Raw genomic sequence first — 57,671 nt, forward strand, 5'->3', positions numbered from 1 at the left:
GTTGGTATGCATCGTTATTGAATTGTAGATTAGGGATAATCAAAAGTATCCATCCCATAAAAAAGATTATTGTTTTTAAAATTGTTCCTTTTAGCTTTTTCATTTTTTGTTCCTTCATCCTAATCAAAATAAACTGTTCAACAAAATGGTCCGTATGTAACGATAGGGACGGAATCGCGCCCGTTAGTTGAACTATTTCTTTACTCTTTCTAATCACCAGTTACAATAAATCCTTATTTTTATTATAGGAACGTTTTAAGGAAATCAAGCTGGCAAAAAACCAAATTATACTAGCGCTAAGTGTTAATAATATAAGCTTTAACCATTTATCAGAGCCTTCTAATAATAAATACACTGATATGAGAATCACAAAGAAACCAATTACTCTGATAGCTATAACTTTTAATTCCTTTCTATATGCTTTATCTGTTGTCACATCAGTATATTCAATTCCAGAAACTACATATCTTCCTGTGATATAAATAAGGAAAATTAATATGGATATTAATAAGGCGTTAACGACTGATATATCAAAGTAATGATTATATATAATCATTCCAATCAATGAAAGTAGGAGAATCACCGCACTCTCTGAAAAAAAGTACAACATCATTTTCTCCCTATATTCATCATCAGGCAGAAAAAACGACATCCAAGATTTCATTATTATTCAACCTCCCAAAATAAGTCATCCAAAGTTTTGTTAAGTGCCTTTGCAATTGCTACGCATAACTGGAGACTCGGGTTGTAATTTCCCTTTTCAATTAACCCGATCGTCTGTCGTGTCACTCCTGTTCTCGAAGCTAATTGTTCTTGCTTGAGGGAAGCTTTAATACGAGCAATCTTCACATTATTTTTCATAATCTCACCTACGCTCTAAGCAATATATATTTAACATATGCAATATTTATATTACATCATTTATAAAAAAAGTCAAATTAAAAAGAGGCTTTTCAAAAACCTCTTTATTAAGCAATCTGGCCCAATTCATAAAGATTACTGTTTTACTGAATCCACAATATTTTTTGCATCCACCAAGGATCATTTTTGATAAAACCATTTTTCATATCTAAAACATCATTTTTTATTTGAGAAATGACCCCCAAATAGTTGGAGTACTCCTTAATACCATTACTAAGATTTCCATCCACTTTACCAGCACCTACTAATCATGCAAGTCGTATTAAGGATCCCGACTTCATATAGCACATTTGAATATAATCATCTTCGCTTATGATTTCATTTTTTAAATCAATTTGTTGTCCATTTAATGACTGCAGCATAAGCTCTTTAATTTTTTGTTTAATCCACAGTGTTTCATTGATGCCTGCTATGCCATCCGTTTCTTGCAGGCAAATGATTAACATTCCGACAACAATATTTAAATTAAATGCATCATCAACATTGCTCCATGGAACATCTTTTGCATCTAGGTCTTGAATATCGTCTAGTATATCGGATGCAAGTATAATTAATTCGACAATAGTCATCGCTTTCATTTTATATTAGCATAAATTTTAGTATAATCTCATTTTTTTACAATTTTATTATACTTATGTAAAAGCATCTTTTAAGAAATTAGTTATTTTATAACTGTGCCACCAGAAGTGGTTGAATTTCTTTAGACAATTTAGTAATATTATCCTGTTAACTTTACAGGGTTTAAAGGTATTGATGCCAACCCAATTGTTGTTGCAAGTTTTTCAGTTGAAAATGTAAAAAATTAATAGAGTACTATGCTTTTTAGGGAAATCCCTAAAAACAATTTAGTGTTTTTTTACGGTAAATACTTATAAAAATAATGTTATGATTTAATTATGGTCGATCGACAATTTTTTTTATATAAGGAGGGAATAGATCCGCAAAGTAGCATTTGAAGTTTTATTAAATGGTAACTTGTTTAGTAATAATTTCATAGTTTGAATTTACAGTTTTATAATAAAAAGATGAAAGGAAGAGTTTTTAATGAAAAATAAGTTGTTTTCGATTTGTTTAGTTGTAATATTTTCTGTAATGGTTGCGACACCAGTCCTAGCAGCCTCTAACTCATATTCATTTACAATGGCACACAGAGTGGTTGACGGTGGTAAAAATGGACAGTTCATGAGATTGAGTAAAGGTAGCGCTAGTATCTCAGGTTCTCACTATCAAAGTTTAGCTCAATCTGGAGCAACGGGTCCAAATTCAGTTCGCTATACATTGTATAATAAAACTTCAGGGAATAGTTTTGGTACAGTTACATCAACACCAACTACTGATGGAAAAAGGAAGAGTTTTTCGGGTTCATATAGTGGTTTGGGTGGAGGAACTAAATATTATTTATTGATCTGGAAAACATATGAGGATGGAAGGACAATAAAAGGAAGTGGAACAGTATCAAATTAGGAGATTATAGATAATGGTTATTTTCTTTTCAGGGATTTTCTTATATATTTTTCTAGTTATATATGCGATATTTATCATTTACTTTAGATACTTTAAACAAAGGAATGTAGCATATCTTTTATTTTTCACTATTTTTTATATTTATATTTACTATTTAATAGATTTAACACAGTTTCCAATATATATTGACGATGAACAAAGAGAAATGTTTGGAGGTCAAAATGTTTGGAAGGAAATGAACTTAATTCCGTTTAAATACGGTATATCAATTGCCAATTTTTATAATATTATCATGACAATTCCTCTAGGGTTTGGAATTCCTTTTTTAATGAAGACTGATGTAAAGAAAATTTTTCTAATTGGGTTAGTTACAACAATTACTATTGAGTCATTTCAATTATTAACCGCATTATATGCTGGATACACTTTTAGGGTTGTTGATATTAATGATATTATTTTAAATACCTTTGGCGCTTTAATTGGTTACCTATTATTTTTTAAGCTTTTTAAATTTATTTATAACTATCTTATCAATAAATTCAAGGTTGATGATGATAAAGGAGTGGTGCTAAAGCATATATCTTCCTATGTAAACCAATAACCCAACTTTCGGATAAAGGATGAGAAATCTCGCAATCTCGTTATGACGGGATTTCTCTTTTTTATTTGGCCACTACAATCTTTTCCTCACAATTCTATATTCCCTTTTTAACGGATCTCTCACTCACACCAAATTTTTCGTAAATTTTGTTTTAAGATATTTTGGTATCCTAGAAACCTTGATGTGATAGACTAGATCATCATGAGAAAATAGACTCGTCAAAATTTAACAAACTGGATTGTAATTGAAACGAGCAATTAAAAGTTAACCACAAAGAAGGTATAGCAGTTATATACAATGCTAACGAAAAATAGAGTCAGCATTTAAGTCATTAAAATCAGATTTGGTTATAAGATGATAAGACTCGTTTGTAGTAAATCTTTATCTTGAATATCATCAAGTGTATCCGATGCAAGAATAACTAATTCAACAATAATCATCGCCTTTATTTTATAACATATTTATTTTCTCTAAATATATCAAAATGAACTTCAGTTAGTTTAGCAAAAATAATGGACTGATTAAACTTAAATTCTATATACCGTTTCGTATCAGCCAGTAAACTTTTTTCCAAAAACCCTTTATCGATTAATTTTTTTGCCATATTAATTAGTTTCTCTCTAGGCATTTAGAAACCTAACATAAACCATAAGGTAATCTCATTTTTTTACAATTTTATTATATTTATGTATTGCTTTTTGAGAATGGAAAGGTTTATAACTGAGATATCATCTATGGGAATTGATCTTCATAAGTTACTTATAATTTTAGGATGACAGTTTCTAACGGTTTATACTAGGAAACTTGATGCTCAATACCCACCAATTATATAGACTATTTTACCTGTAGTTATTTAGTAATTTCCCTAAATTATAGCTATATAATTTAGGGGGTTTTTTACGGAAAATACGGTTGAAAATAAGGGTATGATTTATATATTAAGTCAAAACAGATAGTAATATGTAAAGAAATAAAAAGGATGGTGATAGTGTTGATAGATAATCTATACCAACCGATTGGCGGATTGATGACTCATCCTGATAAACTCTCTCAAGCTCCGGGAGATCCGGAATATAACATCTATAGTGCCCGGTTAGGAGATTTAAATAATGTTAACTTGTTTAAGGGAAGGAATTTTGACTTCCCAATGCATATGGACGGAGCAGGTGGTGATATAGATGCCGATGCGGCTCAATTAAAAGCCAAGGCAGAAACACTAGAAAGATATTGTTCTTGTGTTTATCAGAATGATCAATTCATATACGCTACTGCTAATGACGTATACTAATAAAACATCCATTATTTTCAATTTATTGCAGGAATAATGCGGATTATATAGAACTATATATATAGATTAGCCTTTTTCTGAGAAGTGCTTTCTGGTTTACTTACATTGTTCAAACGTTATGATTGATGCTATTCAATTAATGTAATGATGCAATGAAGATAACACTCACAAGGAGGAATTTGTTTGTTTGGACAAGATGAACCAATACTAGACGAATATTGCGTTGAAATAAATGGATTGAGTAAATCATATGGTAATCAACTCGTATTAAATAATGTGAATATGAAATTGGGAAGCGGTGGTATTTATGGAATACTGGGAAGAAATGGAGTAGGAAAAACAACTTTACTTGAATGTATGATTGACTTGAGACCGTATAAAAAAGGTGAGGTTAACATCCTAGGCGAAAGTAATATTCAAAAGGTAAAGAATAAAATTGGCATTCAACCACAGGAAGCAAATTTATTTCCGAGACAAACGGTAATGGAGATACTCCAGCTGTTTGGTAGTTTCTATCAAGACTCTATAAATATTGTTGAATTAATGGATATGTTAGAAATGGACAAAATCAAAAACAAAAAGGTAAAGGATCTATCTGTCGGCCAAAGACAGCGATTACTCGTATCTGTTGCGCTTGTTGGTAACCCTGATTTCATTATTTTGGATGAGCCTACTAGTGGTCTTGATCCACAAATTCGCCATTTAATTTGGGATTGTTTACAAAGAATGAAAGAAAAGGGTAAGACGATTTTATTGTCTACACACTATATGGAAGAAGCAGAAAAAATCTGTGATATGCTATACATTTTACATGATACAAGTATTGTTGCAGAGGGTTCTCCAAAAAGTATCATTCAACAACATAGGAAAACATATTCAGACCGGCTGGAGGATGTTTTCATTCATATTACCGGAAAAAATATTAGAGGGGAGATAGACTAAATGCAACATCAAAAAAGTTCATTCTCTCTAATGATTAAGACCGGCTTAACCGAAATTCAAAGAGATGCAAGAACGTTCTTTTTTACGTTATTATTCCCTTTCTTTTTTTTGGGAATGTTCGCCGCAATGAATTTTGCTATTCCCCCAACGGAGGATATGGGGCTTTCATTTTTAGAGTACCTTTTTCCGGGAATCCTTGTTTTTGCCTTAGTTTCCATTGGAATATCAGGAACCACCGTACCAATCGTAGAAATGAGGTCAAAAGGAATATTAAAAACACTTAAAATGACACCCCTTAAGCCAGAAAGCTTTATTTTATCGCAAATTGTTGTTCGATTTATATTATCTTTCTTCCAAATAAGTATTTTTACCATACTTGGATTTATTTTAGGCTATATTGAATTGGGAAATATTATTCCTTTTATACTCATATCCTTGCTTGGAATGATGATGATATTGATTTTCGGATTCTTTTTCGCCAATTTCTTTAACAATATAGAAGTAGCGTCGGGGTTGTTGAATGCACTTGTAGTTCCGTTGCTGATGGTCAGTGGTACATTGCTTCCAATATATATTTATATTTTGCCTGATGTTGTACAGAAATTCATATACATTGTTCCATTTACCTATTTAACTGATCTATACCACAGCAGTCTCTTTGGTAAGGAAGGAGAATTTTCGAATTTCATAAATATAGGGGTTATCCTATCTATCAGTTTGGTGTTCTTTTATCTTACGAAAAAAACTTTTAAATGGACATAATTAAAAAATGGGGTGAGGTGTAATGAATGGCTTCTGAAACATGTGAAGTATGTGGAAATGATAACTTTCTAAAAGGAAAAATGGGGAATGGATTTACCAATGTGACGTCGATAAACAAGTTAACGGGAAGTTCCCCAATCATTTTTACTTTTTGTAGTGAATGCGGTGAAATATCCTCCATGAAAATAGAACATCCTCAAAAATTTCGTTAGGGTAATGGGCGGTTGCCCACCTACCTTAAGGAATGCGGGTAGTAAAAGGTTGTTAGGTTTGCTACATCAAAAGTGAAAACAATGACTCAAACGATGACAACCCCAAAGGACATGATGAAAATAATCAAAAATGAGATAAAATAGATGGGCATGAATATTCGTTTTACTCCTAACGGTACTCCTGGCATTTGCTCTTCCTTATGTCACTCGGGCTCGCTCAAGCAGTATGAATGAAACTGCAAATGCTACCAACGCAAAACCAGCCGTTAGAAAACTTGGCTTATTGCCAAGCCCTGGCGAAAGCCTTAGTTGCACTTATGCAGTAGGAAAGTTTTATACTTTCTTATCTGCCAAAGAAAAATGGTATCCTCGTTCCAATACTGGCTAAAAACCCACCTGCTCCCGGACCAAGAATAAATCCAGTTGAAATAGCTACTGACATGTAGCCAAATGCTTTCGAAGGGTATGCTATGGTGGTAATATCCGCAATATATGCCGTAACTGCTGGCATGATAAATGCTGCACTGCATACGAGAAATAAACAGCACGGTGACATTCTGTTAGAAACGCTTCTCTACTTCACAATTGTACCCAATATCCGATAGTATTATTTTATCCCAAAAAATAGACCACCTGAATCCATCAGATAATCTGCTAAAGTCCAGTATCTTTTTAATCATCACGTTACTCATTTACTATCCCAACGCCATCGGAAAGTATTGGTAGACGGGTCGCAATGCTCCGCACCCGAAAAGCAACCTTTTCTGAGACCAGAATTCCTATTTTACATGAATATTCCAAGTTACGGCAAGGTTAAGCAACTTTTGTTTGTGTCAAGTTCTCTATTATTATTTCTGATCTGCCCAAAAAGAAAAAAAGACCGACATTTTTGTGTCGATCTAATTTTTCTTAATGACTTCTTTCCCACCCATATAGGCACGTAATACTTCTGGAATAACTACTGAACCATCTTCTTGCTGGTAATTTTCAATAATTGCAGTTACCGTTCTACCAATCGCAAGTCCTGAACCATTTAATGTGTGAACATATTCTAATTTTCCTTCACTATTTCGAAAACGGATCCCAGCACGTCTTGCTTGAAAATCTTCAAAATTTGAACAAGATGATATTTCACGATATGTTTCCTGTGCAGGGATCCATACTTCAATATCATACTTTTTAGCAGCGGTAAATCCTAAATCTCCTGTACACATACTCATGACTCTATAAGTTAAATTGAGTAATTGTAACACCTTTTCCGCTTGATTCGTTAACTCTTCTAAAGTAGCATATGAATCTTCAGGTTTCACAAAGTTAACAAGCTCAACTTTATTAAATTGATGTTGTCTGATCAGTCCTCTAGTGTCTCTTCCTGCAGATCCCGCTTCAGAACGAAAACACGCACTATATGCAACATATTTTTTTGGTAGTTCAATTTCTTTTAAAATCTCATCTCTGTAATAGTTTGTTACTGGCACTTCTGCAGTAGGTATTAAAAAGTAATCCCATTCTTCAATAAGAAATGCATCTTCTTCAAATTTTGGTAATTGTCCAGTTCCTGTCAAGCTTTTGCGATTAATTAAGTATGGGGGAATCATCTCTACGTAGCCATGTTCATCTGCGTGTAAATCCATCATAAAACTAAGTAAAGCTCTTTCTAGACGTGCCCCTAAACCTTTATAAAATACAAACCTGCTCCCAGTAACTTTTGCTGCTCTTTCAAAGTCGACAATATCTAAGTTAGTAGCGATATCCCAGTGTGGTTGAGGTTCAAAAGAAAAGTTTGGTTTTTCACCCCATTTTCTTACTTCCACATTATCATCTTCATCTTCTCCAACTGGGACACTTTCATGTGGAATATTAGGAATTGATAACATGACATGTTCCAGTTTATTATCTACTTTTTCTAATTCATTATCTAAATTCTTTATTTTATTTCCAACTTCTTGCATTTCCTGAATTAATGATGAGGCATCCTTCTTTTCTCTTTTCATAACAGAGATTTGCTTAGATGTTTCGTTTCTTTTTGCTTTTAATTCTTCTACTTCCGTAATAATACCACGTCTGCGCTGATCTAATTGAACAAAATTATCCAATTCTGATAAATCTTCTCCGCGATGTGTTAACTTTTCTTTCACTTCTTCAAAATTATTTCTTAATAATTTACGGTCTAACATACTAATACTCCTTCCTAAGAGATTTTACAATAGTAAGATATATAAACTATATAACAAAAAACTCCCATCCCTAATAACCATAGGGACGAGAGTTATTTCCCGCGTTGCCACCCACATTGAAGATATGTAATTCTATCTTCCAGCTTTACTGTTGTAACGGCACAAATTCCCGGATTTATTTATCATAAACCTGTTTAAGGATGGATTCACAATTATTTTTGATCGATTTTCACCAACCATCGACTCTCTTTAGCAAAAATAAATTGTTACTATTTCCTATCACTACATTTTTTCAATATTATTTATTAGAATTACAAAGCTTAATTGCTTCGATCAGCCATGCGGTCAAATCCTTCTAAAGAACTCATTTCAATCCCTTTCATAGCTGTACCTAGATCTTTTGATAATTCAGCAATTAATTTATAATCTTGATAATTTTCTGTTGCTTGAACGATTGCTTTTGCAAATTTTTCAGGGTTGTCTGATTTAAAGATACCTGAACCTACAAATACTCCATCAGCGCCTAATTCCATCATTAACGCTGCATCTGCCGGTGTTGCAACACCTCCAGCTGCATAATTAATAACTGGTAAACGACCTTTTTCGCGAATCTCCATTAAAACATGAAAAGGCGCTTGATTATCACGTGCAAATACCATAACCTCATCTTCACTCATAGATGTTAATTGTTTAATTTCAGCTTGAACTTGTCGTAAATGACGCACTGCTTCGACAATATTTCCAGTACCAGGCTCACCTTTTGTACGTAGCATTCCGGCTCCTTCACCAATTCGACGGGCTGCTTCACCAATATTACGGCATCCACAAACGAATGGAACTGTAAAATCTGATTTGTTAATATGAAAAACATCATCAGCCGGAGTTAATACTTCACTTTCGTCAATACAATCGACACCCATAGCTTCTAGTACACGGGCTTCAACAATATGACCGATTCTTCCTTTTGCCATTACAGGAATAGAGACAGCATTCATTACCTCTTCTGTTATTGTTGGGTCTGCCATTCGAGCTACTCCACCTTCTTTACGAATATCGGAAGGTACTCGTTCTAGTGCCATAACTGCTACAGCACCAGATTGTTCAGCTATATGTGCTTGTTCAGCATTCACGACGTCCATAATTACGCCGCCTCTTTTAAAATCAATCATAATTAATATCCCCCATATCGTTTAAAACAATCCCATAAAATTATCATATAAGTTAACAAAAAACTGTCCGATTGCTCCTAACATGAGTGAAAACCAATTTTTCTTATCTACATCACTAGTAGTTACGAGATCTACGGAAATTTTATTCTCACCATCTAAAATATATCCAAATTCTGCTCCATCGTCAAATACAAGCTCAGCAGTTCCAACTTTATCGCCTTTTTTAATTGGAGCAACAAGTTCACCATTTTCATTAAATACACTTTCATCAAGCTTATATTCAATATGATAATTTTCCTCTTTACCTTTTTCAATTGGAATAGAAATATCTTCTTTTAATGCAATATCTACTGTTTCTTCTTTTCCTTTTGTTACTGGGACAGAAGGTTCATCTTGTACTTGATAACCTGCTTTAAATAATTCTGTAACATCAAATTGATTAAATCCGTAATCTAATAACTTTGCAGTTTCTTTAAACCGTTCATCCTCGCTAGCAGTTTTCATGACAACAGTTATAAGACGACGGTCTTTTTGTACTGCTGTTGATGTAAATGTATATCCTGCCAAATCAGTATGACCTGTTTTTAGACCATCTACACCTTCATAATAATATTGTTTTAAATACGTTGCATCATGTGGCAACATCCAATTCCAGTTTTTAATTGTCTGGTCATCAAAATTTGTTTCTGGGATACTAGATATATCCAGTACTTCTGGATAATCATTTACTAAATAGTAAGCAAGAAGTGCTGCAGAACGAGCAGATAATAGATTCGTATCATCCGCCTTTGTCCCCTCTGGATGATTACCATCTAACGACTCGTTGTCAAGACCAGTTGAATTAACGAATTTAGAATCAGGTAATTTCATTTCTTCAGCTTTTTGATTCATTAATTTTACAAATTCACCCTCAGAACCTGCAATTAATTCCGCAAGTGCAATTGTAGTTGCGTTGTCTGAATTTATCGCCATCGCTTCATATAATTCTTTTACAGTATAATCTACATTTTGTCTTAAACCAACACCAGAGAAGCTATCATTTGCTGAAATACTATATGCATAATCACTGATTTGTGTCGTTGTGTTCCAGTCAATTTCCCCTTGATTAATTTTCTCCAAAACAATGTATTCGGTCATCATTTTGGTCATACTTGCTGGAGGTAATGCCTCGTTTTCATTTTTAGCATATAAAATTTTCCCTGTATTAACATCAACAATTATTGCGGATTCTGCTTTGGTTTCAACAGCTTTTGCTTCTACTTTAGTAATATCTGGATGTATGATTAGCAGAAGGGCAACCAAAGAAACAATTAATAAATACCAGCCCTTTTTCCTTACTATGTTATTCAATTTACTTTTACCTCCGTATATTTTTAACCACTAGTTATTTTATCACGAAATGAGAGATTAGCAAATGCCTAATTTGTTACAATTTATTTCAATATAGTCATAAGATTGATTAATTTAAAGAATAATTTGGTGCTTCTTTTGTAATTTGAATTTCATGTGGATGACTTTCTTTTAATCCTGCATTTGTGATCCGAATAAATTGTGAGTCAACTCTTAAGTTCTCTAAATCTTTTGTTCCACAATAGCCCATACCGGCACGGAGACCACCAATTAATTGATCCATTGTTTGAGCTAGAGAACCTTTATAAGCAACTCTTCCTTCAATACCTTCTGGAACTAATTTTTTAACATCATTTTCGTCTTGGAAATAGCGATCTTTTGAACCTGCTTTCATCGCACCAATGGAACCCATACCTCGATAAACTTTATATTGTCTACCTTGGAATATTTCCATTTCTCCAGGACTTTCTGTTACACCGGCAAACAGACTTCCTAGCATTACTGCATGTGCACCTGCAGCTAATGCTTTTACAACGTCACCAGAAAATTTAATTCCACCATCGGCAATGATCGGTACACAATGTTTGCTTGCTTCTTGTGCACAATCATAGATTGCAGTTATTTGTGGTACTCCAATCCCAGCAATAACACGGGTTGTACAAATAGAACCAGGGCCAATTCCAACTTTTACTATATTTGCTCCCGCTTCAATTAAATCTCTAGTCGCTTCTGCTGTTGCAACATTACCAGCAATAATATTTAAATCAGGATATTTCTGTCTAATATCTCTAACCGCTTCAAGTACTCCTTTTGAATGGCCATGTGCTGTATCAACTACAATTACATCAACATGAGCTGCAACTAATTTTTCAATTCTTGCCATTGTATCATTCGTTACACCTACCGCTGCCCCAACAAGTAAGCGACCTTGGTCATCTTTTGCTGAATTAGGATATTCAATTACTTTCTCAATATCTTTAATCGTAATTAATCCTTTTAATACATTATTTTCATCGACAAGCGGTAATTTCTCTATCTTATATTTCTGTAAAACTTTTTGCGCCTCTTCCAGTGTCGTACCTACTTCACTCGTTATTAAGTTTTCACTTGTCATTACTTCAGAAATGACAATCGAATAATCATCTACAAAACGGAGATCCCGATTCGTCAAAATACCAACTAATTTTTGTTCCTCTACGTTATTTACAATTGGGACACCTGAGATACGAAATTTAGCCATTAGATGTTCTGCATCATATACTTGATGTTCTGGAGTTAAGAAAAATGGGTTTGTAATTACTCCACTTTCTGAACGTTTTACTCGATCTACTTGTTCAGCTTGTTCATCAATCGACATATTTTTATGGATAACCCCAAATCCACCTTGTCTAGCCATTGCAATTGCCATATCCGCTTCTGTTACTGTATCCATACCAGCACTAATAAATGGTGCCTTCAACTGTAAACTAGGTGATAGTGAAGTTTTTATATCAACCTCTCTCGGTAATACTTCTGATTTAGCAGGTACTAGTAATACATCATCAAAAGTTAATCCTTCTTTTGCAAATTTACCCAATTACATTTCCTCCTTCTTTTCATTGTGTAAATAGAAAACTTGATTCTAAAGTTTTCTATTTAACTTTTATATAATTTTTTCTTATAAAATTAATCAACGTTAATTAAAATAATAACCTATATTTTATAAAAGAAAAAGAACTTGCCCCTAAGGCGAGCTCTTAAATCTATTCACGAAAAAGACTTAATTCACTTTCCAACTTTTCTACAACAATTGGATCAAGTTTATTATTTTTGAATTCTTCTAACACACTCATTATTTCCTTGGTATTATTTGAATATATCGAAAGAAATAAATCAGATACATTAATTATTCGAGCATAGTGATAGTTCACGTTATATACACAAGTTCTAGCACGTTTAAGATTTGGTTTATTTTATACATATAAGTTATTCAACTATTAGAAAACTTGGCTTATCGCCAAGCCTTGGCGAAAGCCTTAGTTTCACTTATGCAGTAGGAAAGTTTTATACTTTCTTATCTGCGTACAAAGAAGGCGGTCATTCATCTCCCCATTGAAATGAGGAGGACTCTGACTGCACAATCCTAAAACCATACCTGGAACTAAATGAGCCACATCTACTTCCGATTCTAATAACTCCTTTACGATCTATTCTTCTTTCAACTCAGACGAATCAGATTCTGTTTCAGTTTCTATTTTATTTTCTGCCTCATTTTCTTCCGTTTCTTCTTCCATTGTTTCTTCTTCTACTATCTTAGCAACTGTAGCTACTTCTTCTTCTCCCTGTAAACGAATAAGTCTTACACCTTGTGTGTTTCTACCTGTAATGGAAATATCTTTAACAGGAATTCGGATTAACACACCATGGATCGTAATTAACATTAAATCTTCATCACCAGTGGCAATTTTAACTGCAACAACATGTCCTGTTTCTTCTGTTAATCTACATAGATAGTAGCCTTTTCCACCACGATTTGTTTTTCTGTATTGATTTTCAAGCGTTCGTTTTCCAATTCCTTTATTCGTTACATGTAAAATATAAGAGTCTTTTTCAATGATTTCCATTGATACTACTTCATCATTTTCTCTTAAATCAATTCCTTTTACACCAGAGGCAGTTCTTCCCATGGAACGTACAACCTTTTCATCAAAACGTATGATGTATCCTTGTTTTGTGGCAATTCCAATATCTTTTGTTCCGTTAGTTAAACGAACGGAGATCAGTTCGTCTTCATCACGTAAATTAATTGCAATTAACCCACCACGTCTAATGTTTTGAAAATGTGGCAAGGATACCCGTTTGGAAAGACCTTTTTTAGTTGTAAAAAATAAGAAGTCATTTTCATCATATTCTCTAACTGTTATTACCGTATTAATCCATTCTCCTTTTTCAATTTGTAAAAGGTTAATTATCGGTAATCCTTTTGCCGTCCGACCAAATTCCGGAATCTCGTAACCTTTTAAACGGTATACTTTTCCTTTATTTGTAAAAAATAACACGGTATCATGTGTAGAAGTAGAAATTAATTGTTCAATAAAGTCACCTTCATGTGTTTCCATCCCTTGAATCCCTCTACCGCCTCGATGTTGCGTACGATAAGTAGTTGACGGTAAACGTTTAATATACCCTTTATGGGTTAATGTAATAATAATATTTTCTTCAGGGATTAGATCTTCATCTTCAAAAAAGTCTACACCGCCCATTGCTATTTCTGTTCGGCGTTCATCATTAAACTTTTCCTTAATTTCTGTTAACTCTTCACGAATAATCGCTAAAACCTTTTCTTCATCCGCTAGTATTGCTTTTAATTCTTCAATTAAAGCTAATATTTCTTTATATTCTTCTTCAATCTTTTCACGTTCAAGTCCTGTTAAACGTTGTAAACGCATATCCAAAATAGCTTGTGCTTGTTTTTCCGATAATTTAAACCGTTCCATTAGACCTGTACGGGCAATGTCGGCTGTTTTGGAATTACGAATAAGTGTAATTACTTCGTCTAGATGATCTAAAGCAATTCGTAATCCTTCCAAAATGTGAGCACGTGCCTCTGCTTTGTTTAATTCAAATTGTGTTCTTCTTCTTATAATGTCAATTTGATGATTTAAATAATGTTCTAAGCACTCTTTTAATGTTAGTACTTTCGGTTTTCCATCTACTAAAGCTAATGTATTAATACCAAAAGTTGTCTGTAATGCCGTATATTTATATAAATTATTTAACACCACATTCGCATTGACATCACGACGTATTCGCATGACAATTCTCATACCATTTCGGTCTGATTCATCATTTAATTCCGTAATACCATCTATTCGTTTCTCTCGCACCAATTCAGCAATTTTTTCAATTAATTTAGCCTTATTCACTTGATACGGTATTTCTGTAACAAGAATAGTAGAAGTACCGTTAGGATTTTCTTCAACTTCTACTTTTGCACGAAGCGTGATTGAACCTCTACCTGTTTCATAAGCTTTCCTAATTCCACTTCTACCTAAAATGATCCCTGCAGTTGGAAAATCAGGTCCATGAATATAGTTTTCCATTAATTCGTCTACTGTAATATCAGGATCTTCACTTAGTGCAAGTACTGCGTCAATCGTTTCTCCTAGATTATGAGGTGGAATATTTGTTGCCATTCCAACTGCAATACCAGAAGATCCATTTACAAGTAAATTAGGAAAACGAGCAGGTAAATATATCGGTTCCTTTTCCGTACTATCATAGTTGTCCATATAGTCAATCGTATCTTTATTAATATCACGTAACATTTCCATCGCTAATTTAGACATTCTTGCTTCTGTATATCGCATTGCAGCCGCGGAGTCTCCATCTACGGAGCCGAAGTTTCCATGACCATCAATTAGTAAATAGCGATGACTAAAATCTTGCGCCATCCGAACCATTGCATCATAAATAGATGAGTCACCATGTGGATGATATTTCCCCATCACATCCCCTACGATACGTGCTGATTTTTTATATGGCTTATCTGAGTGCATACCGGATTCATTCATCGCATATAAAATACGGCGATGTACAGGTTTTAAACCATCTCTAACATCTGGTAAAGCACGTGAAACGATAACACTCATCGCATAGTCGAGAAAGGATGTGCGCATTTCTTGACTTAAATTTACTTGTTCAACATTTAACCGTTCTTCCATTTCACATAAACCTCCTGATGGATGAATTGAATCATGGAGAAAAAGATGTTTTTTATATATCTAAGTTTTTAACATATTCAGCATTTTCTTCAATAAATTCTCTTCGTGGTTCTACTTTATCACCCATTAAAATATTAAATACTTCATCTGCATCTATTGCATCTTTCAATTTCACTTGTAATAATGTTCTCGAATCAGGATTCATCGTTGTTTCCCACAATTGATCAGCATTCATTTCTCCAAGCCCTTTATAGCGCTGAATATTTGGCTTTGGTGACTCTGGCAGTTCAGCTAAAAGGGCGTCTAACTGATCATCACTATATACATAATGCAACGATTTCCCTTGCTTTATTTGATATAACGGTGGCTGTGCGATATAAACATATCCATGTTCAATAAGTGGTTTCATAAAACGATAGAAGAATGTTAATAATAATGTTCGAATATGTGCACCATCAACATCCGCATCTGTCATGATGACAATTTTGTGATACCGTGCTTTTGTAATATCAAAATCTTCACCAATTCCGGTGCCAAGCGCTGTAATCATCATTCGTACTTCATTATTCGATAAAATTCGATCTAAACGTGCTTTTTCAACGTTTAAAATTTTCCCTCGCAACGGTAAAATAGCTTGAAAATGCCTATCTCGGCCTGATTTTGCAGATCCACCAGCGGAGTCTCCCTCTACGATAAAAAGTTCACTAATTTCAGGGTCTTTAGAGGAACAATCTGATAATTTCCCGGGTAAATTAGATATTTCAAGGGCACTTTTTCGCCGCGTTAATTCTCGAGCTTTCCTAGCAGCAACTCTCGCACGGGAAGCCATCATGCCTTTTTCAACAATGACTCTGGCTACAGAAGGATTCTCAAACAAGAATTTTGAAAAAGCTTCACTAAAAACAGAATCAGTTACGGATCGTGCATCACTGTTACCTAGTTTTGTTTTTGTTTGTCCTTCAAACTGTGGATCCGTATGTTTTATCGATACAATGGCGGTCATTCCTTCGCGCACATCTTCCCCAGTTAAGTTATCATCATCTTCTTTAAATAAATTACTCTTACGTGCATAATCATTAATAACACGAGTAAGTGCTGTTCGGAACCCCGCTTCATGTGTTCCGCCTTCATATGTGTGAATATTATTAGCAAAAGAGAATAGATTACTTGCATAACCATCATTATATTGAATAGCAACTTCTACAGAAATATCGTTGTCTTCCCCCTCAGCATATATCGGGTCATGAAGAACATCTTTTGTGCGGTTCATAAATTCAACATATGATTTTATACCGCCCTCATAATAAAATTCTTCTCTTTCTTTATCATCTCTTTTATCTTCTAAAGTTATCGTTAATTTTCGGTTTAAAAAAGCTAATTCTCTTAAACGATTTTTTAACGTATCATAATCATATACAGTTGTCTCTGTGAATATTTCGGGATCAGGTTTAAAATTGATAATCGTCCCTGTTTTATCTGTATCTCCAATTACTTTAATTTCACCTTTTGGTTCACCTTTTGCGAATTCTAAGTAATGGACTGTTCCATTTCGGTGAACATACACTTTTAGATGGGTTGATAGGGCATTAACAACAGAAGCACCTACACCATGGAGACCTCCAGAAACTTTATAACCGCCACCACCAAATTTACCGCCAGCATGAAGTACAGTTAAAATAAGTTCTACTGCAGGCTTCCCAGATTCTTCATGGATATCTATTGGAATTCCCCTACCGTTATCTTTAACTGTAATGCTATTATCTTCTTCTATAATGACATCAATTTTATCACAATATCCTGCTAATGCTTCGTCAATACTATTATCTGTTATTTCCCAGACTAAATGATGCAGTCCTTTTTCACTTGTTGCTCCAATATACATACTTGGTCTTTTCCGAACTGCTTCGAGTCCTTCTAATACTTGTATTTGTTCAGCATCATAAGTTTGATTACTTAATACTTTATCTTCCATAAAAAAATTCACCTTCATTTCATTAATTAAGGTACCTTAATTACTTTATCTCTTCTCTACTTGATTCATAGTTGCATATAATTCTTCTCTATTTTTTAAAGTGGATGTAGAAAATGAACTGTAGTAAATTGATTCATCTGTTATGATAATGGATTTTGCATCTATGTCTGATCCAATGACTCTTTTGTTTCTTTTTTGATCTGCTATCAATTGCCTCAATTTTGGTGAAGAATACGTAAGTTGGTAATTTAATATGGAGATGATTTTATCTGATTCAATTACTTCATCATTCCCGATATAAATAAACAATAATTTTCCATTCCTTTTCATTTTCTAAAAAGTTCTTTCTGCTCTGTCTATAAACATGAACAAAAATATTTCTATCATAATTATAGATACTAAAGAATTCATCATCTAGCAGTGAACTATTACACGCTTTAAAAAGTAATTACGCCATTTTGCACAGAATAAATAGACGCTTCTTCTAGCGTATTATGGTTAATTCCGTCTACAGTTGTCGTAGAAACGAACGTTTGGACTTTTCCTTGAATTGTACTTAACAAATGGGATTGCCTAAAATCATCCAATTCGCTTAACACATCATCTAAAAGTAGAATAGGAAATTCATTTGTTTGATCATAGATAAGATCAATTTCGGCTAATTTTAATGATAATGCAGTTGTACGTTGCTGTCCTTGAGAACCGTATAGTTTTACGTCTTTATCATTTATATAGAAAATTAAATCATCACGATGTGGACCGATTAAAGTTAGACCACGATTAATTTCATTTCTTTCAATTTGTAAAAACGCCTCTAAATACTTATTCTCCAGTTTCTCCTCATCGTCATCTTCTAATACTTCAACGCTTGATGTATAGATAATTTTAAGATATTCCTGTTCACGACTTATTTTAAAATGAATAGGAATTGCCCATTTCCGTAGTAGCTGTAAAAAAACAAAGCGCTTTTTTAAAATAATAGCAGCATGTTTAACTAACTGCTGTGTTAAAACAAATAATAATGTTGTGTCCGGCTCTGTTTGATGTTGTAATTGTTTCAACAAATGATTTCGTTGTTTTAAAACTTTTTGATATTGTCCTAAATGGTAAAGATATAATGGTTCGATTTGGCCTAATTCCATATCAATAAATCTCCTACGCATTTGTGGGGAGCCTTTGACTAGTGATAGGTCTTCTGGGGCAAACATAACGACATTAAGAGCACCAATATATTCACTTAATCGCTTCTGTTCGATACGATTTAATTTAGCCTTTTTTCCATTTTTATGGAAAATCAATTCCATTGGAATGTTTTTATTATCACTTTTTATAATTGTACCTGAAATTTTTGCAAATTCTTTATTCCAATAAATTAATTCACGATCATTGGATGTACGATATGATTTTGTAAAAGCTAGTAAGTAAATAGCTTCCAAAAGGTTCGTTTTCCCTTGAGCATTTTCTCCAATAATTACATTCACTCTGTTTTCAAAAGGGATATCAAGTTGGTCATAATTACGATAATTTTTTAGTTGTAAATGGTTTAAATACATGCAAATTCCTCATTTGTTTGCATTAGTTTCCTGACTTTTCACAATGAGTGTTTCATTGTTTTTTAGTTTTACTACATCATTGTGATATAGCTTTCGGCCTCTTCTAAATTCCAGCGTTCCATTGACATAAACACCTTCCTCTGTGATATATGCTTTTATAAAGCCACCAGAATCAAATAAATTAGTTAATTTCAATAATTGATTTAAAGTAATAAAATTATCTTCTATTTGGATTTCTTCCATTTTGAACAATTCCTTTGCTTTTTTTAGTTTCATCTTTTTAGTCATACTTTAAATCTTTCTATATTCCATTTTACTAAAGTTTTTAACCAAATGGAAGCTTTACCCCTCTTCCGGTATAAAAACGCTCTAATATACTTAAAATGAATTTTTAACCCTATAAAAAGACAAATAAAGCCCTTTTCCAAAAAAGAGCTTTATCATAAATTGATTTATAAAAATGGGAAAAAATTCCTTTTCTACACAAAATCTTTAAACTGTAGAGTAGTTGTCGGTTGTTTTACACGGCAACTATTTAAAATTTGTAATGGAAAATACCGCAACTAAAATACACTGCGTTTTACCACAAGCATAAGAGCGACATCTGGAATTGTACAAGGTTCGTCCCATCAAATACACCTGTTTAAGCTGCGCTATCGCTTGCTTTCACATTGCTTTTTTTACCGTTGGGCAGCTGATGAGCCTCCGACGTAAAGGACGTACTAGTGTCGATGACGTTACAGAACGTGACGATTGTCATCGACTCGTTGCTTCGTTCCTGTGTAGCACGGAGACCTTTCCTCCCACAGGAGTCTCCGTGTATTTCCTTCGCTGAGAAAGCGCATAGTAACAGCTCTATGCAATTATATCCTGGATTCCCGGATTGTGTAACGAGAAACTTCGAAACCCCGCGTAAATACTGGAAAGTTCCATCGTTACAAATGTTTAAAGCATAACGATGGATTCATGAACAAATTTACGACGAGACCTTGATATTACAGCATTTTCAAATTAAACTCGTTATAAATTCCGGGAACTTAGGTTATATACTACTGTTATATCTGAAAGGCAGTCGACTCCTGGTCGGCTAAAAGTGGTCACGTCCCGGGACTGTAGCTACGCTTTTGTCCTACCGTAAAGATTTGTGACCAACACCGATATTAGCCCGTCCTGTGCGTCGCGTGAACGGGAAAAGCACGTATCTGGAAGTCTCTGCAAGAAGTGTCTTTTGCTTCTGAAAGAGGCTGAAGCCGTGCTTGCGGAAAGTGATTTCCTAGAGGCGGAAATCAACAGCGTTGTTACTAGGTTTATAATTTTTTTCTACACGCACTTTACTTCAATTATGAAATGATAATATAAATGAATGCTCTATGAAAAAAAATATGTAATGCCTATTAATACGTTCTAACTGGCAAGATTAATTGTAATATATTTTCTTCTTCTGGAGTTTTTATAACGAATGGTCGCATTGGACCTGTAAAATTAATTTGTACTCTTTCACTATCAATTGTCCGAAGTGTATCCAGCATATACCTTGAACTAAAGGATATTTTTATTTCTTCTCCTTTTATAGATATAGCCCCTAATTGTTCTTTAACATTTCCAATTTCGGGAGAGTTACTGGAAATTTCAATACCATTTTGATTAATTGTATCTAAACGAATTACATTATTTTGATCAGGGCTTGATAATAGTGCTGCTCGTTCAATTGTTTGAATCAAATCTTTTGTAAAAACATCAATAACTGTCTTGCTTTCAGTTGGGATTAATCGATCTGTTTCAGGATAATTTCCACTTAGAAGTCTTGATAAAAAATACGTATTTTCTGTATAAAATAATACTTGATTATTAAGTAATTCCATATGAATCGTATCATCATTATTATCAAAAATTTTATTTAATTCTTGAAGACTTTTACCTGGTATTACAATGTTTATAGGATCTAAATGATGACTTTGAATTGGAAATGATCTTAATGCAAGTCGATGACTATCAGTCGCTGTAAAAGTTACTAAATTATTTTCAATAGTTATATTAACTCCTGTTAAAATTGGTCTTGTTTCCATTGGAGATACAGCAAATACAGTTTGTTTAATTAATGTTTTTAAATCTTGACATTTTATATTTAATTGCTTTTCTCCTTCATCAATTTTTATTTGTGGGTATTCACTACTACTTTGACCATATAGCGTAAATACTGCCTTTCCAGAAGTTATAACAGTTTTAAAGTTTTCTTCAACAATAATTGTAACAATTTCTTCAGGTAATTTTTTTATTATTTCTGGGAAATGGGGTACAGGAAGAACGATTGTGCCAGTTTCAATATCGGTAATAATTACTTCATCATCTATTTGTATAGGAATATGCGATTGAATTGTAATATCGGAATTACTTCCTGTTAGTATAATTTTTGATTGAATGACGTCTATTTTCATACCAGTTAAAATAGGAATTACTGTTCTTGAAGAGATTGCAGTTGAAACAGCTTGTATACTGCTAAGCAAATATTTTTTCTTAACTTTAAATTTCATTATTCTCCTCCTCATAGAAGATTGCTGTCATATATATATTTATTAATAAATATTTAGTAATAATAGTAATAGGGCTTGTTAATATGTGTATAAGTTAGTTTAAGCTCATATATAACTATTTTCTCAATGTTATCAACATGTGCATAACATTGGTTTTTTCATGTGGTTTATTCACAACTGTTAACATTACAGATTACTTTTGATTTCTTCCTTATATGTGTTTATTTCAGCTTGAAATTCATTATCTTCTGTTAAAAGTTCTGTTATTTTCTTATGAGCATGTATCACTGTTGTATGATCTCGTCCGCCAAATTCTTCACCTATTTTAGGAAGTGACAGATCTGTTAATTCTCTACATAAATACATGGCAATTTGCCTAGGAAAAGCGATTGTTTTTGTTCTTTTTTTAGATAAAAATTCATCTACAGTGACATTAAATTTTTCAGCGATATAAGACTGTATTCCTTTAATAGTTATTTTTTTCGGTCTGTTACTAGGGATAATATCTTTTAATGCTTCTGTTGCTAGTTTCGTATCAATGTCCTGATTTATTAATGAAGAGTAGGCGATAACGCGAATTAATGCGCCTTCTAGTTCACGAATATTTGTGTCAATTTGATTTGCAATATAAAGCATTACTTCATTTGATATATCATCTAGTCCTTCAGCTTTCGCTTTTTTAGATAAAATAGCGATTCTCGTTTCTAAATCAGGAGGTGAAATATCAGTAATTAACCCCCACTCAAATCTAGAACGTAAACGATCTTCTAGTGTAGGTATTTCTCTTGGTGGACGATCACTTGAAATAATAATTTGTTTGTTTTCTTCATGTAATGTGTTAAAAGTATGGAAAAATTCCTCTTGAGTTTGTTCTTTTCCCGCTAAAAACTGAATATCATCAACTAGTAAAATATCAACATTTCGATATTTATTACGAAAATTTTCTGCTTTGTTATCCATTATTGCGTTAATAAATTCATTCGTAAATTTTTCAGAAGATAAGTAGATTACTTTTCTATCAGGATGATATTCTTTTACATAATGGCCAATTGCATGCATTAAATGCGTCTTTCCAAGTCCGACTCCACCATAAATAAATAAAGGATTATATGATTTAGCGGGTGCTTCAGCTACAGCTAATGATGCTGCATGAGCAAACCGATTTGCGGCTCCAACAACAAACGTATCAAAAGTATATTTTGGATTTAACATATTTTGGCTATCTTCATTAATAGGATTTTTTTCCTGTATTTCTTTAACTTCTGGTTGTTCATTATTTTCATCAATAATTTCAAATCTAACGGATATTTCGGTTCCAGTCATTTCAAATAATAGTGTATCGATTACATCTGTGTATCTTTGATCTAACCAATTTTTTGTGAATTCATTTGGAACATTTATTATAAGGATATTATCAGTTAGGCCCTTCACGGCAGTTTGACTTAACCACGTATCATAGCTTGGTTTACTAATTTTAGATTTCATTTCATTCAATATGTACTGCCATAATTCTTCAATATTTTCCAAGTGATACACCTCTTTATTTCATAAAATAACTAATTGTAAGTATAAAAATCCTTTCGACAATTCTCCCTGCTTATAAGGAAGAAGGAAAGGAAATATAATTTTATATCGTATCAACTATCGTCATAAAAATCTGTTGTGGATAATATATATTATAAAATTAAAACACGTTTAATGGAACTTATTCACAATGTGGTTTTATCTTATGTACAGAAGAAAGAAAATGTTAACATTTTATCCACAACCTGGGGATAAGTAAGTGTTTTAAAAGAGTTATTAACATGTGGAAGCATTATTAACAATATCAAAATTTGCTAGAATATGCAATGTTTTTTATATAGTTATCCATATGTTATTCGTATTGGGTATAAAAATTATCAACATGTGTAGAAATTGTTGTTAAGGTGTCGATAATTGTAGAAAAATATTTTCATGAAAAAATTCTATGTGATTAGATTGTGGAAAACGTGAATCTTTTAGTGCGTGTTCAAAAAGGAGGTTATAAAGGACCAAGAAGTTCGAGTCGGCGCAGTTTCGAGTAGCGAAATGTATGCATTTAGATACATGAGCAAAGATCTGGCACGCAGGAAAAGTGCTTTTCTTTTCCAAGGAAACGCTTCTAGCACGCAGAAAAAGTGCTTTCCTTTTTCAAGGAGCGGAGAAACAAGCCAACAAAGAAATTCGCAGTGTCATTTTTACCGGACTTTTTGAACATCCTCTATTATTAAATTTTAGTATGCGGTTGTATGTTGACTAATGTTTGTTGTTTACGTATAATTATCAAGACAGTTTTTGTCATGGAAACATTGAATGAAGAGTAAGTTATTTTACACAAAAATTGCTTCTCCTATTTTTAATATTCGTAAGTTTCTATATGAATGATCAACTAATATTTAAGGAGGTGCATGAAATGAAAAGAACATTTCAACCGAACAATCGTAAACGTAAAAAAGTACATGGCTTCCGTGCACGAATGAGCACAAAAAACGGTCGTCAAGTTTTGGCTCGTCGCCGTCGTAAAGGAAGAAAGGTATTGTCTGCATAGGCCACTGAAGCAAGTCAGTGGTCTTTTTTCAGTTTTAATAGATTGAAGTAAAATTTAAAGGTGATTGTTTGAAATGAAAAAAGCTTACCGAGTGAAGAAAAATAGTGAGTTTCAGGAAATATTAAAAACCGGTAAATCCTTTGCAAATCGTGAGCTTGTCATATACTATAAAGAAAAACCGTTACAAACTCATTTTAGAATTGGAATATCAGTTGGAAAAAAAATTGGGAACGCAGTAACTAGAAATCGAATAAAGCGATACATTCGTCAATCATTTATTCAATTAGAAGATTTAGTTATTGAAGAAATAGATATAATTATCATTGCAAGAAAACCAGCAGTTGATATGGACTGTAAACAAATAAAAAATAGTCTTATTCATTTATTACGAAAGCAAAATCTTTTATTATATAAATAAGGTAGTTTGTTTACTGTTAGGAGGAAGTTATTTTGCGTAAGAATCTTTACATAATTTTGCTTTTGATCGGTGTAGTAGCTCTGTTATCTGGATGTACAGATATTAATACCCCGATCAATGCTGAAAGTACAGGAATTTGGAATAAGTATTTTGTTTATCCAATGTCTGTGTTTATTATTTATTTTGCAAAATTTTTTAACTCGTATGGATTGGCAATTGTCGTGGTTACAGTTATTATCCGTGTAATTTTACTCCCGCTTAATATTAAGCAGTTAAAAAGTTCAAAAGCAATGCAAGATATTCAACCTGAATTAAAAAAATTACAAGAAAAATATAGTTCAAAAGATGCGAATACACAACAAAAGTTGCAACAAGAGACAATGGCGTTGTTTCAGAAACATGGAGTAAATCCATTAGCTGGATGTTTACCAATCTTTGTACAGATGCCAATATTAATTGCCATTTATCACGCAATAATGCGTACACAAGAAATTCAAGGCCATACCTTTTTATGGTTTGCACTTGATTCACCTGACTATATACTACCGATTATAGCAGGGGCAGCGACGTACTTACAACAAAAATTGATGATGGCAGGTAGTCCTGCAGCCCAGAATCCACAAATGGTTGCAATGCTTTATATTATGCCAATAATGATTGCTGTTTTTGCCTTTTTCTTCCCTGCTGCACTTGCATTATACTGGGTAGTAGGAAATATTTTCATGGTAGCTCAAACATTGTTGATTCGTAGACCAATGATGAAAGAAGCGAGTACTGGAGGAGAGAAAAAGTGAGAGAAGTAACTGCTAGTGGCCAAAGTGTTGAAGAGGCGATTCAATCAGCTTTAGAGCAGTTAAATTTGTCAAAAGAAGAAGTTGAAATTGATGTAATTGATGAAGGTAAAAAAGGATTTTTAGGTTTATTCGGATCTTCTCTTGCCGTCGTAAAAGTAAAAGAAAAGAAGAATTATATTGCTGAAACGGAAGAATTTTTACAAAATGTTTCTAAAAATATGGGTGTCGACGTAGAAATTACGACTACAATTGTGGATAACCATGTAACATTCCAATTATCCGGTGAGAAAATTGCTATCTTAATTGGAAAAAGAGGTAAAACTTTAAATGCTCTACAGTATTTAACTCAGTTAGTAATAAATAAAGATGGTAGAAACTTTCATTCCGTAACTGTTGATGCGGAAGGGTATCGTGAAAGAAGAAAAGAAACACTTATTGAACTTGCACATAAAATGTCGGATAAAGCTAAACGCATTAAACGGAAAGTAGCACTTGAACCAATGCCCGCATATGAAAGAAAAATCATTCATAGTGCATTGCAAGATTCAAATGAAGTAACAACTTATTCTGATGGAGTAGAACCACACCGTCATATCGTAATTAGTCCAAAAGACAATATATAAATTAAAAAAATCGTTGATTAGGTACTCACCTTCTCAACGATTTTTTTAGTGATTGTAATCACTGAATCCTGGCAGTGCGCTGAATAATTTTGTAATTCGCCGAATAATTGAAAATCCCGCTGAAATTCATGGGGTTTGCGCTGAATAATCGTTCAGATCGCTGAATTATAGATCGAAATCGCTGAATCCTAGCAGTGCGCTGAATAATTTTGTAATTCGCTGAATAATTGTATATCCCGCTGAAATACATGCAGATTGCGCTGAATAATCGTTCAGATCGCTGAATTATAGATCGAAATCGCTGAATCCCAGCAGTGCGCTGAATAATTTTGTAATTCGCCGAATAATTGTATATCCCGCTGAATATCATGCGGTTTGCGCTGAATAATCGTTCAGATCGCTGAATTATTGGGCGAACCCGCTGAATCCCTGCTGTGCGCTGAATAATTTTGTAATGAACAAGCATAATACAACTATTAAATTATAGGAAAATGAAGGAAAGTTTATTTTTACTTATTCACATTGTGGATAAGTTTATTTTTTGTTAAAATTATGATATTCTATTTTATTAGTGACATTTTGATTAAGTCATTTTATTTTGTGGATAACTAACGTTGATTATATAAACTACTATTTTTAGTTTGGAGGTGACATAGATGGAAATAGATACGATTGCAGCGATTTCCACACCAGTTGGTGAAGGAGCAATTTCAATTGTTCGTTTAAGTGGACAGGATGCAATAAAAATTGTCAAGCAGTTGTTTAAAGGGAAAGATTTACAATATGTGGATAGTCATACGTTGCATTATGGAAAGATTATTGATCCAGATACAGAAGAAGTTGCTGATGAAGTAATTGTTTCCGTCATGCGAGCCCCAAAAACGTTTACATGTGAAGAAGTAGTCGAAATAAATTGTCATGGTGGACTAATGGCAGTTAACCGAATATTAGAATTAGTATTAGATAGGGGAGCAAGATTAGCTGAACCTGGTGAATTTACAAAACGAGCCTTTTTGAATGGACGAATTGACCTTTCTCAAGCAGAAGCTGTTATGGATGTTATTCAGTCCAAAACAAGCCAAGCAATGAATGTTGCTTTAAATCAACTTGATGGGAAACTGTCACGATTAATAACTGAATTACGTCAAGAACTAATTGAAACAATTGCTCATGTTGAAGTGAATATTGATTACCCAGAATATGACGATGTGGAAGAAATGTCCCACGATTTAATGAAAGAAAAAACAAAATATGTACATGGTGAAATTGAACGTTTATTACAAGTTGCTAAACAAGGCAAAATTCTTCGAGAAGGAATTAAAACTGCAATTATTGGTCGTCCAAATGTAGGAAAATCTTCTTTAATGAATTCTCTTGTTCAAGAAGAAAGGGCAATTGTAACAGATGTACCAGGTACAACGAGAGATGTAATCGAAGAATATGTAAATGTACGCGGAATTCCATTAAAATTAATCGATACAGCTGGTATTAGAGAAACGAAAGATATCGTTGAAAAGATAGGTGTGGAAAGATCTCATAAAATATTACAAGAAGCAGATCTCGTTTTATTTATGCTGAATTATAATGAAGAAATTACAGAAGATGACCGAAAGATTTTCGAATTATTAACAGATATGAATTATATCGTTATCATTAATAAGACGGATTTACCAAAAAAAATAAATATGGATGAAATAAAAGAATTAGCAAATGAGCATTCTGTAATAAGTATGGCTTTAATTAATGATAAAGGGATCGATGATTTAGAATCATCCCTTTCTAAATTGTTTTTTTCAAAGAATATACAAACTGATGATATTACGTATGTGTCCAATATTAGGCATATCCATTTACTAAAGCAATCAAAACAAGCATTGGAAGATGCAATGAAAGCATTAGAACTTGATATGCCTTTAGATATTATTCAAATCGATGTTACAAGAACGTGGGAATTTTTAGGTGAAATCGTTGGTGATACAGCAAGTGAAAGTTTAATTGACCAATTGTTTTCACAGTTTTGTTTAGGAAAATAAATTGCTCGAAAAATTAATGATAGTGCGTGTTCAAAGGAGGATAAAAAGGACCAAGAAGTTCGAGGCGGCGCAGTTCCCGTCAGCGGAATGTATGCATATAGATACATGAGTAGCGGAGAAACAAGCATTCGTGCGAAATTCACAGTGTCATTTTTACCGGACTTTTTGAACATCCTTAGAAAGGGTGAAATTGATGACATATAATGCAGGACATTATGATGTAATTGTTGTTGGAGCAGGTCATGCTGGTTGTGAAGCTGCTATGGCTGCTGCAAAAATGGGATCCAATACACTGATGCTAACGTTAAATTTGGATATGGTTGCTTTTATGCCATGTAATCCGTCACTAGGAGGGCCGGCAAAAGGAATTGTTATTCGTGAGATAGATGCACTTGGTGGTGTAATGGGGAAAGTAATTGATAAGACGTATATTCAAATGCGTATGTTAAATACAGGAAAAGGTCCCGCAGTAAGAGCACTAAGGGCACAAGCAGATAAACCTTTATATATCCAAGAAATGAAACGTGTAATTGAAAATGAAGAAAATATTACGTTAAAACAAGCGATGGTTAATGAACTAATTATTGAAAATGGAGTTTGTAAGGGAGTTATTACAGAGACACATGCAGCTTATTATGCAAAAACAGTTATTATTACAACTGGAACATTTATGCGTGGGAAAGTATTGATCGGTGATTTAGAATATGAAAGTGGACCAAATAATCAAAGGGTTTCCTTAAAGCTATCAGAAAACCTAGAAGACCTTGGTTTTGATTTAGTACGTTTTAAAACAGGTACACCACCACGAGTAAATAGCCATACAGTTGATTATTCTAAAACAGAAATTCAACCGGGGGACGAGAAACCTCAAGGATTTTCATACGAAACGACAGAATATATTACGGATCAAATTCCTTGTTGGTTAACATATACGAATGAACGGACTCACCAAGTTATAAATGATAATTTGACATTATCGGCAATGTATTCAGGTATGAAGCGGGGAACAGGACCTAGATATTGTCCATCTATTGAAGATAAAATTGTTCGTTTTAACGACAAGCCAAGACATCAAATATTTTTGGAACCAGAAGGTCGAAACACGGAAGAAGTATATGTTCAAGGTCTTTCTACTTCACTTCCAGAATCGATTCAAAATAAAATATTACAATCAGTACCTGGTTTAGAAAATGCTGAAATGATGCGTCCTGGATATGCAATTGAGTATGATTCCATTACACCGACACAATTATGGCCGACGCTTGAAACAAAACAAATCCAAGGATTATTTACAGCCGGCCAAATAAATGGAACATCTGGATATGAAGAAGCAGCTGCTCAAGGTATTATCGCAGGAATAAATGCAAGCTTAAAAATTCAAAACAAGGATCCATTTATTTTGGATCGTTCACAAAGTTATATTGGAGTATTAATTGATGACCTAGTGACTAAAGGTACTAGAGAACCATATCGATTACTTACATCCCGTGCTGAATATCGTCTCTTATTACGTCATGATAATGCGGATTTACGATTAACAGAATTAGGGTATAAATTAGGTTTAATATCTGAAGCAAGATTTGAAAAGTTTAAAGAAAAACTTCGATTAATTGAAGAGGAGAAAGACAGATTATTTCATGTAATTATAAAAGTAACTGACGATGTACAAAAAACATTAGAAGAGGCTAAGTCGACTCCTTTAAAAGAGGCTGTTCGCGCATTTGATTTATTAAAAAGACCGGAAATAACATATGCTGTTATTGAAAAAATAAATGGTGTACAAAATTTGCCAAATGATGTTAAAGAGCAAGTAGAAATACAAATTAAATATGAAGGGTATATTAAAAAAGCGAATGAGCAAGTGAAAAGAATGTTGAAAATGGAAGATAAAAAAATTCCTGAACATATCGACTATGATGCGATTCATAGCTTAGCTGGTGAAGCGAGAGAAAAACTTAAAAAGATTCGACCAATTTCTATAGGCCAAGCGTCAAGAATTTCAGGAGTAAACCCAGCAGACATCTCCATCTTACTCATTTACATTGAACAAGGAAATGTAAAGAAGACGAGCTAATTGGTAGTTAATATAGGTAGAAATATGTTTTGGTGCATGTAAGTTTCTCCTGAATTTAAATTACAAATGGCAATACTTGAAAATGCAGTAAATAAGGAGTAATTACATTGGATGAAAAGAAATTTATGGAAGTTTTAGCGAAAAAGAATTTACGTATTTCAGATCAACAGCTAAATCAGTTTAAGGAATACTATCAATTACTTGTTGAGTGGAATGGAAAAGTTAATTTAACCGCGATAACAGAGAAAGGTGAAGTTTTCTTAAAACATTTTTATGATTCATTAACAGCTAGTTTTTATTATTCATTTAAAGATGTAAATTCTGTATGTGATATTGGAGCGGGTGCTGGGTTTCCCAGTATCCCTCTAAAAATTTGTTATCCACATCTAAAGGTTACTATCGTTGATTCCTTAAATAAACGGATAAATTTTTTAAAACAATTAAAAGAAACATTACAATTAGATCATGTGGATATCATTCATTCACGAGCTGAAGATATTGGTCAAAATAAGAAATACCGAGAAAATTTTGATGTAGTAACTGCAAGAGCTGTTGCTCGGTTGTCTGTTTTATCTGAGTATTGCTTGCCACTTTGTAAAGTTGGCGGGGCTTTTATCGCTTTAAAAGGGGCAAATAGTAATGAAGAATTAGTAGAGGCAAAAAAGGCATTGAAAATTCTAGGTGGGGAAGTTGTTAAAAACAATACTTTTTCATTGCCCATTGAAAACAGCGAACGTTCTATCATTGTAATCAACAAGATAAAGAAAACAGCTAAAATGTATCCGAGAAAAGCTGGAACTCCAGCAAAAGATCCTATTTAATAGAAGAATATTAAAATTAAAGTAAGTATCATACTTTTTATATTAATTTTATGATAAACTTAACTATATGGGTTAAGTTTCTTTCTTTTTTAAGTAGTTTATTAAGTAATGAACATTTACTATATATACAAGAAATACTGTTAAAATGACAAGTCTTGTATTCTTACATCCTCATTAAACCCTTCTTTTTTTACTAGAATAATAAATTGTTTCACGTGGAACATTTTTATAATATTTATTAAAAAGGTGATGTTTATTATGCTGCAGTCTTTTAATCGAATCTTTACTGGTGGTAATAAAATAGATGAACAACAAAATAGTAATGATTTAGAAGATGTTGTTCAATTAACTGTCGATCAAATTGTACCAAACCAATTCCAGCCTAGAACTCAATTCGATGATGAGAAAATTAAAGAATTGGCACAAACTTTACATACACACGGGATGATCCAACCTATAGTAGTCAGGAAAAAAGACGAAGAGTTGTATGAAGTTATTGCTGGTGAGAGAAGATTAAGAGCAGCTAAATTATTAGGTTGGGAGAAGATCTCAGCAATAATACGTAATATGAGTGATACGGAAACAGCCTCTGTTGCTTTAATAGAAAATATTCAAAGAGAAGAATTATCAGTTATAGAAGAAGCAAAAGCATATTCTCAATTAATAAAAATGCATTCTTTAACACAGGAGGCATTAGCACAAAGGTTAGGAAAAAGTCAGTCTACTGTAGCAAATCGTATAAGGTTATTAACTTTACCGGAAGAAATTCAACAAGCCTTAATTGAAAAAAAGATAACTGAGAGACATGCTAGAGCATTAATGAAGTTAAAAAAAGTAGATCTTCAATTAAAGTTTTTTTATGAGATAATAGAAAAACAATTAACTGTACGGGAAACGGATGAACTAATTAAAGCGTATTTGGCAAAAGGGGAAGAAAAGAAGAAGTCACGACCGAAATCAAAGTTTATTAGTAAAGATATACGGATTGCAACAAATACAATTAGAAGATCCCTAAAAATGATTGCAGATACAGGTATAAAAGTAGAATCGCAAGAAGAAGAATTAGATGATTATTACCAAATTACAATTAGAGTTAAAAAGAATCAAAAGAAATAATGGTAAATGAATTAGTTTTACAAATAGGTGGGTGCCATAATGGGTAAAATTATTGCAATTGCAAACCAAAAAGGTGGCGTAGGAAAAACGACGTCAACAGTTAATTTGGGAGCTAGCTTAGCTCTTTTAGGTAATAAAGTTTTAATAGTTGATATAGATCCTCAAGGAAATGCAACAAGTGGTGTTGGGATTAATAAGGGGGATATGGATCAATGTGTTTACAATATTCTCGTTGAGGATTTAGATGCAAAAGAAGTCTGTATACCTACAGCAGTTGATAATCTTTCTATTATCCCGGCGACGATTCAACTTGCAGGAGCAGAAATAGAATTAGTATCTACAATCTCTCGTGAAGTAAAATTAAAAAAAGCACTTGGCGATGTAAAAGGTCTTTATGATTTTATTTTAATAGATTGTCCTCCATCCTTAGGATTGCTGACATTAAATGCCTTGACTGCTTCTGATAGCGTAATAATTCCGGTTCAATGTGAATACTATGCGTTGGAAGGTTTGAGTCAACTCCTTAATACGATTCGATTAGTACAAAAACATCTAAACAAACAGTTGATGATAGAGGGTGTATTATTAACTATGTTAGATGCAAGAACAAATTTAGGATTACAAGTAATCGAAGAAGTTAAAAAGTATTTTCAAGATAAAGTATATAAATCTATTATTCCGAGAAACATAAGACTAGGAGAGGCACCGAGTTACGGAAAACCAATAACAGTTTATGATCCGAAATCAAGAGGAGCAGAAGTATATCTAGAGTTAGCAAAGGAAGTGATGGAAGTTGGCCAAACGGTTAGGTAAAGGTTTAGATGCTTTGTTTAACGATTATGAAGTAAATGAAGACGAACAATCTATTGAACAAATTCCAATTGATGAATGCCGCACTAATCCTTATCAACCTAGAAAAACATTCAATGCCGATGCAATAGAAGAACTAAAAATTTCTATTATGGAATATGGTATTATTCAACCGTTAATTGTTCGACGCAGTATAAAAGGATATGAAATTGTCGCAGGAGAAAGACGTTTTCGCGCAGCAAAAGAGGCTGGACTAAAAGAGCTTCCGGCGATTGTAAAAGATTTTGACGATCGTAAAATGATGGAAATAGCCTTGTTGGAAAATCTGCAACGGGAAGATCTAACAGTAATTGAAGAAGCGCTTGCTTATAAAAATCTTATTAATGAATTGAAATTAACTCAAGAGGAATTATCGAACAAAATAGGTAAGAGTAGATCCCATATCGCCAATACAATGAGGTTATTATTGTTACCTGATGACGTCATCATTTATATTAGCAATGGGGAACTGTCGATGGGACATGGACGTGCTTTGTTAGGACTTAAAAATAAAGAACAGCTTTTACCGCTAGTAGATAAAATAATAAGTAATCAATTAAATGTAAGACAAGTAGAGCAGATGATAACTGAATTGAACAAAAAGAAACCTAAACAAAAAAAGAATAATAAACAAAAAGATATTTTCATTCAAAAATATGAAACAAAGTTAAGAGAAGTGTTAGGAACTAATGTAAACATAAAGAAAAATAATAATAAAGGTAAAATCGAAATCGAATTTTACTCGGATGAAGAATTGGAAAGATTCGTTAGTATGTTTCATTAATAAAATGGTGAAAATCAAATGAGACTGATTATATAAAAATGTGATCAGTCTTTTTATTTGGCAAAAAAGTAAATACTTCATTACTGCATAAGTACAGTTAAGGCTTTAGCCATAAATAAATGGAGAAAGCCAATTATTATAAAAGAAATGTTTCACGTGAAACATTATAGAAAAACATAAGTAATTTAATTGTATAGTGAGGAACAGAAATGGTATTATTCGGAACGATTGTGAATGGAATATGTATCGTCATTGGTAGTTTAATCGGACTGTTTATGACGAAAATAAACGATAAATATAAAGAAACTATTATCCAAGGGATTGGTTTAACAATTCTTTTAATTGGACTACAGATGGCTCTTCAGGTCAATTCAATTATTATCGTCTTACTAAGTATGCTGACAGGTGCAATAGTGGGGGAATTATTCCGATTGGAAGAGTTATTAAACAGGTTAGGGTATTGGGTAAGTAGGAGATTAACTAATAAAGATGATAATATAAATGTGTCACAAGCATTCGTTACGGCTTCTTTGTTGTTTGTAGTTGGAGCTATGGCGATTCTAGGTGCACTAGATAGTGGTCTAAGGGGAGATCATGAAGTATTATTAACTAAGTCTGTGTTGGACGGATTTACAGCTTTTATACTTACTACGACATTAGGTATAGGTGTGATATTATCTGTTATTCCAGTTGTGTTATTTCAAGGATCTATTGCTTTACTGGCGAGTCAAATAGAAAAGCTAATCCCTGAAGAGGTTTTTAATGATTTATTAGTGGATATTACAGCAGTTGGTGGCCTATTAATTGTTGCAATCGGTCTAAACTTGTTGAAATTAACCCAAATTAGAGTAACAAACTTATTACCTGCAATATTCATGGTCGTTGTTTTTGTTTATTTGAATCACATGTTATTTATCAATTAAACGGATTTATTATATCCTTTTAAGTTAGTAGCTTGATTCGAATTATAATGCTGTAGCCAGAAGTCTATTTTCTTTAACACAAGGGCAATTTTATATGCCATATCATGCACAAGAGAAAGCCGCGTACTTTGTAAAACAGCATAATCCATGAATCCGCCTATATTTACTACACCTATAATATAGGCGTCACCGACAGCAGGTAATTCCTTCTTTAAAGCAGCTCCCGGCTTTAGAGGGCCAGAACCACTAATTAAGTTTCCAATGGATGAATTTTTTCCTAAAGATGCATCAATTGCGATAATAAATGGATCTCTATAAGACATTTTAATTTTTTGGATTGATTCTTCCAAATTCACAGCATGCACTGGATGATGAAGTGTTCCATAAACCTTAATTTGCGTCGGTCTCATTTGAGTAAGCAACGTACCTGTTAATGGACCTAAAGAATCTCCAGTGGAACGATCGGTACCAATGCAAAGAACGATTAAGTTTGTATAGTATTTTGGCAAACATGTTATAAGAATGTCACTAGTTAATTTAATTGCTAAAGGATCTTTATAGTGTACATGATTCACGTCATTATTTTGAACTGGATTATTCATTTAGAAATGTTCCTTCCATATTGTATTAGGTTTTAAAAAAAGTAAACGACGTTCCACAACTGTCGAGACTTTAGTTATCGGGCAAGATTTCTAATAGTATACGTTTTAAAACACAACAATATACATTCCGTATTGAAGCTAATTTGTTCAGAAAACAGTAAAATAAGCAGTCGTTTATATTAATTTCTATTATGAAAATGATATAATAAGTACGAAAAACTACTAATTTAATTACTGGATAGCATCAATAGTAAATTGTTTATTATAATGAAGGATTTAAAATAAGAAAGGATAATGGAAATGGATAAAAAGCAATTTTCATTAAATGATATTGTCGAGATGAAAAAACAACATCCTTGTGGTGAAAATAAGTGGAGAATAATTCGGATGGGAATGGATATACGAATTAAATGTTTAGGTTGTGACAGAAGTGTGCTTATACCAAGAAACGAATTTCAAAAGAAATTAAAGAAAATTATTGAAAAAAGTGAAAAAGAATAAATACGTAGTAATAACCAACGAAAAAATGAGTTTTCTTATAAAGAAAATTGAATTTTGACTAGTCAACGATAATGAGTTTTTAAATTTTAGCTATTTGTTATTTTAAAATTAAGAAAGTATAATACTAGATAGTTCAGATGAACTAGGGGACCCTTTTAAGGAGTGGGAATTAGATGTCATTAACAGCAGGAATAGTTGGTCTTCCAAATGTTGGGAAGTCAACATTATTTAATGCAATAACAAAAGCAGGTGCAGAATCTGCTAATTATCCGTTTTGTACAATTGATCCAAATGTTGGGATTGTGGAAGTTCCGGATGAAAGAATACAAAAGTTAACTGAAGTAGTAAAACCGAAAAAAACAGTGCCTACTGCATTTGAATTTACGGATATCGCTGGCATTGTAAAAGGGGCAAATAAAGGAGAGGGATTAGGAAATCAGTTTCTTTCTCATATCAGGCAAGTTGATGCTATTTGTCAAGTCGTGCGTTGTTTTGAAGATGAAAATATTACGCATGTTTCCGGAAAAATAGATCCGATTGATGATATTGAAACAATTAATCTTGAATTGATTTTGGCTGATTTAGAGACTGTAACACGCCGTTATGAACGTTCAGAAAAATTAGCAAGACAAAAAGAAAAAAAAGCGGTTCAAGAATTTAATACGATGAAAAAGTTAAAAGAAGGACTTGAAAATGAAATACCAGCCCGAGCTGTAAAGCTAACAGAAGAAGAGATGAAAATAGCAAATCAACTACATCTCTTAACAGCAAAGCCAATTTTATATGTTGCAAATGTAAGTGAAGAGGATATAACAGATATTGAAGGAAATAAATATGTTAAACAGGTAAAAGAATATGCCAAAAAAGATAATGCCGAGGTAATTGTTGTAAGTGCTAAAATTGAAGAAGAAATTGCAGAACTAGATCAAGAAGAAAAGGAACTATTTTTAGAAGAGTTGGGGATAGAACAATCAGGACTGGATCAATTAATTACCGCATCTTATGAATTATTAGGACTTGCAACATACTTTACTGCAGGGGAACAAGAGGTAAGAGCTTGGACATTTAAAAAAGGAATGAAAGCACCTCAAGCTGCAGGACTTATTCATACAGACTTTGAGCGAGGATTTATCCGGGCCGAGACAGTGTCTTATGATGATTTAATGGAAGCTGGATCCATGGTACAAGCTCGAGAGAATGGGAAAGTTAGACTTGAAGGAAAAGATTACTTAGTAAGAGATGGGGATGTCATTCATTTCCGATTTAATGTATAAGAGATAACAAGCAATATAACGTATAATTTGGGAGAACCAAAAGAGTTGTTATTTTAGCATGTTTTTGTTATAATTTTCATCTGTGGGTAATTGTAAAAATTACTCCTTGCTTTGCCTCATATGAAGGCAAAGCCGTATAGACCAAAAGGAGGTGCGTAGGATGAGAGATTATGAAATCATGTATATCATCCGCCCAAATATCGAAGAAGAAGCTAGAAAAGAGTTAATTGAACGCTTTAACGCTATTTTAACAGATAATGGGGCTACAATTGATAAAGTAGACGAGTTAGGTTCACGTCGACTTGCATATGAAATTAATAATTTCCGTGATGGTTATTATGTTGTTATTAACTTTAAAGGCGATCACCAAGCTGTAAATGAATTTGAACGTCAAGCGAAGTTTTCTGATGACATTATTCGCCACATGGTAGTTCGTTTAGATCAACAATAATAGGGAGTGATTCTGGTGTTGAATAGAGTCGTTTTAGTCGGAAGGCTAACAAGAGATCCCGATTTACGTTATACTGCAAGTGGAGTAGCAGTTGCTAATTTTACAGTAGCTGCAAATAGGCCGTTTAGAAATCAGCAAGGAGAACAAGAAGCAGATTTTATTAACTGTGTTGTTTGGCGAAAGACTGCGGAAAACCTTGCAAATTATATGAAAAAAGGCAGTATGATCGGAGTAGATGGTAGAATCCAAACACGATCATATGAAGGTCAAGATGGAAAGATGGTTTATGTTACGGAAGTAGTGGCTGAAAATATCCAATTCTTGGAGTCAAGAGGAGCTTCGCAACAAAGAGGTTCAAGTCCATCTAGTTACAGTCCTAACGAATCATTTCAACATCAAGCACCACCATCCCATAGCCAACCATCACAACCAATGGAAGAAAGAACAGCAAATCCATTTCAAAAAGATGGGGAACAAGTAGATATTTCTGACGATGATTTACCGTTTTAGATATATTTAATGACATTTAAAGTAAGGAGTGATACTTATGAGACGTGGTCGTCCAAGACGTCGTAAAGTGTGTTATTTTACAGCGAACGGAATTACACATATCGACTATAAAGATGTTGATTTACTAAGAAGATTTATTTCTGAACGCGGAAAAATTCTTCCACGAAGAGTAACTGGAACATCTGCTAAATATCAACGTAAATTAACTATTGCAATTAAACGTGCTCGAGCAATGGCATTACTACCATTTGTTAGTGAATAATTTAGAAAACTTGGCTTATCGCCAAGCCTAGGCGAAAGCCTTAGTTGCACTTATGCAGTAGGAAAGTTTTATACTTTCTTATCTGCTAAAAGATTCCTTTTCATATTCTAATAGGATATTGAAAAGGAATTTTTATTTTCTTCGTTTTTCTTATCGTCCATCTATAATTGACGGACTTTTCTTTTTGGATAAATTAAAATAATTTTTATTAAAATGAAAAATATATAAATAGTAGCTAAAAATAAAAACAATGAACTTAGTGGGTGGAAAAATGAAATTACCGTAAATAGAAGTAATGGTGTGGTAATTGAAAATGCAGTCATTTTCCAAATAATCGAGAACCGCAACTTTCTCTTTAAACCTCTTGTAATTAATGTTCCTATGTATGCAATAATGGAAAGTAGTGAAAATACGATTAGAACTAAAACCAAATAGTAAAATATAAAAAAGTAAATTAATAAGAAAAAAGGATGAATATGTGTTGCTGAAGATTCATTAACCATAATTTGTTCATAAAAAGCAGGTAAAGATGCAATTGCTAATAAGAAGAACAAGTAAATAACAGTAATGTCCATTCCAATGCGATTTAACGCAAAGACGGACTGCTTTTTAGGCAGTCTTAAACTATGTAAAAAAGCATCCCAGTAATCTTTCATCAATTTTCGTCCCTTTAGTATTACATTATCTATCATGAATACTATACCATGTTTTTAAACACTCTAACAGAAAATGGACTGTTTGAATAGGATATAAAATATAGTAAGTGAAATGTTAAAATTATTATAATTGGTAACCATCAATAACAATTAACAGCTAAATCTGATATTATAATATAATGAAGTATTTGTTTAGAAACTTGAGGTGTAATGATGAATCAATCAAAAAAAATAACGGATGGAGCTCTATTAACAGCAGTATATATAGTACTTTTACTAATTACAGTATTTATTCCACCTATCATTATGTTTGGTATTTTTATTTTACCGGTTCCTTTTATAATTTATGCAGCAAGACACGGTATGAAGCCCGCTTTAATTATGTTATTCAGTACCATTGTATTATCGTTCGTTTTTGCAACAGTTATTTCTCTGCCAATTACCTTGTTTGCTGGGATCGGGGGTATATTAATAGGGGGAGCAATTTATCGAAATCTAAAACCTTATGAAGTATGGGCACAAGGAACATTAGGGTTTATTATTGGAATGGTTTTAGTTCTGTTAGTGCTACAATTTGTTGCAAATATCAATATTTATGAAGAAATGGATGTTGTAATTGAAGATTCGATTGCAATGACAAAGGTAATATTCGATCAGCTGGGTCTCGATTCTCAAGCAGAAAAACAAGTTCAACTATTTGAAGAGCGAATGTATGTTATTAAAGATTTATTACCTTCCAGTATTGCAATTGGTAGTATATTTTTTGCTTTTATAAGTCAGTGGATTAGTTATAAAGTAATAAATCGAGTGGAAAACAAAAGATTATCATTTCCTCCTTTTAAAAATTTCAATTTACCTGTTTCCCTTATCTGGATTTATTTTATCGCATTAATTTTATCTTTTGTCGATCTTGGTGAAGGTAGCGGATTATATTTAATCGTCATGAATGTGGTTGCTTTAACGATTGTACTGATCACCATTCAAGGTTTTTCCTTTATCTTTTTCTATGCTGATCATAAAAAAGTTCATAAATCAATACCAATAATAATTGTTGTTGTAACTCTTTTACTTCCTTTTTTATTCCTGTTTCTTATTCGAATTATTGGTATAATTGATTTAGGTTTTTCGTTGAAAGCACGTTTAATCGATGAAAGTAAAAAATAGGTGAGGAAATTTAGGAGTTGAACATGTTGGAACATTTTTGGGAAAAATTAAAGAACAATTATATATGGGCTATATATGTTCTCTCTTTTATAACGGTATGTGTACTATTTTATTTTCATTGGATTATTGGGCTTATTTTTACCATTCTTTTTGTTGTTGCTTTTATTTATTATAATCGTGAAGAAAGAAAGATTGAAAAAACTCAATTGGAGAATATGTCCCAATTATCGTATCAAATTAAAGATGCTGGAGAAAAAGTATTTTTAAACATGCCGATTGGGATTATTATATATAATGAAAAATTTCAAATAAAGTGGGTAAATCCTTTTATTCATAACTTAGTTGAGGATGAATCCTCCTTTTTTGGTAAGTCTTTAGATATTTTTTCAGAAGATCTTATACCTCAGCTTAAAAAAGAAAAGGATGTAATTTGGTTAAGTATAAATGGATTACAATTGAAAACAAAGGTGGATTATTCTAACCAAACTCTCTTTTTATTTAATCGTACAGAAGAAAAGCGTTTGGAAAAACAATATTATAATGAGCAATTAGTGCTTGCAACAATTTATTTAGATAACTATGAAGAACTTTCTCGAAATATGAGTGATAATGTCAAAAGTCAACTGAATTCAATCGTAACATCTCACTTAAATAAATGGGCCGATGACTATCATTTTTATTTAAAAAGAACATCTCAAGATCGTTTTATTGGGGTTTTAACGAAGCAGACATTAGAAATGCTTGAGAAATCAAGATTTGAAATTTTAGATGAAATAAGATCAATCAATATAGAAGAAGTACAAAGAAATCCGATTACTTTAAGTATTGGTATTGGTGTAGGAAATGTACCGATTCCGGAATTGGCAAAATTGTCTCAATCTAGTTTAGACCTTGCGTTAGGCCGCGGTGGAGATCAAATTGCTATTAGAGACGAAACTGGTAAAGTTCGTTTTTACGGTGGAAAAACAAATCCAATGGAAAAGCGGACCAGAGTAAGGGCAAGAGTAATTTCCCATGCACTAAAGGAATTAGTGCAAGAAAGTGATAATGTTCTTATTATGGGGCATAAAGCACCAGATATGGATTCATTGGGTGCAACAATTGGAGTCCTTAATATTGCTAAATCAAATAATGTAGAAGGGTTTATTGTTTTTGATGAAAATGACTCTACAACAGGAGTTGCTCGTGTAATTGAAATGGTAAAGAAAGAAGAAGGATTATGGAAACATTTCATTGGTCCAGACGAAGCGGATGCTATTTATACGAGCCGTAGTTTAGTTGTAGTCGTTGATACTCACCGACCATCTCTTGTAGCACATGAAAAGCTTCTTCGAAATGCCGAATATAAAGTCGTTATTGACCATCACCGAAGAGGTGAAGATTTTATTAATAATCCGACACTCGTTTATATGGAGCCGTATGCATCGTCTACATCCGAGTTAGTAACTGAATTAATTGAATATCAACCAAATAAAAAGAAATTATCTACATTGGAAGCGACTTCGTTACTAGCGGGGATAATAGTTGATACGAAAAGTTTCGCACTTCGAACAGGATCTAGAACTTTTGATGCTGCATCTTATTTAAGATCAAAAGGTGCGGATCCAATATTAATCCAAAAGTTTCTTAAGGAAGATTTAAGCACATTAGTAAAAAGAAATAAATTAATAGAAAGAGCCTATATTTATCGTGATTCTTTAGCAATCGTAAAAGGAGATGAATCTTTTTATAATCAAATTATTATAGCGCAAGCAGCTGATACATTACTAACGGTAGATAATGTAACAGCATCCTTTGTCATTGCCTGGAGAAGTGAAGAAACAGTATCTATTAGTGCACGCTCATTAGGAGATGTCAATGTACAATTAATTATGGAAGAGATGAACGGCGGGGGGCATTTGACAAATGCAGCTACACAAATAAAAGGATTGACGATAGACGAAGTAGAAGAAAAATTAAAAGAAATTATTAATAAATATTTAGAGGGGAGAACGTAAAATGAAAGTTATTTTCTTAAAAGATGTAAAAGGAAAAGGGAAAAAAGGAGAAGTAAAAGATGTTTCTGTAGGTTATGCTAATAATTATTTATTTAAAAATAATCTAGCTGAAGAAGCAACACCAGGGAACTTAAAAAAATTAAACGTACAAAAGCAAAAAGAGGCCGAAAGAGAACAAGAAGAAAAGTCTATTGCTGAACAATTAAAAGCTAAGCTAGCTGAAACGACTGTCCTTATAAAAGCTAAATCAGGTGAAGGTGGTCGCCTGTTTGGATCGATAACAAGTAAACAAATTGCAGATGAACTAAAGAAAAAACACAAACTAGATGTAGATAGACGGAAAATTGAATTGAAAGATCCAATTCGATCATTAGGCCACCATAAAATACCAGTAAAATTGCATCATGAAATAAACGGAACTATAACTGTTCATGTAACGGAAGAATAATTTTTTAAAAATAAAGAACGACTTCCTATATTATTAGGAAGATAAAGGATGAATGAAGTGTGAATGAGCGCATACCTCCGCATAATATTGAAGCAGAACAAGCGGTAATTGGAGCAATATTTTTAGAACCTGATGTTTTTTCAACTGCCTCAGAACGTATCGGTCCTCCTGACTTTTATCGAGCAAGTCATGAAGTGATTTTTGAGGCGATGTATAAGCTGTTTGAAAAAGGTGAACCAATCGATATCGTAACGGTAACTACATTACTTGCTAATTCGGACAAGCTTGACATTGCTGGAGGGGTTACGTATTTAACTGATCTTGCCAGTAGTGTACCAACGGCTGCTAATATCGATTACTATAGTAAAATCGTAGAAGAAAAGGCACTTTTACGTCGCCTTATTAACACGGCTACTGACATTGTTACAAAAACTTTTTCGAGAGAAGATGAAGTAGAAGAAGTTTTAGATGAAGCTGAAAGAAGTATATTGGAAGTTTCAAGTCGAAAAAATGTTAATGCATTTAAACCAATTAAAGATGTTTTAATCGAAGTCTATGACAATATTGAACAATTGCATCATGCAAAAGATGATGTTACAGGAATCCCAACAGGTTATCGGGATTTGGATCGGATGACGTCTGGATTCCAGCGAAACGATTTAATCATTATTGCGGCAAGACCGTCGATGGGTAAGACAGCCTTTGCACTGAATATAGCACAAAACGTAGCGATTAATACGGATGAGAATGTAGCAATTTTTAGTCTAGAAATGGGTGCAGATCAACTAGTTTCTCGTATGCTATGTGCGGAAGGAAATATTGATTCACAAAGACTTCGTACTGGAAAATTAGAACAAGAAGACTGGGGAAAGTTAACGATGGCTATGGGAAGCTTATCTCATGCAGGAATCTATATTGATGATTCTCCAGGTATTCGGGTAACAGATATTCGTTCAAAATGCCGACGTCTTAAGCAAGAACAAGGCCTTGGAATGATTATTATCGATTATTTACAACTTATCCAAGGAAGTGAACATTCACGAGATAACAGACAACAAGAGGTATCAGAAATTTCTCGGTCTCTAAAAGGTTTAGCTAGGGAATTAGAGGTACCACTTATTGCGTTATCACAGCTTTCACGTGGTGTTGAGTCCCGTCAGGATAAACGCCCGATGATGTCTGATTTACGTGAATCCGGAAGTATTGAGCAAGACGCTGATATTGTAGGGTTTCTTTATAGAGATGATTATTATGATTCTGAGTCCGAGCAACAAAATATAGAAATCATTTTGGCAAAACAACGGAATGGTCCTACTGGGACAGTGGAATTGGCTTTTGTTAAAGAATATAATAAGTTTGTTGACTTAGATTTCCGTTATGGAGACAGTGAAGTACCCCCACCAATACCTGTATAAACGTATATCTTACGTATAAACTATTTTATTCAAACAACCTAAGCGGCAATTACCGAACATTATACAAAAAAAAGATGTAAATGTTCGTGATTCAATTGACTTGGTTCGTTTTAATTGGTACACTTACACATGTGATTTAATAATTATTTTACTTAAAAAATAAGTGGAGGTGCCGGGTACGATGTCCTCAGTAGTTATTGTAGGTACGCAATGGGGTGACGAAGGGAAAGGAAAAATTACTGACTTTTTGTCTCAAAATGCAGAAGTAGTAGCCCGTTATCAAGGTGGAAATAATGCCGGTCATACGATTGTATTTGACGATGTCACATATAAGTTACATTTAATTCCATCAGGTATTTTCTTCCCGGAAAAAACTAGTGTATTAGGAAATGGAATGGTAATTGATCCAAAAGCATTTGTAGAAGAAATAAAATATCTACATGATAAAAATATTTCAACAGATAATTTACGAGTGAGTAACCGTGCTCATGTTATTTTACCATACCATTTAAAATTAGATATCCTTCAAGAAGAAGAAAAGGGTATTCTTAAAATTGGGACAACAAAAAAGGGAATTGGCCCTGCGTATATGGATAAAGCGGCACGTATTGGAATCCGTATAGCTGATTTATTAGATAAAGAAGTATTCGAGGAAAAACTAGTACAAAATTTAAAAGAAAAGAATCGTCTATTTGAAAAAGTATATGAAGTTGAACCATTTCGTGTAGAGGATATTTTAGAGGAATATTACGAGTACGGACAACAGATGGCTAAGTATGTTTGCGACACATCTGTTGTTTTAAATGATGCGCTTGATGAAGGTCGTCGTGTGCTATTTGAAGGTGCACAAGGAGTAATGTTAGATATTGACCAAGGGACATATCCATTTGTTACCTCCTCGAACCCAGTTGCTGGTGGTGTAACAATAGGCTCAGGGGTTGGTCCCTCTAAAATTTCGACAGTTGTGGGCGTTTCTAAAGCATATACAACAAGGGTTGGAGATGGCCCATTTATAACGGAACTTAAAGATGAAATTGGTAATCAAATTCGTGAGGTGGGTAGAGAATATGGAACGACAACAGGAAGACCTCGCCGGGTTGGCTGGTTTGACAGTGTTGTTGTCCGTCATGCCCGTCGTGTAAGTGGAATCACGGATCTGTCACTTAACTGTTTAGACGTTCTAACCGGAATTGAAACATTAAAAATTTGCGTTGCGTATAAATATAACGGAAATATTATTGAAGAGTTTCCAGCGAATCTAAACATTCTTTCTAAATGTGAAGCAGTTTATGAAGAGTTACCGGGCTGGACGGAAGATATTACCGGTGTTAGAAGTCTGCATGAACTACCAGAAAATGCGCGTCATTATTTAGAGAGAGTCTCTCAATTAACTGAAATTCCACTATCAATTTTTTCAGTTGGCCCTGACCGTACACAAACAAACGTAGTAAGAAGCGTGTATCGATAAAACAAATGCGTTTTAGTTTTATTGACAGATAAGAGACCATGGTGGCTCGCCTTGAGCGAGCCACCATCTGTCATTTTTATACAAAAGTATAACACTTTTTTGACTTGCATACGTGCATCTTTAGTTCTCACAATAAAGGCATGGTGATAAGACAATTTTTCTAATGGAATGGCAAAAACGGATCTATATGCAATCCGGAATTCATTCTTCCCGTTCAAAATAACAGTTTACTGTTTCTGTCATTCCAGAACCAATAAGCCAAAATCCATCGTCATTTTCTTTGAGGGTTTTAAAACAGGAATTACTTCGTTGTTTTTGGGTCAAATGCATCTTTTAACCCTTCACCGACAAAATTGATCGACAAGATGGTTAATGTGATACAGACTGCAGGTGGTACCCAAATCCATAATTTATTCTTTAATACATCGGTTTGCCTTGCTTCCATTAACATATTGCCCCAGCTGGGAATATCCGGTGGTACGCCGACCCCAATGAAGCTCAAGCCCGCCTCAGCTACGATGTATATTGCAAGCACTAAGGTTGCTTGGACGATAATAACTGTTAATACATTTGGGATTAAGTGGCGGGAAATAATTTTGGTAGGTTTTGTCCCGATGGATTGTGCCGCAAGAATATATTCATTTTCTTTCTCGGATAAAATCTTACTTCTAACAATCCGAGCTACACTACCCCAACCAAGTAAACTAAAGACGATAATCAAACTCCACATGCCGGTTACCCGTTCATAGCCAAGCATAATGGCATTTAATACGATAATAAACACCATAAATGGTATCGTTAAAATAAAATCAGTGAACCGCATGATTAAATTATCTACCAGCCCGCCGAAATATCCAGATAATGCTCCAATAATTGAACCGATTATCGTAACGGCAAACATGGATACAATTCCTATTGTAAGGGATACTTTACCACCATGGATCGTACGTAATAATACGTCACGGCCATTCCGATCAGTACCTAGATAATGCTCTTTAGATGGTTCCATATTTGCCTGATCAGTATGGATTCTTGTAACATCTTCTGTCCAAATATATGGCGTTAAAAATGAAATAGCGGCAATCAAGATGAGAAATCCGAGACTAACCATTGCTATTTTATTTTTAATAAATTTCTTACGGGCAATTACCCATGTCGAATCAAATTTCTCTTGTTTAATCTCTACTGGTTCTGGCCCAAATTCCATTTCGGGTTTCATTATAATTTACCCCCTAATAACGTATTCTTGGATCTACCACACCATAAAGTATATCGGCAACAAGATTACCCAAAAGTGTTAATAGTGAGAAGATCATTGTTAAACTCATAATAATTGGATAATCTCTTGAATCAACAGAATCGATGAATAACATTCCGATACCTGGGTAGGTAAATATTGTCTCGGTAATAATTGCCCCTCCGATTAAAGTGGCAAGATCAAATCCGAAAAACGTTATGAGCGGAATAATGGAATTTCGCAAAATATGTTTATTATAAATATTTGCTTCGCTTGTCCCTCTTGCTCTTGCACTTCTTACATAATCCATACGACTATTCTGGATAATGTCATTTCGTAAAAATTGTGTATAAGATGCAGTTGATAATAGTCCCAAGGTTAAAGCCGGGAGAATAACATGATAAAAACGACTACTCCAAAACTCCCATGTACCATGCTCCAAACCAGGTTTAATGGATCCGTTGGATGGTAGCCAGCCTAATTTAAAAGCGAAAAAGTAAATCGAGACAATGGCCACAATATATTGTGGAATTGCCAGCCCTCCATAGTTAAAGACAGCTATCGCATTATCCCCGATTGTATAAGGTTTCCTGCCAGCATACATCCCCATCATAAATGCTAAAATATAGGTAATGACGAGTGCACATACCGCGAGAAATATCGTATTGGGCAGTTTATCCTTGATGACTTCTACTGCAGGTTTTTTATATTTCGTTGATTTCCCAAAATCACCTTTCACAAAGCTACTAACCCATCTAGTATACTGTTGTGGTAATGGATCATTATATCCGAGCTTTTCTCTCATTTCTTCAATGTATTCTGGTTTGGTATTATTAGGATCAATCTCACCTGTAAACGGATCACCGGGCATCATTTTTGCGAGCACAAAAACAACAACAGAGACAAGGATTAAAATTGGAATCATCGATACAATTCGCCGAAGTGAATAAGTGATCATCTGTAGGACTCCTTATCTTCAAAATGTATATGCCATGAAGTGGGAGATAGGGAAGTATGTTCCTTTTCCTATCTCCTTACCATTATTTGTTGTCATTGCTAGAACAATGACATTATCATCAGTCCGTTACATACCATTCATGATAATGACGAAATCTGGTTGCATCAATTGTATAACCTTGAACACGATCATTGATGCCGTACAGATCTAAATTCTCCCATAAAGGAAGTGCTGGTAATTCTTCGTTAAATAATTTTTGCCATTCAACATAAACATCACGGCGGTAGTCTTCTTCAAAGGCGGCTTCACTCAGGCCATCTTTTAGTAATGCATCTGATTCTTCATTGACCCAGCGGCCAAAGTTATATTCTTCTTTACTGCCCCATAAGCCAGTTGGATCCGGATCCGAGCCAACTAACCATGAACCGAAGAATGTTTCCAATGCTTCATCATCATTGTCTTTCATGTCGTTATATGTGTTAAATTCGATTAACTGTCCCGTTGCAAGCTCTGTTTTAATACCGACATCTTCCCAGTTTTGCATGATTGCTTGGGATCGACCTTCAAATGCTGCCGGACCGGCATAGTGACCAAATTTAACGACGAATTCATTCCCGTCCGGATCTTCTCTAAAGCCATCACCATCTATATCTTTATAGCCAGCTTCATCAAGCAGGTCTTCCGCTTTTTCTGGATTGTAATCATATTGCGTTAACTCGGATTCATCTGCAGAAATCCAGTGTACCGATGGAATTGGTGTATTTACAATCGTTGCTTTTCCGTTTAAATAGTTGTTAACAAGGGATTCTCTGTCCAGGGCATAGAACATTGCTTGACGCAGACGTTTGTCGGAAAATTTATCATAATCGGCAACTGCTGTTTGGTTTTCCTTATCCCAATGACCGAAACGGAAAGCAACGTAAGAGTAGCCTAACCCTTCCTGTTCAACAATGCTGATGTTATCTGCATTCTCCAATTCATCTACATCATCGGGGCGAATTTCCATTACATCAACTTCCCCGTTTTGTAACGCTCCTAATGTAAGGGATGGGTCAATGACTTTAAGTAAAATTTCATCTAATTTTGGTGTGCCTTGCCAATAATCATCATGGCGTTCCAAACTGATGTATTCACCAGGCTGGATCTCTTTCACTTTAAACGGCCCAATACCAACCGGGTGTTCACGAATTTCCGGCGCTGAATCCATTTCTCCAACCGGAATGTCTTCTAATTCCTTTTTAGGCATAACGCCAGACCATAAATTTTCTAAGTTATTAATTTTCTTTTCCTTGAATGTGATCGTTGCATGGTAATCATCTTCCAATTCAAAGCCGGAAATCGAATCGGCATCACCACTATTATACTCATCGACACCCTCAATGTCTTGGACATACGAATAGCGATCACCTTCATAATCTGGATGTGCCAGCACTTCAAGCGCAAACTGCCAGTCTTCCATCGTCAGTTCCTCGCCATTATGCCATTTTACCCCTTCTTGAATCGTAAAATGGAACACTTTATTATCTTCTGTTTCCCAGTCAGCAATACCAGGAATATATTCTAATTCTTCATTTGTAGTCCATAGATCTTCATGGATAAATTCGTTTACTTGTGAATCATAGGCACTTGCTGAAAATCCATCCATCAGCAATCCTTCAGGCTCTTGATCAAGGGCGAACGTTATTGAACCGCCTTCTTGTGCATCCCCAGCATCCTTAGCATCTTCATCAGCGGCGTCGTTCTCGGTTTTGTCCTCATCTGTCGACGCATCATCATTACTACCGCTACAGGCAACAAGTACAAGTGACAATGAAAATATTACTGCTAAAAGCAATAAGAGTTTTTTCTTCACTCTGCTTCCCCCTTCTTTTAAGTGCGTGTTCAAAAAGGACCAAGGTCGACTGAAGTTGCAACTTTTTGAACATGCACTTTACTAAAATTTAATCATTTCCATGTAAATGGCAGGCTACAAATCGATTTGTCCTCACCTCCTTAAATGGTGGAACAATCTGTTTACATTTGTCCATCACAAATGGACATCTTGTATGGAACACACATCCTGATGGTGGATCTACAGGGTTTGGCACGTCTCCTGATAAGATAATGCGTTCTCGCTTTTTGATCGGATTGGGATTGGGAATTGCCGAAACTAGTGCTTGGGTGTATGGATGTAACGGTTCTTCATACATCGCTAGCTTATCCGCTACTTCGACAATATGTCCTAAATACATGACCCCGATCCGGTCGCTCATATGTTTTACAACACTGAGATCATGGGCAATAAACAAATAAGTCAAATCGAATTCATGCTGTAACTTCTTTAATAGATTAACAACCTGTGCTTGAATGGACACATCAAGTGCACTGACAGGTTCATCGGCAACAATTAATTTTGGATTTAGAGCCAGGGCACGGGCAATCCCAATTCTCTGCCTTTGTCCACCAGAGAATTCATGTGGATATTTATAATAATCCTCACGACGTAGACCGACTTTTTCCAATAGGTCCTGGGTTTCTTTCTGTAATTGTTTATGAGTCTTACGAGAAAAATTCCGCTTTGGTTCATCCACAATATGACCAACCATCATCTTGGAGTTGAGGGATGCAACCGGATCCTGAAAAACCATCTGCATATTTTGTCTGATCTGTCTCAGCTTACTCCCCTTAAAAGAAGAAATATCCTGTCCATCAAATCGGATTTGACCTGAAGTGAGGTCGGTCAATCTCATGATAAGTCTTCCGGTAGTGGTTTTACCGCACCCTGATTCACCAACAAGTCCGAACGTTTCCCCTTTTCTTAACGTCAATGAAACATTATCGACCGCTTTAACGTGGCTGACAGTTCGTTTAATAAACCCAGCTCTAATCGGGAAATACTTTTTTACATTTTTTAATTCTAATAAAATATCTTCATCATATGTATTTGCTGATACAGTTGTTAGTTGTGTATCCGTTTCCGCCATTTATTTAACCTCCTCCGGTTGTACCCTGTCTTTTGGATAACATGCTTCATGCAACAGACAGCGGGCATAATGATTATCATCCACTTGGGCAAGTTGAGGTGAAATATGGGCGCAATCAGAGAAAGCCTTCATACAGCGATCGGCAAAACGACAGCCTATTTTGGGCATCTTTTCAATAGATGGTACGACTCCTTTAATGGTTAAAAGCATTTCTTCATCATGATCCAAATGTGGAACACTGCCTAACAGTGCTTCTGTATACGGATGTTTAACATTTTGGAACAATTCTTTTACAGTAGCACTCTCCACAATTTGTCCAGCATACATAACGACCACTCTTTCCGCCATTTCCGCAACAACCCCTAAATCGTGGGTAACGAGCATGATGGACATTCCGTGTTCATGATGGATTTGTCTTAATAGTTCAAGTATTTGTGCTTGAATGGTTACATCTAATGCCGTTGTCGGTTCATCCGCTATTAACAGCTTTGGATTCAAGGCTATCGCTATGGCAATCATGACACGTTGCCGCATGCCGCCTGATAACTGATGGGGATAGTCATCAACAATCGATTCCGGCCTTGATATACCAACCTGTGTCAAAAGGCTAATCGCTTTTTCACGTGCTTCTTTTTTGGATAAGTTTGTGTGGTTTTTAAAAACTTCAGTTAGGTGAAAGCCAATAGTGAATACAGGATTTAGTGCGGTCATTGGCTCCTGGAAAATCATCGAGATTTCTTTTCCACGAATTTTATTCATTTCGTCAGTTGTTTTATTTACTAAGTTCTCTCCTGCAAAAATGATCTCCCCTTCGGAAATTTCAGCGATCAATTTCGGTAAAAGCTGCATGATTGATAAGGAAAGGACACTTTTTCCGCAACCTGATTCTCCAACAATACAAATAATTTCTCCTTCGTTTACAGTGAGGTTAATATCTGATATTGCATGATGTAATTGCTCATTTATATAAAATCCGGTATGTAAACGCTTTATTTTTAGTAAGGGTTGTTTTTGTTTGGGCATATAAACCTTCCTTCCCTTGACAATTGTACCTATTGACATTTATGTATTAAAAATATTGATACTTTTTCATAAATAAGCATAGATGTTTGTTTAAATTATAAAAAAATGAATAATAGAAAATTGTGGTGTGTATAGAGGTGCAGCGCTGATGTCGCTTTTTCAAAATAAGAAAGTATAAAACGTTGGCATAAAACCGTTTTTTACATGAACAGCCATGTCTAGCTCCAGTACCTACCCCTCGAGATCTGAAGTCAATCTTTTCTGTGGAAAAGAACGCCACGCTAAAGATTGTCTTAAGCTATGCCTTAAGGTAAGCAAGGCGCTTTGCGTTTTACTAACGCCGAACAATGAATAACCACTCATTTCCACGCGTTCTTAAAATGATCTTCATCTTCATTGTCGTTACATGCTTGAAAATCTATGAGTATATTGTAATATATTAATAAAGTAGGAGTTTTATGAATTATAAAGGATCTATATGTAACCTAAATTCCGGGAAAATTATACCTAGGAAGGGACATCCACTCCTAGGTGTCCGTATAAATCCATTTGTTTTTTAGTTATCTCACCAATACGGCGTTTACGCCCCGGTTGTTCATAGCATTCAATAATATCAAGTTCATCTAACAATTCCTGCAAGGTGTAATTCTTAAATAAATCCTTGTCTGACATAACTTTTTTAATGTATGAAAGATTGAGTGCAATAAATTGTACAAACAACTTCCCCGCTAAATTTTCTTCAGAAGATACAGATGTGCGTCGCATGTTCAGCCGCTCTTTTAAATTACCAAAGACCTTCTCGATCAAATATTTAGAACGGTAGATCTTAATGGCTTCAAGCGGATCTTTAAACTCATTGGATAGCAGTGCAAAATAACCAGAATTTTTCTCCGCAACCTCTATAGCTTCCTGCTTAGGAGTAAGTTTAATTCCTCTTTTAGGCGTCTCCTTTACCTCAAAGTATTTCGTATACAACTTTTCATGATCTTGACTTTTCTTGCCAGATAATAGTTCTTCTTCAAGACCATCGAGCAGTTTGTTCCATGCTATTTTATCATCCGTAGCTTTTGCTTCTCACCAATGGCATCGAAGAGATATGTTGCGCCATAGAAGCTGCGTTTATGTACAACGGATGGAACCGATCATGGTTTAGGCATTGTCGAATCCATTTTCGCCAGTCTTTTGGAAGGAAAGATTTCACCAGTATCAGGATCCAACTTACCTATACATGTTCTATGATTTCTTGCCTGTTGCTTTTCTTTATCCCAGTAACCAGTGGATTCATAGACATAAGTAACGCCATTCTTTTTGTTTTTTAAGTAAACCAGAGACATACGGCACCTCCATTCCTTGGTATAATTATATCAAAAAAATAGAGGAAAAATCAACCAAAAAAGCAAAAAACCCTTTATTTATAGGGTTTAAGGCAGTTCCTTCTTATAAACAATCATATAATTTGCAAGAACATTTGCATAAGCATTATTACTCTGCAAACGTTCCAGTCCTAACTTCTTTATTTTGTCATTTACTATTCCAATTGGCAATTCTTCAAATTCCCTGTTATTTAAGAGCATACACCCCCCATTGTGTCCAATAAATATTTCTGTATAACGCCCCGAACGTCTTTCTAATTCCCTCATACCTTGCTCAATATCTATGTCATATTTACCGTTATAAAAATTAACATAGGATTTTTCCATTTCTTCTACAAAATATGAATTCCATGCCACGTAAGAATCATCTGTCAAACGATTAGCTAAAACATGTAAGTTCATCTCATTATCAAATTTCACGTCAACTACCGCAACATTCAATTCTTTTTCTTTATCCTTAATCAACATTGCGATTTTGGCTTTATATAATTCTTTACTCGGATTAAAAATATGAAATTTTTGAGATTGCAAGATTCGCAAAAGTAGTGGGGATTATGGAAGCGAGCTAAAGTTGGGTGGAGTAGAATGTAAGCTATCAATCAATTTAGAAGTATATCCCAGTCCTTTTTTATGGTAAAGTATCTGACATTTACCTTTAAATACGTTAGAATATAGGGATAGGGTAAAAATATATCAATGATGAAAGATAGAATAGATAATATCATATAGAAAGCAGGGAAGGAAAATGGCTATAAAGATACTTGTTGTTGATGATGAGAAACCAATAGCGGATATATTAAAATTTAATCTAGAAAAAGAAGGATATGAAGTTGTTTGTGCATTTGATGGTGATGATGCAATTGAACTTGCTGAAAAAGAGAATCCTGACTTAATTTTACTGGATATTATGCTTCCAGGCAAAGACGGAAATGAAGTTTGTCGAGAAATTCGCAAAACTAAAAATATGCCAATTATTATGCTGACAGCGAAGGATTCAGAAATAGATAAAGTGCTAGGTCTCGAACTAGGAGCAGACGATTATGTCACAAAGCCGTTTAGTAATCGAGAATTAATTGCACGAGTTAAAGCAAATTTACGTAGACAGCAACAAGTTGTTGATGAGAATGTAGAAAATAAAAAAGATATTATAATAGGAAACCTTACAATTCATCCAGAAGCTTATAGCGTTTCACGTGATGGAGAGCATATTGACTTAACTCACCGAGAATTTGAGTTATTTTATTATTTAGCACGTCATATTGGACAAGTAATGACTCGTGAGCATTTACTTGAAACTGTATGGGGTTATGATTATTTTGGTGATGTACGGACGGTAGACGTAACGGTGCGACGATTAAGAGAAAAAATTGAAGAAGATCCAAGTAATCCACTATTAATTGTCACACGTCGAGGAGTAGGGTATTATTTACGAAGCCTAAACGAGGAGTAATAATTTTATGAAAAAAGTCGGTTTTTTTCGTTCGATTCAGTTAAAGTTTATCATTATTTATATATTGCTTTTAGTTGTAGCAGTGCAAGTGATAGGTTCGTACGTAGCACGGCAATTAGAAGTTGAATTACTCGATAACTTTAAAGAGTCTATTAATGATCGGATCGATCTACTTAATTACAATTTAGAACAGGCTTTTAGTAAAAAACGGACAGATGATCCGTTAGAACCGACATTGCAAGAAGATGTACAAAGTATCGTCACAGATGTTAATACTAGTTCTGGGATAACGACTATCCAGGTGATTAATAACCAAGGACGAGTACTTGGAACAAATGATTATTTAAATCAAGATATTATTGGAAAAAAGATAACGGAAGAGATTGTTCAAAGAGCTATTAAGTTTCGCACTTCCATGGATAATACAAGTTATAATAGCAAAACAGGTGAGCGGGTTTTCATCCGGGTTGAACCAATTCATGATGCGGATGAAAATGTCCAAGGTGTTATTTATTTAAGCACCTCCTTAGAGGGAGTTTATGGGCAACTTCAAAAAATAAATGAAATCTTTCTAAAGGGTTCAGTCATTGCGCTTGTAGTCTCAGTTATATTAGGTATTTTAATTGCTAGAGCCATAACGAAGCCAATTGTTGAAATGCGGAGACAAGCTCAAACAATGGCACGTGGAGACTTCTCTCAAAAAGTAAATGTTTATGGAAATGATGAAATAAGTCAGTTAGCTGTTACATTTAACCATTTAAATGATCGACTAAAGCATTCCATGGCGACAATTGAAAAGGAACAAAAAAAATTAAGTTCAGTCTTGGAAAATATGACTGAAGGTGTTATTGCTACAGATAGTAAAGGAGAAATTACACTAATTAACGAAGCGGCGGCTAGGTTTTTTAATGAAAATCCTAATAGTTTAATAAGTAAAGATCTATTAAAACTTCTCTCACTTGATGAAAAAGTGGAAGATATCATTGAATTGCAACAAAGTGGATCGATTGTTCTTGATCTTAGTGAAGGTGAGGAAATATTTTTAGTACGCGCAAACTTCTCAGTAATAGCGGATCTTCACCAAGATCAGAAACGAACGAGCGGTCTGATTGCAGTGTTAAGTGACGTTACGGAAGAAGAAAGAGTTGAACAGGAAAGAAGAGAGTTTGTATCTAATGTATCTCATGAATTAAGAACCCCGTTAACGACGTTAAGAAGTTATATTGAAGCTTTAACAGATGGAGCATGGGAAGATCCAAACATTGCACCAAAGTTTTTGGAAGTGACTCGAAATGAAACAGAACGCATGATTCGAATGGTAAATAGTTTATTACAACTGTCCCGAATGGATAGTAAAGAGCTCACCTTGAACCGGGAGAATGTAGATTTTGTACCTTATTTTCATAAAATAATTGACCGATTTGAGATGAATGAAAAAGATGGAAAGATAACATTCGTACGTGAAATTCCTGCTGCATCATATTTTGTTTGGATTGATAAAGATCAAATGACGCAAATACTTGATAATATTATTTCCAACGCAGTAAAGTATTCTCCAGATGGTGGGAAAATCACGTGCAAAATTCAGTTGCAAATAAGACAAATTGTTATAAGCGTCAAAGATGAAGGAATTGGAATTGAATATGATAAGCTAGATAAAATATTTGATCGTTTTTATCGAGTAGACAAAGCGAGAACTAGAAAACTTGGAGGAACGGGATTAGGTTTAGCAATTACTAGAGAACTAGTTGAGGCACATTATGGAAGAATTTGGGTTAATAGTATCGAGGGTAAAGGAACAACTATATACTTTACTCTACCGCTTATTAATGAGAAGCGGAGGCGAGAGGCATGAAATATGAAACAGTAAAGACATTTATTTTAGTTGTTCTTGTAGGAGTTAGTTTTCTATTGTCATTTATCGTGTGGAGCTATCGGCCAAATTATGAAGACTATTATGATGCTAGCTATGTGAATGAAGTAGATGTTGGAGGAGTTGAATTATCGAAAAATGATTTGATAATTCCAAGAGAAGTTATTTTTCGGGACAATCAGCATGTGACAGGTTTTATCAATCCTAATGATCGACTGTTATTTTATAAAAATATCGCATCTTGGATGTTGTACGATTATCGGGTGACAAATTCAAATGGAAGGCCGGATGACAAGAAAAATTATGTTGAATTAATTTTTCCAAGTGCCATACCAGCTGAACTACTTACCAGTTTATTTACGTTCCATGACGAATTTGAACCGCCCAACTGGTCGTTTGAACGGGTGTTTTTAGTTGTTGATGAAGGAAAGGATGAATTAGAATTATTAATACCGTCTGTGGATCAAAGAAAAGAAATCATTGCAAAAATAGAAAATTCAGACGTGTATAATGAGTTATTATCCTATATGCATAATGAAGAAAAATTAGAGGAATTTATTAGTTTTGGAAAAAATGATCACCCAATCTATCTGCCTAAAGAACGTGTAAAGTCATCAAGTAAGACGTTGATAGGTAGTAAAATTAAGCCTGATGTATTTATTGATGCATTATTTAGTAACCCGTCTCTTGTAACGCCAAACACAAAGGAAGCTTATTTTACGGATGGCCAACGAGGAATGAGAATCGACCAAGATGGACGTAAATTAGAGTTTATTAATCCAATTCAATCTTCTTATAGTATGTTAGATTCAATGGAGTTGCTTGATAAAAGTATAAATAATATAAATGAACATAAAGGTTGGACGAATGAATTCTTATTTGAAAAGATAAACAAGCCAAAAAACAATATTCAATTTCGGCTTTATTATGATGGTTATCCTATATTTGATAATCATTCCTTAAGTACTATTGAACAAGAGTGGCGGGAACAAGATTTACATTTATATTCAAGGCCACTTGTGATACTAGGTAATCAACTAGATTCAAGAGATGTTGAGTTGGCATCAGGTCAAGAGGTAAGTAATTATCTTGTAAATGATCAACGATTGGAGATAGAGAACATTCAAGATATTCAAGTTGGATATTCCTTAACTTTTTTAGATGAAGCTCATAGTTTAATGTTAGAACCAAATTGGTTTATATTGTACAAAGGTGAATGGGTAAAGCTTAATTTACTTGATAACCAACAAGATTTACATTTTGAGGGAGGGGGTTAACAATGCATTGGGGTCAGATAAAGACATTATTAATCCTCAGCTTTCTAATTTTAGATATTTACCTTTTTATGCAATTTTTAGATAAAAAAGATCAAGCCGATATAGGAGTACTTGAACAAC

Annotated in this window: 55 protein-coding genes, 3 pseudogenes and 1 other annotated feature (1 of these 59 running past the window's edge); of the genes and pseudogenes, 30 read left to right on the top strand and 28 right to left on the bottom strand. The window is 34.0% G+C overall.

Annotation, left to right across the window (positions count from 1 at the left end; genetic code table 11):
* The 5 genes and pseudogenes from SPD89_RS01740 to SPD89_RS01760 form a co-directional block, all read right to left on the bottom strand.
* Positions 1 to 217 (bottom strand): annotated as a pseudogene (locus tag SPD89_RS01740) (hypothetical protein); the annotation flags it as partial.
* Positions 218 to 220: 3 nt separating this feature from the next.
* A complete protein-coding gene (locus SPD89_RS01745; protein ID WP_336260235.1) occupies positions 221 to 664 on the bottom strand; it encodes a hypothetical protein in 444 nt (147 codons plus the stop codon).
* Positions 665 to 666: 2 nt separating this feature from the next.
* Complete coding sequence (locus SPD89_RS01750) at positions 667 to 861, bottom strand: helix-turn-helix transcriptional regulator (RefSeq protein ID WP_336260237.1); 195 nt, start codon at positions 859 to 861, stop codon at positions 667 to 669.
* 143 nt (positions 862 to 1,004) lie between these two features.
* A complete protein-coding gene (locus tag SPD89_RS01755; protein ID WP_336260238.1) occupies positions 1,005 to 1,151 on the bottom strand; it encodes a hypothetical protein in 147 nt (48 codons plus the stop codon).
* 18 nt (positions 1,152 to 1,169) lie between these two features.
* Positions 1,170 to 1,490 (bottom strand): hypothetical protein, encoded by a 321-nt coding sequence (locus SPD89_RS01760; protein ID WP_336260239.1) that lies wholly within the window; start codon positions 1,488 to 1,490, stop codon positions 1,170 to 1,172.
* A gap of 475 nt (positions 1,491 to 1,965) precedes the next feature.
* Between SPD89_RS01760 and SPD89_RS01765 the strand changes: the two genes are divergently transcribed.
* On the top strand, positions 1,966 to 2,385 hold the full coding sequence (locus SPD89_RS01765; protein WP_336260240.1) for a hypothetical protein: 420 nt from the start codon (positions 1,966 to 1,968) through the stop codon (positions 2,383 to 2,385).
* Between the two features lie 13 nt (positions 2,386 to 2,398).
* Positions 2,399 to 2,986, top strand: coding sequence for a VanZ family protein (locus tag SPD89_RS01770; RefSeq protein ID WP_336260241.1), 588 nt, complete (start codon positions 2,399 to 2,401; stop codon positions 2,984 to 2,986).
* Between the two features lie 445 nt (positions 2,987 to 3,431).
* Here SPD89_RS01770 and SPD89_RS01775 read toward each other — a convergent pair whose 3' ends face one another.
* Positions 3,432 to 3,614 (bottom strand): hypothetical protein, encoded by a 183-nt coding sequence (locus SPD89_RS01775; protein WP_336260242.1) that lies wholly within the window; start codon positions 3,612 to 3,614, stop codon positions 3,432 to 3,434.
* A 363-nt stretch (positions 3,615 to 3,977) separates the two neighbouring features.
* Between SPD89_RS01775 and SPD89_RS01780 the strand changes: the two genes are divergently transcribed.
* The 3 genes from SPD89_RS01780 (at position 3,978) to SPD89_RS01790 (ending at position 5,978) form a co-directional block, all read left to right on the top strand.
* Complete coding sequence (locus SPD89_RS01780; protein WP_336260243.1) at positions 3,978 to 4,274, top strand: hypothetical protein; 297 nt, start codon at positions 3,978 to 3,980, stop codon at positions 4,272 to 4,274.
* Between the two features lie 183 nt (positions 4,275 to 4,457).
* Positions 4,458 to 5,216: an ABC transporter ATP-binding protein gene (locus SPD89_RS01785; protein ID WP_336260244.1), complete on the top strand. Its 759-nt coding sequence runs from the start codon at positions 4,458 to 4,460 to the stop codon at positions 5,214 to 5,216.
* Positions 5,217 to 5,978: an ABC transporter permease gene (locus tag SPD89_RS01790; RefSeq protein ID WP_336260245.1), complete on the top strand. Its 762-nt coding sequence runs from the start codon at positions 5,217 to 5,219 to the stop codon at positions 5,976 to 5,978. It begins immediately after the preceding gene.
* 564 nt (positions 5,979 to 6,542) lie between these two features.
* Here the strand turns inward: SPD89_RS01790 and SPD89_RS01795 are convergent.
* The 12 genes and pseudogenes from SPD89_RS01795 to dnaA form a co-directional block, all read right to left on the bottom strand.
* Positions 6,543 to 6,716 (bottom strand): annotated as a pseudogene (locus tag SPD89_RS01795) (MFS transporter); the annotation flags it as partial.
* A gap of 373 nt (positions 6,717 to 7,089) precedes the next feature.
* Positions 7,090 to 8,367, bottom strand: coding sequence for a serine--tRNA ligase (gene serS / locus SPD89_RS01800; protein WP_336260246.1), 1,278 nt, complete (start codon positions 8,365 to 8,367; stop codon positions 7,090 to 7,092).
* 78 nt (positions 8,368 to 8,445) lie between these two features.
* Positions 8,446 to 8,659 (bottom strand) — a binding site (T-box leader).
* A 28-nt stretch (positions 8,660 to 8,687) separates the two neighbouring features.
* Positions 8,688 to 9,536 (bottom strand): pyridoxal 5'-phosphate synthase lyase subunit PdxS, encoded by an 849-nt coding sequence (pdxS, locus tag SPD89_RS01805; protein WP_336260247.1) that lies wholly within the window; start codon positions 9,534 to 9,536, stop codon positions 8,688 to 8,690.
* A 21-nt stretch (positions 9,537 to 9,557) separates the two neighbouring features.
* A complete protein-coding gene (locus SPD89_RS01810; protein WP_336260248.1) occupies positions 9,558 to 10,886 on the bottom strand; it encodes a D-alanyl-D-alanine carboxypeptidase family protein in 1,329 nt (442 codons plus the stop codon).
* Positions 10,887 to 10,995: 109 nt separating this feature from the next.
* The gene (guaB, locus tag SPD89_RS01815) at positions 10,996 to 12,462 is read right to left on the bottom strand and encodes an IMP dehydrogenase (RefSeq protein ID WP_336260249.1); all 1,467 of its coding nucleotides are present in this window, start codon (positions 12,460 to 12,462) and stop codon (positions 10,996 to 10,998) included.
* Positions 12,463 to 13,072: 610 nt separating this feature from the next.
* A complete protein-coding gene (gyrA, locus tag SPD89_RS01820) occupies positions 13,073 to 15,589 on the bottom strand; it encodes a DNA gyrase subunit A (protein ID WP_336260250.1) in 2,517 nt (838 codons plus the stop codon).
* A 52-nt stretch (positions 15,590 to 15,641) separates the two neighbouring features.
* Positions 15,642 to 17,561, bottom strand: coding sequence for a DNA topoisomerase (ATP-hydrolyzing) subunit B (gene gyrB / locus SPD89_RS01825; protein ID WP_336260251.1), 1,920 nt, complete (start codon positions 17,559 to 17,561; stop codon positions 15,642 to 15,644).
* A 45-nt stretch (positions 17,562 to 17,606) separates the two neighbouring features.
* Positions 17,607 to 17,870 (bottom strand): extracellular matrix regulator RemB, encoded by a 264-nt coding sequence (remB, locus tag SPD89_RS01830; protein WP_336260252.1) that lies wholly within the window; start codon positions 17,868 to 17,870, stop codon positions 17,607 to 17,609.
* A 128-nt stretch (positions 17,871 to 17,998) separates the two neighbouring features.
* A complete protein-coding gene (gene recF / locus SPD89_RS01835; protein WP_336260253.1) occupies positions 17,999 to 19,114 on the bottom strand; it encodes a DNA replication/repair protein RecF in 1,116 nt (371 codons plus the stop codon).
* A gap of 9 nt (positions 19,115 to 19,123) precedes the next feature.
* Positions 19,124 to 19,402, bottom strand: coding sequence for an RNA-binding S4 domain-containing protein (locus tag SPD89_RS01840; protein WP_442961021.1), 279 nt, complete (start codon positions 19,400 to 19,402; stop codon positions 19,124 to 19,126).
* A gap of 1,106 nt (positions 19,403 to 20,508) precedes the next feature.
* Positions 20,509 to 21,645 carry a DNA polymerase III subunit beta gene (dnaN, locus tag SPD89_RS01845; protein ID WP_336260254.1) on the bottom strand — a complete coding sequence of 379 codons (1,137 nt, stop codon included), beginning with the start codon at positions 21,643 to 21,645 and terminating at the stop codon, positions 20,509 to 20,511.
* A gap of 186 nt (positions 21,646 to 21,831) precedes the next feature.
* On the bottom strand, positions 21,832 to 23,172 hold the full coding sequence (gene dnaA, locus SPD89_RS01850) for a chromosomal replication initiator protein DnaA (RefSeq protein WP_336260255.1): 1,341 nt from the start codon (positions 23,170 to 23,172) through the stop codon (positions 21,832 to 21,834).
* Between the two features lie 907 nt (positions 23,173 to 24,079).
* Between dnaA and rpmH the strand changes: the two genes are divergently transcribed.
* The 11 genes from rpmH (at position 24,080) to SPD89_RS01905 (ending at position 34,649) form a co-directional block, all read left to right on the top strand.
* Complete coding sequence (gene rpmH / locus SPD89_RS01855; protein ID WP_336260256.1) at positions 24,080 to 24,214, top strand: 50S ribosomal protein L34; 135 nt, start codon at positions 24,080 to 24,082, stop codon at positions 24,212 to 24,214.
* 73 nt (positions 24,215 to 24,287) lie between these two features.
* Positions 24,288 to 24,632: a ribonuclease P protein component gene (gene rnpA / locus SPD89_RS01860; RefSeq protein WP_336260257.1), complete on the top strand. Its 345-nt coding sequence runs from the start codon at positions 24,288 to 24,290 to the stop codon at positions 24,630 to 24,632.
* Between the two features lie 32 nt (positions 24,633 to 24,664).
* Complete coding sequence (gene spoIIIJ, locus SPD89_RS01865; protein ID WP_336260258.1) at positions 24,665 to 25,426, top strand: YidC family membrane integrase SpoIIIJ; 762 nt, start codon at positions 24,665 to 24,667, stop codon at positions 25,424 to 25,426.
* Complete coding sequence (jag, locus tag SPD89_RS01870) at positions 25,423 to 26,049, top strand: RNA-binding cell elongation regulator Jag/EloR (RefSeq protein ID WP_336260259.1); 627 nt, start codon at positions 25,423 to 25,425, stop codon at positions 26,047 to 26,049. Before spoIIIJ ends, jag begins: the two co-directional genes overlap by 4 nt.
* Before the next feature lie 656 nt (positions 26,050 to 26,705).
* Complete coding sequence (gene mnmE / locus SPD89_RS01875) at positions 26,706 to 28,082, top strand: tRNA uridine-5-carboxymethylaminomethyl(34) synthesis GTPase MnmE (protein ID WP_336260260.1); 1,377 nt, start codon at positions 26,706 to 26,708, stop codon at positions 28,080 to 28,082.
* A 193-nt stretch (positions 28,083 to 28,275) separates the two neighbouring features.
* Complete coding sequence (gene mnmG, locus SPD89_RS01880; protein ID WP_336260261.1) at positions 28,276 to 30,156, top strand: tRNA uridine-5-carboxymethylaminomethyl(34) synthesis enzyme MnmG; 1,881 nt, start codon at positions 28,276 to 28,278, stop codon at positions 30,154 to 30,156.
* A 107-nt stretch (positions 30,157 to 30,263) separates the two neighbouring features.
* On the top strand, positions 30,264 to 30,977 hold the full coding sequence (rsmG, locus tag SPD89_RS01885; RefSeq protein ID WP_336260262.1) for a 16S rRNA (guanine(527)-N(7))-methyltransferase RsmG: 714 nt from the start codon (positions 30,264 to 30,266) through the stop codon (positions 30,975 to 30,977).
* A 258-nt stretch (positions 30,978 to 31,235) separates the two neighbouring features.
* Positions 31,236 to 32,093 carry a nucleoid occlusion protein gene (gene noc, locus SPD89_RS01890; protein WP_336260263.1) on the top strand — a complete coding sequence of 286 codons (858 nt, stop codon included), beginning with the start codon at positions 31,236 to 31,238 and terminating at the stop codon, positions 32,091 to 32,093.
* Between the two features lie 39 nt (positions 32,094 to 32,132).
* Positions 32,133 to 32,906 carry a ParA family protein gene (locus SPD89_RS01895; RefSeq protein WP_336260264.1) on the top strand — a complete coding sequence of 258 codons (774 nt, stop codon included), beginning with the start codon at positions 32,133 to 32,135 and terminating at the stop codon, positions 32,904 to 32,906.
* Entirely contained in the window at positions 32,887 to 33,726 is an 840-nt protein-coding gene (locus tag SPD89_RS01900) for a ParB/RepB/Spo0J family partition protein (RefSeq protein WP_336260265.1), read from the top strand. Before SPD89_RS01895 ends, SPD89_RS01900 begins: the two co-directional genes overlap by 20 nt.
* Positions 33,727 to 33,935: 209 nt before the next feature.
* Positions 33,936 to 34,649 carry a DUF554 domain-containing protein gene (locus tag SPD89_RS01905; RefSeq protein WP_336260266.1) on the top strand — a complete coding sequence of 238 codons (714 nt, stop codon included), beginning with the start codon at positions 33,936 to 33,938 and terminating at the stop codon, positions 34,647 to 34,649.
* On the opposite strand, the gene yyaC is transcribed toward SPD89_RS01905, so the two are convergent.
* Positions 34,646 to 35,251 (bottom strand): spore protease YyaC, encoded by a 606-nt coding sequence (gene yyaC, locus SPD89_RS01910; RefSeq protein ID WP_336260267.1) that lies wholly within the window; start codon positions 35,249 to 35,251, stop codon positions 34,646 to 34,648. The genes SPD89_RS01905 and yyaC overlap by 4 nt on opposite strands.
* Before the next feature lie 300 nt (positions 35,252 to 35,551).
* On the opposite strand from yyaC, the gene SPD89_RS01915 reads away from it, so the two are divergent.
* The 5 genes from SPD89_RS01915 to rpsR all read left to right on the top strand — a co-directional run bounded on the left by SPD89_RS01915 (position 35,552) and on the right by rpsR (position 38,249).
* A complete protein-coding gene (locus tag SPD89_RS01915; protein WP_336260268.1) occupies positions 35,552 to 35,752 on the top strand; it encodes a DUF951 domain-containing protein in 201 nt (66 codons plus the stop codon).
* A gap of 173 nt (positions 35,753 to 35,925) precedes the next feature.
* Positions 35,926 to 37,026: a redox-regulated ATPase YchF gene (gene ychF, locus SPD89_RS01920; protein WP_336260269.1), complete on the top strand. Its 1,101-nt coding sequence runs from the start codon at positions 35,926 to 35,928 to the stop codon at positions 37,024 to 37,026.
* Between the two features lie 160 nt (positions 37,027 to 37,186).
* Positions 37,187 to 37,477 carry a 30S ribosomal protein S6 gene (gene rpsF, locus SPD89_RS01925; protein ID WP_336260270.1) on the top strand — a complete coding sequence of 97 codons (291 nt, stop codon included), beginning with the start codon at positions 37,187 to 37,189 and terminating at the stop codon, positions 37,475 to 37,477.
* A 15-nt stretch (positions 37,478 to 37,492) separates the two neighbouring features.
* Entirely contained in the window at positions 37,493 to 37,987 is a 495-nt protein-coding gene (gene ssb, locus SPD89_RS01930) for a single-stranded DNA-binding protein (RefSeq protein WP_336260271.1), read from the top strand.
* A 37-nt stretch (positions 37,988 to 38,024) separates the two neighbouring features.
* Positions 38,025 to 38,249, top strand: coding sequence for a 30S ribosomal protein S18 (rpsR, locus tag SPD89_RS01935; protein WP_336260272.1), 225 nt, complete (start codon positions 38,025 to 38,027; stop codon positions 38,247 to 38,249).
* 161 nt (positions 38,250 to 38,410) lie between these two features.
* Here the strand turns inward: rpsR and SPD89_RS01940 are convergent, their stop codons facing one another.
* Positions 38,411 to 38,905, bottom strand: coding sequence for a DUF1189 family protein (locus tag SPD89_RS01940; RefSeq protein WP_336260273.1), 495 nt, complete (start codon positions 38,903 to 38,905; stop codon positions 38,411 to 38,413).
* A gap of 213 nt (positions 38,906 to 39,118) precedes the next feature.
* Between SPD89_RS01940 and SPD89_RS01945 the strand changes: the two genes are divergently transcribed.
* The 5 genes from SPD89_RS01945 to SPD89_RS01965 all read left to right on the top strand — a co-directional run bounded on the left by SPD89_RS01945 (position 39,119) and on the right by SPD89_RS01965 (position 45,397).
* Entirely contained in the window at positions 39,119 to 40,069 is a 951-nt protein-coding gene (locus SPD89_RS01945) for a YybS family protein (RefSeq protein ID WP_336260274.1), read from the top strand.
* A 26-nt stretch (positions 40,070 to 40,095) separates the two neighbouring features.
* Positions 40,096 to 42,066 carry a DHH family phosphoesterase gene (locus tag SPD89_RS01950; RefSeq protein ID WP_442961022.1) on the top strand — a complete coding sequence of 657 codons (1,971 nt, stop codon included), beginning with the start codon at positions 40,096 to 40,098 and terminating at the stop codon, positions 42,064 to 42,066.
* A 1-nt stretch (position 42,067) separates the two neighbouring features.
* Positions 42,068 to 42,514 (top strand): 50S ribosomal protein L9, encoded by a 447-nt coding sequence (gene rplI, locus SPD89_RS01955; RefSeq protein ID WP_336260276.1) that lies wholly within the window; start codon positions 42,068 to 42,070, stop codon positions 42,512 to 42,514.
* Between the two features lie 59 nt (positions 42,515 to 42,573).
* The gene (gene dnaB, locus SPD89_RS01960) at positions 42,574 to 43,929 is read left to right on the top strand and encodes a replicative DNA helicase (protein ID WP_336260277.1); all 1,356 of its coding nucleotides are present in this window, start codon (positions 42,574 to 42,576) and stop codon (positions 43,927 to 43,929) included.
* A gap of 181 nt (positions 43,930 to 44,110) precedes the next feature.
* A complete protein-coding gene (locus SPD89_RS01965; RefSeq protein WP_336260278.1) occupies positions 44,111 to 45,397 on the top strand; it encodes an adenylosuccinate synthase in 1,287 nt (428 codons plus the stop codon).
* Positions 45,398 to 45,698: 301 nt separating this feature from the next.
* On the opposite strand, the gene opp4C is transcribed toward SPD89_RS01965, so the two are convergent.
* The 8 genes and pseudogenes from opp4C to SPD89_RS02005 form a co-directional block, all read right to left on the bottom strand.
* Entirely contained in the window at positions 45,699 to 46,616 is a 918-nt protein-coding gene (gene opp4C / locus SPD89_RS01970) for an oligopeptide ABC transporter permease (protein WP_336260279.1), read from the bottom strand.
* 13 nt (positions 46,617 to 46,629) lie between these two features.
* Entirely contained in the window at positions 46,630 to 47,592 is a 963-nt protein-coding gene (gene opp4B / locus SPD89_RS01975) for an oligopeptide ABC transporter permease (RefSeq protein WP_336260280.1), read from the bottom strand.
* Positions 47,593 to 47,710: 118 nt separating this feature from the next.
* Positions 47,711 to 49,444, bottom strand: a complete 1,734-nt coding sequence (gene opp4A / locus SPD89_RS01980; protein ID WP_336260281.1) for an oligopeptide ABC transporter substrate-binding protein — start codon at positions 49,442 to 49,444, stop codon at positions 47,711 to 47,713.
* Positions 49,445 to 49,532: 88 nt separating this feature from the next.
* A complete protein-coding gene (locus tag SPD89_RS01985) occupies positions 49,533 to 50,555 on the bottom strand; it encodes an ABC transporter ATP-binding protein (protein ID WP_336260282.1) in 1,023 nt (340 codons plus the stop codon).
* The gene (locus SPD89_RS01990) at positions 50,556 to 51,578 is read right to left on the bottom strand and encodes an ABC transporter ATP-binding protein (RefSeq protein ID WP_336260283.1); all 1,023 of its coding nucleotides are present in this window, start codon (positions 51,576 to 51,578) and stop codon (positions 50,556 to 50,558) included.
* 507 nt (positions 51,579 to 52,085) lie between these two features.
* Positions 52,086 to 52,646, bottom strand: a pseudogene (locus tag SPD89_RS01995) (IS1634 family transposase); the annotation flags it as partial.
* Positions 52,647 to 52,720: 74 nt separating this feature from the next.
* Positions 52,721 to 52,912, bottom strand: a complete 192-nt coding sequence (locus SPD89_RS02000; RefSeq protein ID WP_336260285.1) for a hypothetical protein — start codon at positions 52,910 to 52,912, stop codon at positions 52,721 to 52,723.
* Between the two features lie 87 nt (positions 52,913 to 52,999).
* Positions 53,000 to 53,482 carry a hypothetical protein gene (locus tag SPD89_RS02005; protein ID WP_336260286.1) on the bottom strand — a complete coding sequence of 161 codons (483 nt, stop codon included), beginning with the start codon at positions 53,480 to 53,482 and terminating at the stop codon, positions 53,000 to 53,002.
* 214 nt (positions 53,483 to 53,696) lie between these two features.
* On the opposite strand from SPD89_RS02005, the gene yycF reads away from it, so the two are divergent.
* The 4 genes in view from yycF to SPD89_RS02025 are tightly spaced (at most 7 nt apart) and all read left to right on the top strand, a layout consistent with a single transcriptional unit that may run on beyond the window.
* Complete coding sequence (yycF, locus tag SPD89_RS02010; RefSeq protein ID WP_336260287.1) at positions 53,697 to 54,401, top strand: response regulator YycF; 705 nt, start codon at positions 53,697 to 53,699, stop codon at positions 54,399 to 54,401.
* A gap of 7 nt (positions 54,402 to 54,408) precedes the next feature.
* Positions 54,409 to 56,256 carry a cell wall metabolism sensor histidine kinase WalK gene (walK, locus tag SPD89_RS02015; RefSeq protein ID WP_336260288.1) on the top strand — a complete coding sequence of 616 codons (1,848 nt, stop codon included), beginning with the start codon at positions 54,409 to 54,411 and terminating at the stop codon, positions 56,254 to 56,256.
* Positions 56,253 to 57,551, top strand: a complete 1,299-nt coding sequence (locus SPD89_RS02020; protein WP_336260289.1) for a YycH family regulatory protein — start codon at positions 56,253 to 56,255, stop codon at positions 57,549 to 57,551. The genes walK and SPD89_RS02020 overlap by 4 nt, the downstream gene beginning before the upstream one ends.
* Before the next feature lie 2 nt (positions 57,552 to 57,553).
* On the top strand, positions 57,554 to 57,671 hold the 5' portion of the coding sequence (locus tag SPD89_RS02025) for a two-component system regulatory protein YycI (RefSeq protein WP_336260290.1). Its footprint extends 809 nt past the window's final position; only the first 118 of its 927 coding nucleotides appear in the window; its start codon is at positions 57,554 to 57,556; the stop codon falls past the right edge of the window.

The sequence above is a fragment of the Pseudogracilibacillus sp. SO30301A genome, assembly GCF_037072025.1.
Lineage (GTDB): Bacteria > Bacillota > Bacilli > Bacillales > Amphibacillaceae > Pseudogracilibacillus.

Excerpts from the sequence above, each read along its gene's own strand:
- SPD89_RS01765 (WP_336260240.1), top strand. The coding sequence starts at position 1,966 with ATGAAAAATAAGTTGTTTTCGATTTGTTTAGTTGTAATATTTTCTGTA.
- ychF (WP_336260269.1), top strand. The coding sequence starts at position 35,926 with ATGTCATTAACAGCAGGAATAGTTGGTCTTCCAAATGTTGGGAAGTCA.
- gyrA (WP_336260250.1), bottom strand. The coding sequence starts at position 15,589 with ATGGAAGAACGGTTAAATGTTGAACAAGTAAATTTAAGTCAAGAAATG.
- serS (WP_336260246.1), bottom strand. The coding sequence starts at position 8,367 with ATGTTAGACCGTAAATTATTAAGAAATAATTTTGAAGAAGTGAAAGAA.
- recF (WP_336260253.1), bottom strand. The coding sequence starts at position 19,114 with ATGTATTTAAACCATTTACAACTAAAAAATTATCGTAATTATGACCAA.
- SPD89_RS01945 (WP_336260274.1), top strand. The coding sequence starts at position 39,119 with ATGAATCAATCAAAAAAAATAACGGATGGAGCTCTATTAACAGCAGTA.
- SPD89_RS01775 (WP_336260242.1), bottom strand. The coding sequence starts at position 3,614 with ATGCCTAGAGAGAAACTAATTAATATGGCAAAAAAATTAATCGATAAA.
- rpsF (WP_336260270.1), top strand. The coding sequence starts at position 37,187 with ATGAGAGATTATGAAATCATGTATATCATCCGCCCAAATATCGAAGAA.
- SPD89_RS02000 (WP_336260285.1), bottom strand. The coding sequence starts at position 52,912 with ATGTCTCTGGTTTACTTAAAAAACAAAAAGAATGGCGTTACTTATGTC.
- SPD89_RS01895 (WP_336260264.1), top strand. The coding sequence starts at position 32,133 with ATGGGTAAAATTATTGCAATTGCAAACCAAAAAGGTGGCGTAGGAAAA.
- SPD89_RS01750 (WP_336260237.1), bottom strand. The coding sequence starts at position 861 with ATGAAAAATAATGTGAAGATTGCTCGTATTAAAGCTTCCCTCAAGCAA.
- gyrB (WP_336260251.1), bottom strand. The coding sequence starts at position 17,561 with ATGGAAGATAAAGTATTAAGTAATCAAACTTATGATGCTGAACAAATA.
- SPD89_RS01990 (WP_336260283.1), bottom strand. The coding sequence starts at position 51,578 with ATGCCCAAACAAAAACAACCCTTACTAAAAATAAAGCGTTTACATACC.
- rplI (WP_336260276.1), top strand. The coding sequence starts at position 42,068 with ATGAAAGTTATTTTCTTAAAAGATGTAAAAGGAAAAGGGAAAAAAGGA.
- SPD89_RS01940 (WP_336260273.1), bottom strand. The coding sequence starts at position 38,905 with ATGAAAGATTACTGGGATGCTTTTTTACATAGTTTAAGACTGCCTAAA.
- rpsR (WP_336260272.1), top strand. The coding sequence starts at position 38,025 with ATGAGACGTGGTCGTCCAAGACGTCGTAAAGTGTGTTATTTTACAGCG.
- SPD89_RS01745 (WP_336260235.1), bottom strand. The coding sequence starts at position 664 with ATGAAATCTTGGATGTCGTTTTTTCTGCCTGATGATGAATATAGGGAG.
- dnaN (WP_336260254.1), bottom strand. The coding sequence starts at position 21,645 with ATGAAATTTAAAGTTAAGAAAAAATATTTGCTTAGCAGTATACAAGCT.
- rpmH (WP_336260256.1), top strand. The coding sequence starts at position 24,080 with ATGAAAAGAACATTTCAACCGAACAATCGTAAACGTAAAAAAGTACAT.
- SPD89_RS01770 (WP_336260241.1), top strand. The coding sequence starts at position 2,399 with ATGGTTATTTTCTTTTCAGGGATTTTCTTATATATTTTTCTAGTTATA.
- mnmG (WP_336260261.1), top strand. The coding sequence starts at position 28,276 with ATGACATATAATGCAGGACATTATGATGTAATTGTTGTTGGAGCAGGT.
- pdxS (WP_336260247.1), bottom strand. The coding sequence starts at position 9,536 with ATGATTGATTTTAAAAGAGGCGGCGTAATTATGGACGTCGTGAATGCT.
- opp4C (WP_336260279.1), bottom strand. The coding sequence starts at position 46,616 with ATGAAACCCGAAATGGAATTTGGGCCAGAACCAGTAGAGATTAAACAA.
- SPD89_RS01985 (WP_336260282.1), bottom strand. The coding sequence starts at position 50,555 with ATGGCGGAAACGGATACACAACTAACAACTGTATCAGCAAATACATAT.
- SPD89_RS01905 (WP_336260266.1), top strand. The coding sequence starts at position 33,936 with ATGGTATTATTCGGAACGATTGTGAATGGAATATGTATCGTCATTGGT.
- SPD89_RS01840 (WP_442961021.1), bottom strand. The coding sequence starts at position 19,402 with ATGACTAAAAAGATGAAACTAAAAAAAGCAAAGGAATTGTTCAAAATG.
- SPD89_RS01790 (WP_336260245.1), top strand. The coding sequence starts at position 5,217 with ATGCAACATCAAAAAAGTTCATTCTCTCTAATGATTAAGACCGGCTTA.
- noc (WP_336260263.1), top strand. The coding sequence starts at position 31,236 with ATGCTGCAGTCTTTTAATCGAATCTTTACTGGTGGTAATAAAATAGAT.
- SPD89_RS01965 (WP_336260278.1), top strand. The coding sequence starts at position 44,111 with ATGTCCTCAGTAGTTATTGTAGGTACGCAATGGGGTGACGAAGGGAAA.
- rnpA (WP_336260257.1), top strand. The coding sequence starts at position 24,288 with ATGAAAAAAGCTTACCGAGTGAAGAAAAATAGTGAGTTTCAGGAAATA.
- walK (WP_336260288.1), top strand. The coding sequence starts at position 54,409 with ATGAAAAAAGTCGGTTTTTTTCGTTCGATTCAGTTAAAGTTTATCATT.
- SPD89_RS02020 (WP_336260289.1), top strand. The coding sequence starts at position 56,253 with ATGAAATATGAAACAGTAAAGACATTTATTTTAGTTGTTCTTGTAGGA.
- yycF (WP_336260287.1), top strand. The coding sequence starts at position 53,697 with ATGGCTATAAAGATACTTGTTGTTGATGATGAGAAACCAATAGCGGAT.
- mnmE (WP_336260260.1), top strand. The coding sequence starts at position 26,706 with ATGGAAATAGATACGATTGCAGCGATTTCCACACCAGTTGGTGAAGGA.
- SPD89_RS01915 (WP_336260268.1), top strand. The coding sequence starts at position 35,552 with ATGGATAAAAAGCAATTTTCATTAAATGATATTGTCGAGATGAAAAAA.
- opp4B (WP_336260280.1), bottom strand. The coding sequence starts at position 47,592 with ATGATCACTTATTCACTTCGGCGAATTGTATCGATGATTCCAATTTTA.
- yyaC (WP_336260267.1), bottom strand. The coding sequence starts at position 35,251 with ATGAATAATCCAGTTCAAAATAATGACGTGAATCATGTACACTATAAA.
- SPD89_RS01760 (WP_336260239.1), bottom strand. The coding sequence starts at position 1,490 with ATGACTATTGTCGAATTAATTATACTTGCATCCGATATACTAGACGAT.